A 57,671-nucleotide genomic window follows, 5' to 3' on the forward strand; every position below is an offset into this window, starting at 1 on the left:
GCCTCGTCCTACGAGACGCGTTACCGGACGCGAGTGGTCAACAATTTGCATCGGCGTGCCAAGGCATTCGGCTTTGTTCTCCAGCCCTTGGAGCCGAAAGTAGGTGCTGCCGTTTCTTAGGAATCATTCTCCAGCGTCAGCTCCCCGGTCTTGGCATGCAGCGACTTCACATCGACTGCCGGCGCGGCCGGCGGCCCGCCCCCAGGTCCGAAAATCTCGGAAGCATTGCCCTCAAGCTGCGATTTCCACGCCGTAATCTGATTGGGGTGGACGTCGAAATGCTCGGCCAGTTGGGCTATCGTCCGGTCGCCCTTGATGGCTGCCAGCGCCACCTTCGCCTTGAAGGTCGGTGAGTGATTCCGGCGGGCTCGTCTGCTCATGGTCTCTCCTGATTCGCGGGCCTATCGTGCCCGCCGTCAGGCAGAAACTCCACTTAGCGTCCTGTGCAGATTTCCGGGGCCGGCTCTAACCTCTACCCGTAGTCTGCATTCCTGCATCATGGCCCAATTAGTCTCCCTCCGGTGAGGGCCGCCTTGTCGGGTTAAGGCGAGTGCTGTGTACAGCCCTTATGGACAGCAATAAGTGCAGTGCTCAGATCGAGCGGTTCGAGGTTGTTGAGAGTGGCCGACGCCGTCGGTGGACCGACGATGAGAAGCTCAAGATCGTTTTGGAGAGTGTCATTCGGCATGCAAAATTTGAGCGCCGATTGGCAGCCTGCTCCACTGCGAGTGGGCTCGGATTCATAATGGCGCGCTCGCCAGCGGCACGGCGAAGGGCTTGCAGTGCACCGACTTTCAATTACCCATAACTTTGACCACTCGGGCTGATCCGCTGATCGGAAATTCTTGAATCGCAAGGATCACTTGTGATTCCTTGCTGAGCACCTGATTCACGAGGTGCTCTATGGGCCTGACATCAAGGAATAAGATCGGCAAAAGGCTGTTTGCGGTCCCTGGAAAGTGAATGTTGGATTGATCGAGAGAGTAGTGGATGCGAGTTTAGGGACGCGCGGCTCGGCGACAGATTCCGCAAACTGCTCACGCAGATTGGAAGCCCCATGGGACAAAGCATTCCGCTCGTCTGCTACGAGCGAATACCAAGGCAGCCTACCGCTTCTTCTCTAATGACCGGGTCAGCGAAGCGGACATTCTGGCCGGCCATTTCCCTGATCGTGCCGCCGCCACTGAAGGTCTCGTTCTTGTGCGGCACGATACAACCGAGTTCAGCTATCAACGCGAAAAGTCAGAAGCGATCGACATCACCAAGAGCATAAACAGTGGACGGGATAAGGCTGGTCGCCTCAGATCGCACACGGTTTGCGGCATCCTGATGCATTCGAGCCTCGCGGGGGGATGCCGCTGGGGCTGACGGCCGCTAAGTTCTGGACCCGGAAGAAATTCAAGGGGACGCTAGCCCTTAAAAAGAAGATCAATCCGACCCGGATTCCCATCGAGAAAACGAAAAGCATCCGGTGGTTGGACAATCTCAAGCAGTCTACGCAACTGTTGGATCATCCGGGACGATGCATCCATATCGGTGATCGCGAGAGTGACATCTACGAGCTCTTCTGCGCAGCACAGGAGATCGGAACTCATTTCCTGATCAGGACCTGCGTCGACCGCTTGGCTGGACATGGGGATCACACGATCGCCGACGAAATGGACGAGGTCGTCGTCAAAGGGCTCCACCGCGTCGAAGTCAGAGACAGCAACGGCGATCGCGACCAGGCCGTTCTTGAGATCAGGTATCGCAAGATTCGCGTCCTGCCGCCGATCGGAAAGCAGAAGCGCTATCCCGCTCTGACCCTGACGGTGATCCATGCCGAAGAACGCGGGACGCCGAAGAACAGAAAGAAGATCGATTGGAAGCTGATCACCGACCTGCCTGTTGGTTCCCGCACCGACGCCATTGAGAAGCTTGAATGGTATGCTTGAGATGGAAGATCGAGGTGTTCCACAAGATCCTCAAATCGGCTGCAAAGCTGAGGAGTCGAAGCTCAGGATCGCCCAGCGTCTGACCAATCTGATTTCGCTCTTTTGCATCCTGAGTTAGCGGGTCTGGATGACGATGCTCAACCGTTCCGCCCCAGACGCGCCACCAACCCTCGCGTTGACTGCGACTGAAATCGGCGTGCTCGATCGCCTCGTCAACGACAAACCAAAAAGCAAGACAGAACACGCTCTCGGACTATCTGATCAAGATCGCCCGGCTCGGCGGTTATCTAGCCCGCACCAGCGATCCGCGGCCCGGCAATACCGTTATGGGCGCGGGCTGTCACGCCTCTCCGCCATCGGGCTGGGCGCCATCGTTGGAGGAGAATTTGTGGGTAATTGAAAGGTCCACCGGAGCGGGACGACCCCGCCGCATTCAGAGGGAAATCTCGAAGCATATTCCTGGAACGACCGGCCACCATAACCGCCAATCACCCCTTCTCTTTCCAAGCGCTGAAGCCGGGCATGCGATAGGTGACAACCTTTTTCGCCAATGTCACCTTCGGCATGCGGGCTTTCTCACCCCGAAGCGTCAACAGTTCTCGTCGTCCGCAGTCGGGCGCTTGGGCACCTTTCAGATACGTCGACATGATTAGTCAACCTGCCGAAACATATAGGTCGAAATGCAGTCTTTTATCGCTATGAATCGTCCAAACCTTGCTTAAACTCCTGAAAACCCAAAGTGAAAGAGGGGACAAACATGAAAGACCTCATGGTCATTGGGGCAGGCAGGATTGGTGGAGCCATTGCATCGATGCTGGCCGACACCGGCGATTACAAAGTGACTGTCGCCGACCGTAGCGTCGAGCAACTCGCCACGATCGACTGCCATCCAGCGATTTCCACTGCGATGCTTGACATTGCCAATCATGCAAATCTGGTAGCGGCGCTCAATCGTAAATTCGCCGTGCTTTCGGCCGCACCCTTCCATTTGACGGAACAGATCGCCGACGCCGCACTGGCGGCGGACGCGCATTATCTTGATCTGACCGAGGATATCGCCACCACAAAGAAAGTCGAGACTCTGGCGCAAAATGCCGAGCGCGCATTCATTCCCCAATGCGGTCTGGCGCCCGGCTTCATTTCGATCGTCGCCAATGATCTGGCCTCGCGCTTCGATAACCTCGACAGCATACGCATGCGCGTCGGCGCGCTGCCTCGGTATCCCTCCAACGCGCTCAACTATAACCTGATCTGGAGCACCGACGGTTTGATTAACGAATATATCGAGCCCTGCGAAGCCATTGTCGAAGGCAGACTGGTGAGTGTGCCGGCGATGGAGGAGCGGGAGGAGTTTTCGTTCGACGGTGTGACATATGAAGCTTTCAATACCTCCGGCGGCCTTGGCACGCTGGCAAGGACTCTGGAAGGCAGGGTGCGCACCATGAACTACCGCACCATCCGGTATCCTGGTCATCAGGCGATCATTAAGGCGCTGCTGAACGACCTCAATCTGAAGAACCGCCGCAATGTGCTGAAGGATCTCCTCGAAAAGGCGTTACCCGCGACAATGCAGGACGTTGTCGTCATCTTTGTCACTGTCTGCGGTTGGCAAAATGGGAGGTATGTGCAGGAAACCTATGCCAACAAGATGTATGCCGGAATTGTTGCGGGGCGACAACTAAGTGCTATCCAGATCACTACTGCGGCCGGCATTGCCACCGTCATCGACCTTTTGGCGCAGAAAAGCCTGCCGGCAAAGGGCTTCGTCCGACAGGAGGAGATCGCATTGGCGGACTTCCTCAGCAACCGGTTCGGTCAGGTCTACAATCTCGACGCGAAACGGATGAGGCAGCCGTGAGATTCCTTACTCCTGGTATTGAAATGTCCGGACGCTTTGCTTTCTCTCCGCAAGCGTTTCTAAAGACCTACTCAGTTCATGGGGAGCACTTTCTTATGAAGAATCGCAAGGTCGCGTACCACGGTTTTTTTTGCAAGTCGCACGATGGAAAATTGGTAGAGAATGCTCTACTTGCCCCTCGAGGCCGACAATCGTTTTCGGCTACTGAAAGAGACCGTTGGCAATGCGTTAGCCACGAGCCGGAGGCGGGCAGAAAGTAACTTGCGGATGCGAGGCGCTCGGTTTCTGTTGCACCGTCAAGACAAAATTGAACGGCTGTTGAGAGCTTCTCCAAGGCGGGCCAGTCGGTCATTGCCAACACCCTCGGGAGATGGAAATCGTGAAAAGTACGACGCACCGGCCGCAAGCCAACTACCGGCCGCAAGCCAACCGGAGTTTACGTCTGATTCGAACCTCCAACCTGCCGCAGACTCCGCCCCCGGTGCTGCATAGGGCTCTGGCCCGGCAGAGAAGTGGGCAAATCGGCCAGTAAACACTCGATCCGTCCCTTATAGGTCTTGTCCTCCGTCGGCTGGTTTGAGACTTCAGGAGACTTCCTTTGGGGAACCGGACCAAAATGGCCCCGTAAAAAGCATTCGCACTCTTTCTCGCTGCAAGGTCCTGGAGCAACGACGATGGCGCGGAGCAGCGAGGCGTGTCCATGCTCGACAATCAAATTATTTGCGGGGCACTGCAGCTTGTGCTTTTGCGCGTGTTCAACAACCTCCTTCGGACGCTCCTTGCCCAACATGCGTTAGATTCGGGCGCTGCCGCAGCTGATGAAGATACGCGAACCCATCGACGCCGAGGATCGGATGCATGGCATCTTATGAGCAACCAGCGGAATGCGATAACCGTGATTTGGTCAAACCATTGCTGCGGGACCCCTACGGTCCCGCCCATAGCTACCTCGCTCCAGCGGCAATATAAGGTATGCCGTTAGTCAGCGTACAAACGACGCCACGTCGCAGAAAGGATCCGGGCGGGTTCACAACATTGGCTGAGTACGAGCAGCGCGGCACACCGGGAATTTTTTATTCGAGAGCTTCCGGTAATCTAGATCTCCGCCAACGGAAAGGACGGGGCCTGCCTTCTTTTGCCTTTCGAGCACGGGAGCATCATGTGTAGCATGTTGAATCTCCGTCTTCACCTGCGCTTCGTTCGAATTCCAGAATGATATGCTCCATCTCGCCTGCCATGCCGCTCAGAAGTTGCTGGCGGGGAGTCGAAAAAATTGCAGCTGCCGTTTGCTCGTTTTCTGCACTGATCTGCCGAACTGCGGCGGATTTCGTGGAGGGGCGCGCGCGTTCGAGGCGACATCGACGATTGGCCCAGACGCCGCCTTTATCACGTTCCCCAATGTCCGATTCAGGACCCTGATGTCGGAAGCTCGACAAAGCGGAACGGCCATTCCACACGTTCGTTGGCAGCGCGCGTGTTTCTGCGTCAACCAAGGCGCGCAGCAGATTCCGTGAGTGGCACGCCGATTGCTGGGATGAGGAAGAAAGAGCCACCGTCAACGCGTCCCAGGAGTTGCCGATGACGCCTGCTCGTTTGACCCTAAATGAATGAGCTGACAAACTTTGTTCTTGCCAGCGCCGAAGCGGCGAGCATCGACCCGGTTGCCGAGAATTTCACGGAGCCGGCCAAGTAGATTGCTGCAGCTTTCCAACAGAAAACCGGCCAGGACGTCGTGCTGAGCTTCGGCGCAGGTGGACAGTTTCACAACCAGATCACTCCAGGCACGCCCGTTCCAGATGCTTTCCCCGACCGAAGACCCTCGCGGTTCCAAAAAAGCGGCTGCAAGTACGCAATCGGCACGCTTGTGCTGCCGCAGGACCGCTAATTCCGTGACCCAGGGTGGAGATCTTCAAGTCACGAGTATCAATCAGACGTGCCGCAACATGTGACCTTATGCTGCTGTTACGAGGTCGGTATGCTCTTCTCAAAATCATGTTCGACGGGATGAATTGAATCGCTGTAAGTCAAACTTCCTACAGGCTCTACAGTATGGACTTGGCAGTTCTCGGCCGACGAGGGAGTACACCCTTGGAAGATCATGCAAGGATTATGATCATGAAGCTCCTCGAACCTCCTTCGTGCAGCCCCACACCGTCGACCGTCTTTGTTGGCAGAAATCGTCATGGCAATTGGGTTGCCCGCGAACAGAACGGCATTTTTGGCGGCCTTTTCGTGAGTCGCGACCAAGCGGTCAAATACTCGTTGTTCGAGAATGGCCATCATCCAGAAACCATCATAGAGGTGTCGCGTGAAATCGAACTGGATATATCCGACAAATCGCCGATCACCGGCTAGAGGAGCGCGGGGCCTGATACGGCGGCGCAATTGAGTGGCCCGAGCGACTCGGCTTTGCCGCGCGTCGACGCCGAGCAGATCGTCAATACCACGATTGCGCTCACGTAGCTCCAAGTTTTAAAAGTATGATCATCACGGGCAGCGAAAACACCGAAATCGATCTCTCGCTAAGAGGACCCGGATTCGTCGAGGCGCCACGTCCGCGACATGCGGGCGGGCGCAGCCGAGTGCCAAAAGGACGAAGGAGAAGAGAGTGACCATTCAGAAATCGGCCTCCAAAATTCGTGCAGCCGAACATCCCGCAAACCTGATATTCGTCGGCCGCTGGTCGCCGCGTGGGTTTACACAGGATCAGATCCCGGAAGGTGTTATGAACACTTTCTTCGAGGCCGCTCGGTGGGCGCCGTCGGCTTTTAATTCCCAACCATGGCGCTTTCTCTATGCCCTGCGCGGCCAGCCAGAATTCGACACCTTTCTTAGCCCTTTGATCGAGTTCAACCAGGGCTGGGCGAGACACGCGGCGGCGCTGATCTATCTGCTGTCGAGGAAGCACTTCAGCTCTCCCAGGAAGACCGACCCGCAATTCTCCCGCACGCACTCCTTCGACACCGGCGCCGCCTGGGCTAACTTTGCCAACCAGGTAACGGCCGCAGGTTGGGCCGCACACGGCATGAGCGGATTTGACGTGGAGAAGGCGAGCACCGTGCTCAGGGTGCCCGAGGGTTTTGCGGTCGAGATCGCGATCGCCGTTGGGCGCAAGGGCGACGGTGCAAACTTAACAGCTGACCTGTTGCAGCGTGAACAGCCGAGCGGCCGTTCACCGGTCGGTGACTTTGTCGCCCGCGGCCTGTTTCCAGAACGATTCAGGAGCTGACGGATGGGCTGCACTTTTAAAGTTTAACGAGGTCTATGGACCACGCTCGCATTGCAAGGAAGCCACAAAGGGATCTCGCAGTGTGCCCAATCTATCCGGCTTCGATTTGAGGCTGTCGCCTCGAGGACATTTTGGAATGCGCCGCCTCAATACCTCGCCGGCCTAAAGAAGAGAGATGGTGTTGAATTAGGCTTCGAGAAGTATCCGGGGAGCCGTTTCTGCATTCGTTGCCCGTTTCTGCATTCGTTGCAAGAGCGTCCATTCCGATCAGGCAGCACAGTATATTAGTCAGAGACTGCTCAGTTTTTTCGATCCCTTCTTGCGTAACAAGATTGGACCAGCATCGAGTCCAACGACATGGAACGTGTTCTTACCTACATCAATACCAATCTGATTATGTTCGTCTTGGATACGCCTTCTCCTGCTGTCGCAGAGGGGTCTACATCGCCGTCGAGAACGGACGTTGTCCATGCCGGTAACTCGTAGGGCGCTGGTCTTGGCATTGCCGAAGCATTCGACCCGGGGGCGTGGAAGTAATAGAGCTTTCACCCGCGACCCTTGCTGTTGTGATTGAAACTGCTCGGCGCGTGCCAGCGGCCGCTCAAACGCAGCCTCAGCTCTGGCTGGCCGATGATCTTACGGCGGATGCTGCCGATGAGACGGCCGAGCCGCGTGCGTAGCTTAGCTCCGCAGCTCGAGATGGTAGCGCTTGAACTGCTTGGAGTGGTCGTAGGGTCCCGCCATCATCGCGGCGCGTTTGGCGAAGAGCAGGAACGACTGCCGCAGCCGCAGGCCGTGCTCACGGCCTCGGCGATTGAGCCCCTCAGCCCCCCATGGGCAAGCTTGGCATCGGTCGGCAAGGTAACCCGGGTTGAACGTAGTATCCACCCTCACCCGCGTGACATCGCGCCTCTGCGCGCTGGCCTCATGCGCCGCTAGCCCGGATATCGCACACCACCAATCGTGAGGTAGCGGTTTGAGCTACCGGAAGCCGTTTTCGGGCTGATTTTGTGTTTCCCGTCCGCTCCGATCGCAGTGTTCGCGCGGGACGAGTCTCGGCGTCCGATGTTACACGGCTTGCGGGTGGAGACGGGCGCGCGGCATCGGTTTGCGGGCCGCATTGGCGCTGTTGGCGATCCGGTCTCGGCTCAAGTGGTATCGAGGGCACGATGCGCCGTGGCGAAGACTGCCTTGTATGGACAGCCTGAGGCCATGGCGAACTTGATCCGACGAACGCTGAGGGTGACGAGGGCGCCAATCTTGAAGAGCTTGCGGCGGATGGTGCCGCAGGTGGCATCGGCGAGATCGGTCGCCTGCAGAGCCAGGCGACGGGTAGCCTCGATCAGGACATAAGCCATCGAGGCAAACCACAGGCGAAGCTGGTTAGCCGCCATGGTGGCGGTCGAGGTGCGGTCGGCAAAAAGGTCGATCTGACATTCCTTGATCCGATTCTCCATTTCGCCGCGGGCGCAATAGACATCCTCGTAGAGACGGCGGCCGTCGCCTTGGGTCAGCGTCGTGACAATGAAGCGCGGGTTCTCTTCGCCCCGGGTCCACTCCGCCTTGGCGATGACGCCGCTCGCGGCTCCAGCTCTTGAGGGTCGACCAGGTGAAGTCCTTGAAGCGGCGTGCCGGCTTGCCAGTTTGTTGGCTCTCCTGTTGCGCTTCGCCGAGTTCGACCGCAATCGTGTCCTTGAGGCGGGCATTCCTCGCCAGGCCAAAGATGTAGTCGACCGCATTGGCTTCACACCACCCCATCAGGGCCTCGCGGGCGAAGCCTGAATCGGCCCGCAGAATGATCCGCGTGTGCGGCCAGCGCGCCCGGATCTGCGTCACGATGCGGGCAATCTCCTCCACCGCGCCGGCGGCAGCGTCGATATTCGCTGGCCGCAGCTTGGCGGCCAACAGATGCCGACCGCAGAAGACGTAGAGTGGCAGATAGCAGTAGCAATCGTAGTAGCCATGGAAGAACCGTCCTTCCTGGTGCCCGTGCAGCGGATCGTCAGTGGCATCAATATCAAGGATGATCTCCTCCGGCAGCGTTTTATGGGCTTCCAGGAAGAGCGTGACGAACAGGCTCTCAATGGCACTCAGATCATGGGCGATCTTGTGATAGCGCGTTGCCGTCTCGCGGCTCAGTTCAAGACGGTTGAGGGTCGACTTCCCTGCCACCGGTGCGCAATTCGCTCGGCCCGCTTCAAGCTTGCCGGCCAGCACCGCCATCACCGGATCGCGACGCAACTCGTCGTGATCGTTGAGGTCCTCGTAGCCCAGTGCAATCCCGAACACCCGCTGACCCACCAAGGTCGCAACGCGATGTTCGATCAGTTCCGGCCTGCGATAATCGGTGAAGCACGTGGCCAACCGATTAACCAGGCCGATCACCCGATCCGTCGCCCCCAGCAGCAAGGCTCCGGCGTCCGAGGTGATCGTCCCCCCGTCAAAACTACCCACAACTTCGCGGCGTCCGACGAGTCCAAAGTCAAACCGTTCCGCGTTACACTCCGTCGGCATCGGGGCTCTCCTCGAATCATCAAGAAGTCGTTCTCGCAAAACAACTTTCGCTGATTCGGAGCTCCGATGCGCTTATCGACTGTGAGATATCCCGGGCTGGCAGGCTTTCGGCCGGCACAAATTCCGCATTCGTGCCGAGGCGCTTGCGCCAATGGCTGAAATCGGAGCGTTCGTGCGGAAATTGTGCCGGAAAAACTTCCACCGGTGAAGTGCTGGAAGCACGCGCCGTAGGCACCCAGTGCTCGCGGAATCGCGTCGGACAGGCCATGGATACCTTTGAGCAGCAGCCCGATCATGAACCGGCTGGCGATCGCGCACCGGCCTTGGTCGCTTAGAGCGGCGGTGATCTCGCGATCGATCCAGTCCCAGTCGATGAGGCGCCAAGCTGCCCAGATTGATGATTAATGAAGCCTGGCGCGAAACAGATCACCTTTCCCTCATCGTCTCCGGCTCTTCAGTCGAAACGTCCCCCTCCGCCGCGACCACGGAATCACGCCCGAGGTTCGAGGGAATCTCAAGACCCACCGCCGTGCCAAAGGCGAATTCCTCTCAACAACTTTGGGCGCCTTTTCACGGACGACTGCTTACACCTGCCTGTGCAAACCGATTAAGTGGCCGCGTGAGACCGAGGTTCTCTCTTAGTGTTTGTCCGACGTATCCGGATCTGAATTTGCCTCGCCTGCGCAACTCGGGAACGACGAGTTCAACAAAATCCTTAAGTTCGCCGGGAAAGGTCGCCGGCAATACGTTGAATCCATCAGCCGCACGTTGATCAAATGTATCCACCATGACATTGGCAATTTCGTCCGGAGTTCCAACGACCAGGAGATGGCCGTTGCTGTCCGATATAAAGCGGATCAGTTGTCTCCAGGTGAATTTCTGGCGCACGGCCAAGTCAAGGAGTAGCTTCTGACGACTTTGCACAAAATTCGTCTGCGGTAAAGTCTCGGGAACCAATGAGTCGAGATCCACCGAACGCAGGTCGGTGACAAAACCCAGCACACGATCGGCCACTCCAGTTAGAACGTCGATGTGCGTATACGATTGTAGTCTTTCAAGTTTCTCAGAGGCCTCTTGCTTGGTCCTCCCGACGACTGGAACAATGCCCGGCATGACTAGGACTTGATCGTCATTCCGCCCAAATGCGCGCGCTTTCTCTTTGAGAGTTGCATAGAATTGTTTGCCGTTCTCTAAAGAAGGCTCGGCCGTGAATACGACCTCGGCGAGCTCTGCAGCGAATGCTATTCCGGCGTCGGATGCGCCAGCTTGAACTAACACGGGATACCCTTGCGGCGGCCGTGCAATGTTAAGTGGACCTCTCACTGACAAGTAGTCACCCCGATGGTTAAGCAAATGCAGCTTCGTCGTGTCAGCGAAAACACCGCTTTGCTTGTCGCGAATGAAAGCATCGTCTTCCCACGTGTCCCAAAGCCCCTTGGCAACTTCTACAAACTCCCTCGCTCGAGCGTAGCGCGAGTCATGATCGGGAAGCTCCTTTTCACCGAAATTGGGGGGTTCGAACTTATTTGCCGAGGTGACAATGTTCCAGGCCGCCCTTCCCTGGGATAGGTGATCGAGTGAGGCGAGCATGCGTGCAAGATGATAAGGCTGGTGGTACGTCGTTGTCGCTGTCGCAACAAGACCGATGTGTTGTGTTCTCGAGGAAAGCGCCGACAATAGTGTGATAGGCTCGAACCCATCATTTCGGCTTACACGAGCTGTCGTTCCTTGATCTTGCTCCATTACGCTTGGAATATCGGGCAGAAATATGAACTGAAATGCCGCCCCTTCGGCGAGTGCTGCTAGGTGAGCAAAATAGTCGATATCAACTCCGCCATTCGCTGGTACGTTCGGATCGCGCCATCCACCAGCATGATACCCTCCAGAAAGGAGCATCACTCCGAGCTTCATTTCATCATTGCGCCGCATGCTGAACCTCCGTTTGGATTGGACTATTGTTGCGCAGCGGGTTCAGCTCGTACGGCGTCCTTATTGCCGCCACAGAACCGCATGCCTCAATGTGCGAGTTTTTGCAGCTACGAGAGACCTTGACGAGTGCGCGCCTTCCGACAAAGTCGCCCGATATACATCCTTTCAAGCCAGCCTAGCGGGAGCTCCGACCAAAGCGCTCCAAACATCGGGGCCGGCAACTGCAACGAGCTGAAAGCAGAGGCTGAACGTCCAATTTCAGAAACGTCTTTCAAGCGCCGAATTGGCCAATTCTCGGTCATGTTAGTTTCCCACGGCTTGTCAAGGATCCGAAGTTACTAAGAGCTGATTGCTTCACTCTCTATTTGAGACTATTCGCTGCGAGGTGATGTCGAGCTGAGCCGCGAACGATTTCCACCGCGGAACGCGTTTCAGCGAGATCCACAGGATCTCGAACGCTGGGCCGAATTCCTCGAGATACCAACTCTCGGTCCCCAGCATAAAAGGCGCCTTCCCAACTCGGCCGGCTGAATTGCTCACATGGCCGCCGGCCGGCGGCGGCCAGCGATGAATGCCAGATGAACCTTGAGATCCAAGGATGTCCGAGGCGACTTCGGCAACGATCCCTATTCTCTTTTCAGTCGATACCGGCCAAGCCGTGGCAACGCCAGTTCGTATCCCACGAGTGCGAGTGACGGAGTCTGCGTCGTTAGCAGGCGCGCATCGTCGCAATGCCCGAAGCCGCTGTAAGCGTCAACAAGTACAGGCAGTTCGGTCAAGTCTGCTATGTGCTCCGCATCGACAAGTTGGTTCCGTGAAGTTTTGCTCCCATATCGGTGGCCGAGAGAGCGCGCAATTGACAGGGCCGATCCCGACAACGCTTGGCGATCGCCCCGGGGAGCCCGTTATGCGCCTCCATGAGAAAGGAGCGGTCGCAATTGGAGGAGACCGGAACACGAAAGAAGTCTGCACGCGACGAGCCAGCGCATCGACCAGGACCGTTGGCGACAACAGATTGTGGTTGATATTGCATGCCGAGCTCCTCGTAGGTGACGTTTGACCTGCCGACGTATCGACCGACAGGTGACATGCTTCTGTTATGTAGATCAATTACTAGGACTGGTAGTTGACTGGATCGCAGCTTGTTGCATCCTGCTATAGGATGGCGCAGAACTCGCGGTTAAACGGTGATAATCACACGAAATGTTCGCACGTTGATAGCAGAACTTCGAAAACGCACATGCTCGATCGGCGAATGCGCCGATCTAGACACACGAAGATTGTGGCCGATGGCAGGAGGGACGGAGGGACGACGTTGACAGCTTCCTCGTCCCGGCCTTTGGGCTGACGGCGGCCGACGTTGCCATCGGTCTACATGTACGATGATCACGGGGCTCGATAGCGGATCGGCGGCGAGTTCCATTCGATCACCGAGACCCCGCGTGAGCGGGTAAAATGGCTTCGCGGTGGGCGCCGAGGCAAAGTGCATTACATGAAGAGTCTGAGGCCCCCGGCCACGGTTCAGCCAAAAGAGAGGATGCAGCTTGGAATCCGAATGAGTATTCTGGTGGGCTCAGCCGATTGCACCACACTAACGCCAATCGCCGGAGCCGCCATGCGAGAGCGATGCGGCCGCATCGCGCCAAGCTATCGTTCGCTGAAAAGAGCGTTCGAATATTCGATGGAGACGATCAAATACTTCGACCCTCCCCCCAAAGAGATCCAGCTCCCCATCACAAATATATGACGATGGTCTTCTGCATTGCGGAGAGAATATCGAGTTGCGCGAAACGAAGCACGCATTCAAGCCTAACGCCGATGTGCAGCCGTTGCCCAGCAATGAAGTGCGGGCGAGAAAAAAATCGGCGCTCTTATACGCCGTCGGCCCGCACGAGGTACGATAGGCGTGCTCGCAGTTCAATGACAAAAGCCGGACGGCACTTTCGCGCGCGCTCAAAGAGGCTACTTGTGGTTGGACACTCCAGTAAGTGCTTCCGCTACATTGCTTCAGTTACATCAAAGATTGGGGGAGCAGAGGATCAGGCGCCTACTGGCTCGGAAACGAAAGGCCTTATGCTGAAGCGGTGGAATAAGTCGTGGCTGTCCACCCTTTCGACTGTTGAACGACTATCGAGTACGATGCAACAAACTTTGACTCGTTTAACAATTTGTGACTGACCTCCCGCTCAGCATAGTGTTCTCGGAGACCTACCTCGATCTCTGAATTGTTTCTCAAGCATCACGCAGCACTGATACGATCGACTCGATATCCGGTTGCGCTTCGACGTTCAACACCGCGTCGCTTAGCTCATTCGCGCGCGCTATGGATAGTCCGCTGACAACGCGAACCTTTTCAGCTACCTGCTCGTCACCCCAGGCGGTGTCGACCACCCATGGGTCGCCTGAAGCAAACTCCGTTTCAGCTTTAAGGCGCGTGCCGTCGCGCATCAAAATCGTCACGCGTGCCGGCATATTGCGCAGCTGCCCGCGCTCAATATGACTTGCGAACGTATTTCCATGATCCCATTGCTCAATGCTCACCTTCTTCCGCAACACCCTAACGGCGGGATTGTCCTCGGCTAACCAAGCCGGACCCACAGGTACTCCGAGCAGCGCCATGGCCACGGCGTGTGGAATGCTAAACTGCCGTGAACAGAACGTGCGCGGTTCAGGATTGGTAAAACGTGGAGTGCATAGCATCGTGTTTGTAGCAATTACGACGCGTTCGATCTGCTGAGGGTCGAAACTCGCCTTTCCGACGGCTCTGGAGAGGGCAGTGAGCGGTTGATGAATCCAGCGGCACGCCGGCCACGGCTTGTAGGTGATGTCAGCAAGCATCCACCGCGAGCCAAAGCCGCCGACCAGCGTATCCGGCTCGAAACGATCCGTACCGCTCATTTTGATAATGTTACGGTCGCCGTCAAAGATGGCATATAAGCCGGTCGCGCCAAGCGCGGCTGAGCGCGCTGCGAACACGCCGGTAAGTGCTCCCCAACCGGCGTCCGCGTATTTGCTATCGGGCAGATCTATGGTTTCGCCCCACATGCTCGTCACCGGCACAGGGGTATTCGAGCCAGCTATACCAAGCGTATGGCGCGCTACAGTTTCGTCCTGAGACTCCAGCTTGATTGCCGCGCCTGCTGCCGCAAATACCACCGACGCGGAGCAACTGTAGAGCTCCGGAAAGCCAGCAAGGCGACCATCCTTGATGCGCATGATGGGCCCGCATGCACTCGCCACCCGCCCGCCTAGTTCATATCCAGCGATCACCGCCTGCAGCAACTGTGAGCCGGTGGCCTTCCGCACCTCCGCTAGCGCGAGCGCGGCAACGACAGCCGCTATGCCGAAGTGATGGCCGACGGGAAAGGTATCGTCGAGGTCCATACAGTTCCCGAGACGGCCATTGGCATACAGGGCGCCCGCAAGGCTCGCGCGCACTTTGCGGCCCGCGACAGACGCGATGTTGCCCTCCCCTAAGAAATTAGCCATGCCATAGACGATCGGCGCCATGCGCGTGCGCGTGGCTGAGAGCATGCAGCCAATCGAATCGAGCAAAAGACGGCGAGCTTCGGCTTTCACACCAGCCGGCACGTCATCCATGTTGAGAGTTGAAACGAATCGAGCAACAGCGCCAGTCAGATCGGTACATGTATCTTGCATCGAAGAAGCCTTGGAGGTCGACGTTGATTTTCTTTTATGGTACGTTGGAGCAAGTGCTCAGCGGATCCTGCCCTGCCCGGGCAGCTTGACCACCGCCAGGATCTCCTGCTCTCCTAGAGCCACATTTACTGCCAGCACTGCCAACTCCTCCACTTCAGGCGCGGGGCGCCAAGCCAAGCGATCGCAAGATACAGTTCGATGTGCTCCAGCGATGAGTTCAACATTAGTCCAATGCGATCGCCCGGCTCGACAGCAGCTTCAGCCAATGCGCCCGCCACCTCCTGGACGCGGTAGTAGATCTCTTTGAAGGTCATCTGCTGTTTTTGACCCGCTCGCTGCATTCGGCCGCACGCGCCTTGGGAATTTCAGAAAGGATCTGCACGGGTATGATTCTTTCAATGGTTCAGGATGGAGCGCAGAAAGGCGCGCGTGCGCTCGGACTCGGGATTGGTGAAGATCTTTTCGGGCGAGCCCTGCTCAATGATGCGACCCGCGTCGAAGACAACAATGCGGTCTGAGACATCGCGCGCGAATCGCATCTCGTGGGTGACGATCAGCAGTGTCACCTTGCTCTCCTGCGCTAAACCTCGCACCACGTCGAGAACTTCTCCGGCGAGCTCAGGGTCCAGCGCCGAGGTAATTTCGTCGAGCAAGAGTATCTCAGGTCTTAAGATGAGCGCCCGCGCGATCGCAATGCGCTGCTGCTGACCTCCGGAAAGCTGAGCGGGATACGCATGCACCTTGTTTTCCAGGCCCACTATCCGAAGGTACTCGAACGCGCTCTTCTCCGCCTGCTCCCTCGACTGTCGCAACACGGTCGTTGGCGCCAAGATCAGGTTCTGCAACACGGTCAGATGCGGAAACAGATTGAACTGCTGGAAGACCATGCCGCACCGGCGGCGGATTCGCGCCTCTTGCGAGCCGGAGATCGGTTTGCCCGCCGCATCGAAGACGATACTCTCTCCGAAAACCCGGATATCCCCACCGGTGGGCTTCTCCAAGGTCATCGCCAGGCGCAGCACAGTCGTCTTTCCTGAACCGCTCGGTCCGATCAGGGTGACCTTCTCGCCAGGCCGCACGTGCAGGTCAAGATCCACCAGCACGCGGTGAGCACCGAAGGATTTCGAGACCTTTTCGAATTCGATCGACCACATTGCCTGCTGCGATCTGTTCGCGGATCCATCTGCCTCCATCGGGGCTGCGGCGGCCGCGGGCACGAAGGGTCCAGAGCGGCTAAATTCCACGGCGCTAAGCATATTTGACCTTGAATCTGGAAAGGAGGAAGAGGAACGGCAAATTCATGCCCAGATAGATGACGCTGGCCAAGGTGAAAGGCTCAAGATAGCGGAAGCTTTGGTCGGCAACCACAATAGCCTGCCCCATTAGCACCGGTATCCCGAGCGCAAACAGCACCGTGGTCTCTCGGAAAAGACCGAGTACATAGTTAACCAGGACAGGGAGAGACCGCTTGATCATCAACGGAACGAGCACGCGTTGCCATGTAACATACGGGCTCAAATTTAGCGCCACGCACGCGTCGCGCAGCTCAACAGGGATCGTGATAAGACTGCCTCGGTAAACCTCCGAGGAGTAGGCGGCGTAGACAATTCCTAACACAGCAATGCCAATAGGCATTGCCGGAAGGGTAATTCCCGCTTCCGGGAGCACATAGAAGGCGAAGTACAGCAGCACGAGGGCCGGCACACCTCGGGCGAGTTCAAGCCAGAAACGCACGAATGCCCGCCCGAACGCGGTGCTCACACTCTCCAAGATTGCCAGCAGCAGCCCCCCTGTTAACGCAATCGCCGAGCTCGCAAGCGTCACCAGCACGGTATAGAAAACGCCCGCCATCAGATCCGGCAGGATCTTCAAGGCAAAGCTCCAATCCCACGTCATCCGGCGGCTCCCACACTGGCATCTGCTTTGGATGCGACCCGAACCGATACGCGCGCAACTCGCAATGCACGGTTCAGCGGCAGGACCTGCTCAAGCGCGCGGAAAGCAAAGCCACAAAGAACGTTTAGGATCCAATAAAAGGCAGCAAGCAGGCAAAAGACGGTGACGGTCTCATATGTTTGGCCGCGAACAAAGTTCGCAACATAGAGCACGTCATGGACGCCGATGAAGCTCGCGATCGCGGTCCACTTGATCATGCTCCTCGCTAGACTGCCGAAAGCGGGCACGATCTGGGAGAGCGCCTGTGGCAGAACGATCTTCGTGAAACTCTGCAGTTTGCTCAGCCCAAGTGCACGACACGCATCGGTTTGCCCGCGATGCACGGCCTCAATACCAGCACGAACGATTTCAGCGCCGTACACGCCTCCATCGAGCGCAAGCACGAGGATCGCCGCAGCGAGAGGGCTCAGCCGCGGCATACCCGGCAGCAGCGGGAGCGCATAGAACACCCAGAACAGGAGAATCAGAGCCGAGGGAGCGCGAATAGCCTCGATGACGAGCATTGACGCCACCCGTAACGCCGGCGTGTCAGAGAGCCTCAGAGCGCCGAGAACGACCGCGCTGAGTGCTGCACCAACGATGATGCAAACTGATGTCCATATGGTCACCCACAGACCCTGCGCAAGCACAAGCCAGTACTCCAGAATAGCCTTCACTGCTGTTGCTCTTCACTCGCAGCTTGGCACGAGGTCACCGGCCTTGGTGAACTTGGCGATCAGCTGGGCTACCCTATCCCCGCTGGGGCCCTCGTACTTCTCGTACAGCTTCTGTATCGTGCCGTTTCTTAGCAACGGCCTGAGCTGCTCGTTGAATGCGTCGCGGAAACGCACGTCCTCTTTGCGGAACGCGATTGCAAACCCGTCCACTGGCGACTGTTCGTCGACGACCAGCTCGAGACCCTTCTGCTCCGGATTGGGGACGCCGAATTGACTAACTATAAACACGTCCACCCGACCGCCGATCACCGTAGCGCTGCCAGCCTGAACGTCAGGGACGCGCACGAGTTGCTCGGGCTTCACTCCCTGCTTCAGCACATATGCTTCCTGGGCTGACCCTGTAACCACAGCTACCTTGATGTCGGGGCTGTGTGCAAGCTGCGTGACGCCCATCAAATGCCTCGGATTCCCAGGCAGGACAAATAGCCCGGCCTGAGATGCGTAAGTGGGCGCCGAAAACACCAGTACTTCGCAGCGGGCTTCCGTGATCGCGAGATAGGCGCCAATGTAGTCGAACTGGTGAGCCAGAATTCCGGGGATCATGGCATCCCATTGCATGTGCATCGCCGTAAGCGGTGGCAGACCCATGCGTTTGAGCACCATGTTCTGCAGGTCAATATTAGGACCCGTCGCCTCTCCGCTTGGCGACACAGTCATGTAAGGGGGTAGCGAGGTAATCGCTACCCTGACTTCGCCGGTTTTGCGGATCGAAGCGATAATAGGGGCGTCAGTTTGTGCAACCGTCGGAAACGAATAGCCGGCGGTCGCGAGCAGCATCAGGAGCAGAGAAAACTTTTGGGTGACGAAATGCATGGTGGTCTCCTTCGTGTGACGATCCATGAAATTGTGGGTGAACGCCCGTACCAGCGCTATGCCCTTTTCCAAGCATTCGATTGGAAATCGGAATAGTTGATCTGCGCAGTGAATGAGCAGCTTCAGGCCAGCATTCCTCCTCTCGGTCGTAGGCGGGGGGACAGTGAGCTTCGATGTCCATCAGCTCACGTTTGAACGTGTGACCATCCTCGGAAGCTCCGAAGAAGGCGATCGACCGCAGCAGCTTGAACACGAAGGTGCATCCGCGGTTCGGTCTCGCCCAGGGACCTTGTTCCGGCGGATAGTTAACGCCTTCAGGTCACCGCGTAACTCCTAGGATGGACGATTAAGATGAGTATGTAAACCGAAAGCGATCTTGCGCCTCCTACCAGAAATGGTCGGCGGACTTCCTTCATCTTTGCTCTATTCTTCACCACCGAGACAGTCGTTTTGGTGGTGCGCTTTAAAATGTTCAGGAGAACGAAGACGTGATCTTGCCTGACAACGCATAAGCGCCTGCTAGAAGATCATGTGTCTAGAAGTGCAATCGCTACTAGCTCGGGCGACTGGTTTCGCGATTCAAGCGTCACCCTCTGTGAGTACACAGACAGGACGCGGGTAGCCCGCGCTGACCACAGAACGGGAGAGCTCTCCAGACACTTAGACCGAGCGGCGACTCGCGCATTCAAGAATCACAAGGAGGGGCCGCACATGACACGATCGATCAACAGTACAAGCTTTCCAAACGCATTGCCAGAATGCGGCCAATTACGAACCAAGGGCTCGATGGAACGACGCATCCCAATGGCGCTAGTGATAGCGGCAGCGCCGCACCTCGGTGAGTTGAAGCAAGTCATCGATCAATGCATCGATGGATCCCCGATTCATGTGATTACGACCGAATTCAAGCACAGCGTGCTTCTGGCCATCGCACTTCTGCCGGATCTCATCCTCGTTGCGTCACCACCGACACGAGATGCATTGAAAACATGTCAGCGCCTTCTTGAGAATAGCTCAACGAGAACTATTCCAATTTGCCTGATCGCGCTGGATACCGAAATGGTCAATGACGTCGCTTGTCTCTCTCTTAAGGCACCTACTAAACCGACAGCTGGCGAGCTCCCCTATCGGTTAAAAGCACGACGCGACAAGGGACTCTTCGCTGAGGATAATCATTCTGTGGCCCACGCCAAACGGCGGAAGCAACTGCTGAGCATTATTGACCTGCTTCGCAATGCGGAGGCAGAGATGGCAGAGCTAGACCTCGAAACGTCGGCGATGCTATTGGGAGCGGCGATGGCCGACGTAGCTCAACATTTGGAGTAGCGCGGCGGCGGACGCGATATCTCTGGAAACGACTACAGTCGATGGGCACACTGACTTGAAGTTCACACAGGTCGCTCGTCAACTTTGGTGCAAGTGTCGAGCGGATCCGTAGCCCATCAACTGAGCCTAGTAGCGATTCCCTCCGCGACGCGCCAAATGGCCGTTCCAGGGAGACGACGCGATTGGCAAATTTTACATTCTGTCGTACCGTTCAAGAGAGGTCCTCGCGAGCGTTGAAGACGGCTGGCCGACCTAACCAATAGGCTCTTTGTAGTTTGAGGTATTGCCGACAATGTTGGTCGACAAGAGCACCCCCGAACGATTTCACTTCTCGGCTCACAGTAATGTTCGATAGCGGATTGCCGACCTAACTTCTTGCCAGCGCGGGCAGCCGCAAGGGTGTCGAGCAGTGTCAGATTCGGCTGAGGCTGGAACATGAACTGAAGCCACGAGCCGGTGGAGCTTTGCGCCCGACTGGGAGTTGATGCATCGAGATTATGCCGCTTCACCGCGACAAGGGGTACCTCGGGGGATGATTACGGGTCGAGATCAGGCTCTTGAGGCCGTCGCGCCGCGGACGCGCCATCTTAAGCGAGTAACGGTGGACATCGCGGCTCAGAAGGCCATTTCTTCCAAACGACGCAGCTGCGGTGATCAGGGGCTCAATCGCCTAAACCGCGAGCATGGCGCGCGGCTCCAGCGGTTGGATCTGCACATCGTCAATCGGGTTGCGATGATGAGCTCCCATTATAGCCAAGGTAAGTAGCAGCACACGGGCCACCGTCAACAATAAAGCCTGCTGCCGAAATGCCGCCCTAGCCTGCCCCGTTCGCGAGATCGGCCGCAAGCTCGTCAGCCAGTCAAATGGGGGACTGCATTCGAACTATCGCCGATTTGCGGAGCAACGATCAGCTACGTTGGACAGAAGCACTAGCGTCTCGCATCGGGTCAACTGTGCAGGGCGGGCAGCCAGGAAATCATTGTCGCCGAACTCGCAGTCCTTCATTAGCATCCCCTTTTCGCGCAACACCGTTCGGAAAATCAGACGTTTGATCAAGGTTGCGGACCTTGAGCAGATGCTGCCTTTCGATCGTATCGTACAGAGTGAGCCGAATCAGCGCTGCCGTCACCCGTTGTCGCTACGAACTCTTGCAAGGTGCATCTGCTGAACGCAGTAGCTTCGGTCGACGATGAGAGTCGACCAATCTTCCCGGTGATGATGCGCCCCTTGCCTACTTGTTGAGGCTTCGGATTACGTAAAGGGAGTAGATTCTCCTAAGGGAGTCGCTAGCCATGGCACGCCCTGTATCAGGTTAGATCAAGTGGATGATCGGCAACGTCATGGCGAGGGTACTTGCCAAGGGCCCTTTTTCTCCCTTGAATTCTGGCCGCTATCGTCGCAGAACCCGTGAAAAATGGGCCTGGGCGGAGTTGCTAAGGAACCCGTCTAAAAGAATACTGATCGCTCTCGGCGTCAGCTCCCGCAGCCCTGCGATGAAGGAACGGTTCACAGACTCTTTCGTTCGCCGATAACTGACTTCCGGATAGGCGCCAAGGATCGCAGCCCGAGAGATGGCCCTCTCGACGACCTCCTTCGTCTCAGCAATCTCATGGAAGAATTTGTGTTCTGCGGCCCATTCGACCGGCACAACCTCGGAACCGAAGATAATGTCCGACATCGCCGCGCGCCCGACCGATTTCTCCAGCATGTAGGCCCCAATTGGGCAAGCCAGACCTTGCTTAAGTTCCCAGCCGAGCGCCTTGGTTGTTGGGGTTCCTACGCGCCAATCACAGCAAAGCGCCATCTCGAGTCCAGCGCCTATGGCGTATCCGTCCATTCCCGCTATGGTAGGTTTTGTCACGCTGAGAATCGCAACATAAAGCCCTATTATTCGGTCTAACAAGTCCTCAACGTCGGCCGACGTCTTAACTTCCCTTGCTTCGTTGAAATCATCACCGACGCAGAAAGAGCGGTGCACTCCACCAGTAAGGACCATCGCCTTCACTGCGGGTTCGTCCTGGACCAATCGACAAGTCTCGAAGATCCCTCGCTCAAGTTCTCGGTTGAGCGGGTTTAACGGCTTTTCTCGATTGAACTGCGCCACCAGGACGCCACCCCTCGTGTAAACGTTTAGCGCTGCCATGCACTTCTCCCATAAGTGTGAGCCGTCGTCGTTTCGGCTGCGGAACGGCTCAGCCTAAATCGTCATGCAACCTACTCAACTCTTACCGGAGCTGGTCTAATCACGTGTTTCTGGTCGCGGCGGCTCTTCTCGAATGCCTTCTAGGCTTATCGATCTTTTCGAGCCAAGACAACGATGAACTTCTCATTTTAGATGTCTTGATTCGTTGATAATTCTCTCGTTAGATGTATCTTTGCTCTTCACCAATGGACGGGATTGATCGGTCAAAGAGCAATTCGCGATCAAGAATGGGCCCGCAGCGCTTAATTAGCAGGACGCGACCGCGCGGAGCCTCTTGGGCCGCTCAGGGCCGCGCTGCCTCGGCAATAATCGGAGGAAGGATGTTCTGGATCGAGACACCCGAAGAAGCACCTGTATGCCTATGCGCGGGGACCGTAGATACGGAAAGCTCTAGGCGAGAAGATATCGTGCGCCTGATTGCACGTGTCGCCCGATCGCTTCAAGCCCGAAATCAGCTTGCTTCGGCCTCTGGCCGATGCGGTAGGATTTGGAAGACCAATGGACACTCGTAGCACAGTAGCCGCACGGACAAGAAGCCATGCTCTAGGCAAGGCGCTTCGCGGCTCTTGTGACTTGCGGAGCTTGAGACGCCGGACGGCGATCTCCGCAGCTGACTGCAAAAGTCCTGCGGCCAAGTGGCCTCGTCCAACTGATCATATAGCGGCCGCAGGCGATCGCCTGACGTCCGTTGCGGAGAGCCGAGCGTGATGAACCGGCTTCGTTGCGCTTGTTAACATTTGACAGGAGGTACACATGAGCGGAATCAATCAACAAGGTGACTATGATAGGTTAGTGGCAAGCTATGATCGGCCGATCGAGAAGGATCTTTATGAAATAGGGGAAATTCCGCCATTGGGTCATGCACCGAAGCATATGTACGCTTGGGTGATACGCCGGGAGCGGCATGGGGATCCAGAAAATGCAATGCGACTGGAGGTAGTCGACACGCCCGTCCTAGGACAAGAGGACGCCTTGGTTATGATTATGGCGGCAGGGGTAGGCTATAATGGTGTTTGGGCGTCCCTCGGGCAGCCAATTTCGCCGCTCGACCTGCACGGGCACTCCCATCACATCGCAGGCTCCGATGCTGCGGGAATTGTTTGGGCGGTCGGTGATCGCGTTAAGAAATGGAAGGTGGGCGACGAGGTGGTTCTCCATTGCCATCAGGACGACGGCGATGATGTCGAGTGCAATGGCGGCGATCCCATGTTCTCACCTTCTCAGAGGATCTGGGGTTATGAAACTCCAGACGGATCCCTTGCGCAATTCGCACGCGTTCAATCGCGTCAGTTATTACCCCGGCCAACGCACCTAACTTGGGAGGAGAGCGCATGCTATGCGGGCACGCTGGCCACAGCATACAGGATGTTGCTTGGTCACCGCCCACACGAAATCCGACCAGGCCAAAACGTTTTGGTGTGGGGTGCGGCTGGCGGGCTTGGCTCGATGGCAGTCCAACTCGTAACCGTGACGGGTGCCAACGCGATTGGCATCGTTTCCGATGAGTCGAAGCGTGATTACGTAATGTCATTGGGGGCCAAGGGCGTGATAAATCGGAGAGAGTTCGACTGTTGGCGTCGACTTCCCGAGATCCAGGAAACCGCTATATACAGCGAATACATGAAGGAGGTGCGCCGCTTCGGAAAGGCCATTTGGGAGATCACAGGAAAGGGCAACGACGTCGATATTGTCTTCGAGCACCCTGGAGAAATGACATTTCCAGTGAGCTGCTATGTCGCGAAACGCGGCGGAATGGTCGTCTTCTGTGGTGGGACCTCAGGTTACTACCTTACGATGGATGCTCGCTTCATCTGGATGCGACAGAAAAGAATTCAGGGTAGCCACTTCGCGAATCCATATCAAGTGCGGGAAGCGAACCGGCTTGTTGTTGAACGGCGCATAGATCCCTGCTTGTCCGAAGTCTTCACGTGGGCCGAAATTCCGCGCGCTCACAGGAAAATGTGGAAGAACCAGCACCAGCCTGGAAACATGGCGGTTCTTATCCAAGCAGGTGCGGCGCAGCCAGGAAGCATTCGTGCCGCGAGTTTGTCTCGGCCGTGATCGCCAGCCAGTTTCCTAGCTGCGTGGCTCAGGCTCGCATTGCCCTCGGATGCTGGCAGGCCAATTCCAATGATATACGACTACACTCGCAGCTAGGATGGAGAGCCCCGTCCGAGTTCGCGTTGACCTGCCACCCGCGCCGGGATCTGGCGCTGCGCTATGCCTAGGGCTCCGCGCCAGCTCCCGTCGCTACCACCGCGCGTCAGGGCAAACCCACCAGCCGGGGCGAACTCAGGACTAGATAAAACTTTGGCTCTCTAACTAGAACTAGGGCGCCCACTGAGTAGGCGCAGCGAGATTCGCGGCGGCGAGTTGGAGGAATGCCAGTATGCTCGCGCCGAGCTTTTTGTATTGGTGGCGATCGGTAACCGCTTAACTTGTGAAGAGCGTTGCAAGTGGTTGCGCTCGCGATAGATATCTTTCGCCCGCTCTTGCGTCGATCATGTTCGGAAAGTTTTGAATAGCCTGCGCGCGTTGAGCTGCGATCTGAGGCAGTTCCGTCGTAGGGTTTGTTGGTGATCACCATCTGTGCCTCAGAGCCGGTTCCGGAAATCTGAACAAGGCGATAAGTGGAGTTTCTGCCTGACGGCGGGCAAGATTGGCCCGCGAATCAGGAGAGACTATGAGCAGACGAGCACGCCGGAATCACTCACCGGCCTTCAAGGCGAAGGTGGCGCGGGCAGCCAACAAGGGCGACCGGACGATAGCCCAACTGGCCGAGCACTTTGATGTCCACCCCAATCAGATTACGGCGTGGAAATCGCAGCTTGAGGGCAATGCTTCCGAGATTTTCGGACCCGGAGGCGGGCCGCCGGCCGCGCCTGCAGTCGATGTGAAGTCGCTGCATGCCAAGATCGGAGAGCTGACGCTGGAGAACGATTTTTTAGAAGGAGCGCTCACCAAGGCGGGATTGCTGAGCGCAAAGCGATGATCGACCGTGGACACGATCTGTCGATCACCAGGCAGACGGAAGTTTTGAAGATCAGCCGCGGCAGCGTTTATTATCTGCCGCGCCCGGTGTCGTCCGCCGACCTCGCGATCATGCGGCATCGGATCGGCTGCACCTGGAGTTTCCCTTCGCCGGTTCGCGGATGTTGCGAGGCCTGCTGGCTTTGCAGGGATGCAAGATCGGCCGCCGGCATGTGAAGACGCTGATGCGGCGGATGGGGATAGAGGCGCTCTATCGCCGTCCGCGCACCACCAAGCCCGAACCGGGCCACAAGATCTATCCGTATCTGCTGCGCGGCATGGAGATCACGCGCCCGAACCAGGTTTGGGCCATGGACATCACCTACATCCCGATGGCACGCGGCTTCGTGTATCTCGCTGTCGTCCTCGACTGGGCGACCCGCCGGGTTCTGTCGTGGCGGCTGTCGATCACGATGGAGGCGGCGTTCTGCGTCGAGACGCTGGAGGACGCCCTCGCTCGTCACGGCAAGCCCGAAATCTTCAATACCGACCAGGGCTCTCAGTTCACCGGCGCGGCCTTCACCGGCGCGCTCGCCAGCAACGGCATCGCCATCAGCATGGATGGCAAAGGAGCATGGCGGGACAACGTGTTCGTCGAGCGGCTGTGGCGCAGCGTCAAATACGAGGAGGTCTATCTGCGGGCCTACGAAACCGTTGGCGAGGCACGACATTCGATCGGCCGGTATCTCGACTTTTACAACGGCAGGCGTCCTCATTCGAGTCTTGACGACATAACCCCGGATCAAGCCTACTTCACCCAACCGCCATTCCGCTTGGCGGCCTAACCCCGGCAGACGCTCCACTTATCGACGCGGAGATTCTGTTCAGACAAGCGGGACCGGCTCTCTCCATCTGTGCTTTAGCGATCCGTGCGCGAGTGGATTTTCATCGACAGCCCGCCGCGGCTTCGCGCCACAGAGCCGATGTCACTCTTTTTGGCGCTAGAGGTGTGTTGGTGGACGCGCACGATAGGGCTGCCTACTCATCTGTAGCCTGCTCTGATGACTTGTGTCGGGGCGTTCATCCATCGGGTCCAGTCGCCCGGTTCACGCGATTGAAGTGGTTGTAAGCTGTTGTATAGAGACGGCAGCGCTCAGGCAGGTCCCGCAAGAACGCTCCCGTGTGCAGCACCCCAGAGGTGCCGTTCACCGCCGGTCTTCCTTGCGCGTCCGTGCCTGATGTCCCTTCGAGAGAACAGGTTGAAATGGGGATGCACTGCAAATCCATCAAGTTGTAGCGCATGACCGCTCCCCCAAACCATTGGGGATCAGCATTCGTCGCTTTGCGCTACTGTGTTGAGTAAACCATATAGACTCAGCACCCAATTTGGATGGTCTCAGGCGATTTTCGCCGAGCCGCCCCACGACAACCAGCTCGCCCGTCGGCACTTCACGTGCTAATTCGCTCGCGAACTTGGTGTCAGCGGACGCCTCTTACCTTTCAGCGGACGGAAACAGGTCGGCGCCAGCCTAATTCTTAGGACGGGAGCAGACATGTACTTCGCGAACCTTATTCGGCACGACCTCTTGCCAATCGAGTAGCTGCGGATGCGCCGGATTAAGCAGCGCACGGGAGCGCGATGGCACTCTCACATTAGGTGTATTATTGTATTGATACGTTCTCTCGTTAGATGTATTAATGTGATCCCGACTTCTGAGTTTCAATGCGGTGAGGTACCGCATCCTCGCAGATGCAAGCGACTGATTGGAGAAACCATGGCAATTCTAGAAACGGAAGCTCGAGGCGCGGTTCTGCTGGCGCGGTTCAACCACGCCAACGCTCATAATCCGATGAGTCTGGAACTCGAGAACGCCATTCGCTCCATATGCCAAGAGACAGACGACAACCCAGCTATACGGGCTTTAGTATTGACAGGGGGGAATGATCGATCTTTTTGCGCCGGTGGTGATTTTAAAGAGGTGGCCCAGTTTTCCGGACGGGCGGCGGTGGAGGCGTATATCGAAAGGGTGATTGATTTCTATTCTACGATACTCAAAGTCACTAAGCCGACGGTTGCGGCGGTCGGCGGATACGCAATAGGCCTCGGCTTTCAGCTCGCGCTATGTTGCGATTGGCGCGTCGGATCGCCGGGAACCAAGCTGCTTATGTGGGAATTGAAGCACGGAATAGCTTGTATAGTCGGCAGCTATATGCTGGAGAGTCTCGTGGGTCGAGCAGCAACATCTGATGTCATTTATGGGTGCGAGGCCGTGCCAATTTCGTGGGCGGCAGGCCACAAATTGATTCATGAGGTGGCTGATACGAGCAATCTCGTGGAGGTGGCTATCGCGCGAGCGCAGACTCTCAGTGAATTCCCGGAAATCACTTTCCGGCGAACGAAGGAGTCAGTGAATCAGCGGTTTATCGATGGCTTGCACGACATCGCGCTGGAAGCGAAGGAAGCACATGTTGCTGGTGTTGCGAGCAGAGCCTCCGAGAAACACCTAAAACGAGTGCTAAAGCACTAGCCGAAGCAGCTGCAGAAAGGTCGTAACGCATGTTATCCCACAGGGATCCGAACCTGGCCGCGGTTCTATCGCCTTGGACTCGACTTCGATAGTTTTGCGACCAAGGAGACAATATCCGCTCGAGCATCCTCATCCTTGATCTTCATGAAAGCCGTGACAAGCTCCAGCACCTGTTTTGCCAACTTCCCCTTTTGCGCGCCGAGTGTCGTAGACAGATCGGAAAGTGGCGACCGTCGCAGCGATTCGCGTTTGTCAATTTCGTAGAAATGTGAAATGGGCGTGTTCAGTGCCCGGGCAATTTCGTAAAGCCGACTGGCCGGCACTCTACTTGTGCCATTCTCGTGCTTCTGCAGCTGCTGAAAAACTATATCCAGCCGACTCGCGAGTTCCTTCTGACTGAGGCCGATTCGCTTTCGCTGAGTTCGAATGCGTTCGCCAATTCTCGCGTCAAGGACGTTGTATGCCACAATTAGGTCCGGCCTTTTTGTTTTTCTACGTCAACAAATTGGATAATAACATTTCCAAATAGTTCGTTCAATCTTGACGGTTCTATGAGGTCGCGGACAGGAGCGTGCCGCGGGTGGGCGAGCTCCGAGAAGCTGGATTGAACGACCCACTGCACAGGCCCGAGCAACGGCGAGAATCGAAGCTACGTGTAGATGCTGTCGGCATCATCGTTACCGACCCTACCGGTCTGTCCATTCGACGTGCCCTACTCGCGATGTGAGAAGGCGGCTGGCATGGGACTCAATGGCGCGCCGGCGGCTTCGTTCAATGTTGAAAATGGGATTGCAGGCTTTCAGGCCCTCAAACCGCAAAGGAGGCCCTCGCGCCAGGAAAATACAGCCCGCTCAAGGCTTGGTGAGATTTTTCAGTCGTCCGTGAAGAACGTGGATTTCAGCTTGGGACGAGCTGAAGGTCGGATGATGAGCTGGGCGAGGATTTGGCGCAAAGAAAGCTCCAGCCAGGCGGAGGAGACGCCGGAAGTTGTAGCCGGTGGCGGCGAGGACGGCATTGGCCGCATCGCCCTAGCGGTGCCAAAGATAGTTCCGGCCCATCCGATGTTCGGATTTAAGGTGGCCGATGACCGGCTCGATGGCCGAGCGCCGGCGCAACTCACGTTTGATCTTGGGCGTCCCCCCGCTTCTGGCCTGAGATGAACAACCTGAACTTGTATTCGGGGTGGGGTATTGTGGCCACGATAGCCTTTGTCGAACGAAACGCTCGATGATGTTGCCGATCAGCGTCCGCATGTCCGGCACGGTTTTGAGCGTGTGGCCGCCATAGGGGGTGCCGGGCAGCGCCTTCACATGGGTGACGAACTGACCGCCGCAGACCGGCGCCAGCGTGGTGGCGACGAACGCCGAACTCGTAAGGCCGGTGGGCCTTGCCCTTGCCAATGCACTCCACCTCCGGCGCGTGCAACGAGTAGACCTTCGATCCACGCTGGTGCCGCTTCTGGTCGAGCACCCGTCGCGCCAGCGCCAGCATGCGGCCGAGGACAATCTCACCGAGCAGGTCGGTGCGGCCTTCGATCTTGCGGGTGATGTCGCGGATGACGCGGCCGAGATAGGTTCGGAGCGTCTTCAGGGCCCTGTTGGCGCGCTTGAACTGCTTGGCGTGGGCATAGCGCTGATGCTTGATCAGGGCGAACTTGCCCACCCGCGCATAGGATTGCCGCAACGCGAGGCCCTGCCGCTTGGCCAGCCGGACCAGGATCTCGCGCGCCCGGTTCAGAAGCCGCGCATCGGTCGGGAACATCACGTTCTTGGGCTGCACCGTGGTGTCGACGATGACGCGGTTGAGGTCGGACGGCTTGATCGCCCCGTTTTGGTGGCGACCGAGAGGCTCTCCTGCAGCAGCACTTGCAGCTTCTCCTCGCCCATGCGTTGGCGCCAGCGGGTCAGCGAGGAGCGGTCGAACACCAGGCGGTGCTGGAAGAACTCCTCGCCACAGAAGTACTGGTAATAGGGGTTCTCAATCCAGCGCTCGCACAACACCTCATCGGAGAGGTCGTAAGTGTGCTTGAGGATTGCCAGACCCGCCATCAGCCGCGTCGGCAGCGGCGGCCGGCCCGGAGCTTGTCCTCGTAGACCGCGCCGAACCGTTCCTCGAGAAATGACCAGTCGATCGTCCGCGCCAGCTTCACCAGCGCATGGTTCATGTCGATGATCGCGTCCAGCCGCGAGCGCAGAAGATCGGCCTGTCCGCTGTCCCGTCGTTCCTTCCGTCGCATCGTCCTCCCCGATGTGACGATGGAATCCCGACGCGCGATTCGACAAAATCCTGAAAATGAAACTGCAAGCTTTCAGGCCCTCAGACCCAAAAAGCTTGCAATCTCAAACCTCTCTCCGCCCCTAGACGCTCTCCACGCAGACAGCGGCGGTAGCGGCAGGCCATTTTGTTCGAAGCCCAGCTCCCATCGATGAAGACAAGTCGCTCGCTATCCAGCCCGTGCGAGCCGTTTAGCAAATCCTGCCGCCGCTTCACGGCATCCGGCCGGTCCTGCTCGCTGACGTGCGCGGTCTTTTTCTTGCGCGAAATGCCGTTTTTGCCAGGTTCCGGCGTAGCTCTCGATTGCCATATCCAGCGTTGTTGCCTTCAGCATCGCAAGAATCGTCTCCTTGTGTGCCTCGGTGCGGCCGGACCGGCGCGCATCGCTCTGCTGGCCTTCGAGCGTTCGCTGTCGGCTCACACTCGCCTCGCTCACTCCAAACCACTCGCCCACCTCTCGCTGCAGTGCGCCCGGCTTCACCGCAAGCAGGAACCTCAACCGAAGATCCAGCGAAAAGAGCCTAGGATACGCCTCCGCCTTCAGGCCTTGCAGGCACTTTGAATCCTCTCGCAACTGATTGTGAACTCCTTCGATTGTCGGGGAATGCTCTAGTTATTATTCGAGGCGATTAGCTTTTACAGGGGATTTGTGCTACGCTATTCCGCCTTCCGGAAGTTCGGACCGGACCTAGCCACCGTGAATTTCTGATCAGCGGTCGAGAATCTGCCGAGCCTGCGGAGTACCTAAAACACGCTGGTAGCGCCGATCTGTCAGTTTGGCGATAGCATCTTTGTTTTTGCGAGCTCGCGTTCGGAAAGCATCGCCGTACCGATGATGCCCTCCCGCAGCAGCTGATTGATCTCGTCGTCGGAGAGGCCGAGCAGCCCCGAGAGGATCTCTCCGTTATGCTGTCCGAGCGTCGGCGCCGCTGTGCGAATGGCATAGGGCCCTGCACCTTCGCGAATCGGTAGCGAGGGCTGCGGATGCAAGCCGATGAAAGCGCGTTCGATTTCCTGCAAAAATCCACGCGACCTGAGATGCTGATCGTTGAGCAGGTCAATTGGCAGGCGGGCCACGCCGGCCGCAATCTTAGCGGCCTGCAACTTGGACATGGCCTGATCCGCATCGAGGGCGAGCGTCCAGGCCTCTATCCCTTTCTCGATGACGTCCTGTACACGACGACGAGCTTCCGCAGTTTTCAGCGTTGCGTCCTTCGCCCAGTCTGGCCGGCCAATAAGCAGCGCAAGCCTCTCCCACATGTGCTCGTCGGTCGCCGCGATCACGATCCAGTTGTCATCACCCGCACACCGGAAGCAGCCATGCGGCACGAACTGGGGATGTCGATTGCCGTACTTTGGGGGCGGCATACCGTCTGTCGAGTGGAGCGCGATCCATGGCGCCGCAAACGGCATCATGCATTCGATCTGCGCCAGGTCAATGAACTGCCCCTGCCCGGTGGTGCGGGCGTGAATCAGAGCGACCAGAACTGCAGCGCAGCCGTTCAACCCGCCGACGGGATCCCCGAATGCGATGTGGCTCATAACAGGGGGCCCGTCGGGGTTTCCGATCACGCTCGGCAACCCTGAACCCTGCTCCAGGGTCGAGCCGTAGGCCCGACAATCGCGATGGACGCTGTCCGCACCAAAGGCTGACATCGACATCATGATCAGCCGAGGGTTGAGCGTTCTGAGCACGTCGTAACCCAGTCCGAGCTTTGGCAGCACATCGACTGAATAATTGTTGACGACGATATCGGCCTTCGCCACAAGCCGTTTGGCTAGGGCGAGGCCGTTCGGCCGCGTCAGATCGAGTGTGATACCGCGCTTGTTGCGATTCATGACGCAGAAGCGCACCGTCTTTTCGTACGTCTGGCTGTCCACGTAAGCAGGGCGCCGGTCAACACCGCGCCACCAGTCCGGATATTGGATGGCCTCGATCTTAATGACGTCCGCGCCGAGATCAGCCAGCGTGCGCGTACACAACGGGCCCGCCCAGCCCATCGAGAAGTCGGCTACGCGAACCCCCTGCAATGGGAGCCGGCCGGCCATGCAATCCGATGCCGGCGGTGGCGCGAGGGACAGATGCGTTCGAGTATTCGCAAAAGCCTGCTGCTCGCCCGGAGCCGAAACGTTTCCGCCCCGGCGCGGCGGCGTCAATGTCAGTCGTTGCATCGAACCAGCCGTCAGAATATCTTCTTCGCCAATCAGGAGAGGCACGATTGCGCCGCGCGCCTTCTTCTCCGTGTCCTGCAGTAGATTGGATATTTCGGGCACCGGCACGATCGGTATTTTCCGCTTCAACCCTTCCACAAACCACTCCTCCGCTGTCTTCGTCTTCAACTTTGGTATGAACTGTCCTTCGATCTCTTCCGCGTGCTGCAGACGATCTTCGCCGAGGACCAGAGCGGGATCATCCCGCAATTCGGACAGGCCGAGCATGTCGCAGAATGCGCGCCATTGTGCCGGCGTTACCGTCGTAACCCCGAGCCAACCTTTTTTTGTTTCGTAAATGCCGACCGGAAAGCCCGGCCAGAAGCGATTAATGCCAATCCTGTGCATCACGTTGCCGCGCGCAAACGCCTCTAACATGAGATACTCGCTCAGAGCGAGGGTCGATTCGAAAATGCTGAGCGACCACGACCGCCCCGCCCCACCCTGCATTCGCGCAACTGCCGAAGAAAGCGCGGCAATGAATCCCCACAAGCCGGCTAAGATACCCGTCTGGAAATCCGGTGCGTGTAACGGCGCGCCCTCAACGGGTCCAGCCAGCTTGATGAGGCCGGCAAGCGCGCGGACGGTCGAATCGGTGGCGGCGAATTCTGCATAGGCTCCCTCGCGACCGAACCAGCTCGCTTCGAGGTAGATCAAACCGGAGCGCCGCCGCCGGATTGCATCGATATCAATGGACGGGCAATCTGCTGAATCAACATCCCGGCCATCGACCAAAATGTCGCAATTCTCGATCAGTGCTGTCAGCCGTGTGATCGCATCGGGCTCGCCGGCATCGATGATGACGCTTGACTTGTTGAAGTTCAAGAATGCGAACCACACGCTCTGGCCACCGAGGGTTAGTGGCGCGCTGCGCCGAAGTGGATCGCCTAGTGGTGGCTCAACCTTCTGAACATCAGCGCCGAAGTCGGCAAACAGCCTCGCGCAATAGCTGGTTGCAGCCGAGCTACCGATCTCGATGACCCGCAGATGCGATAATACTCCGATCGAAGGCTGCATTTTCTTAGCCATTCCATTACTCCGAAAACTCAGATGCGACGAGCGAGCTATGGCCAGCGCTTTGCGGCTGGCACGAAAGGGAGGCACTGGACCTAGCGCAGATCTTATCCAGAGTCGTCTCCGCGGCGTCGATGTTAATCCCGAATACCGAAGCGATCGAATTAGGCCCTGCCGTTCGCAGAAACCCCACGGTTTTGTTTGTTCCTGTCTAGCACTGCGCGTCGACGCGCGCGCAGTCGTCGACAGATCGTCGCCAGACATCAGCAAGGACCGTGCCAACGCGGACCGGAATGAAAAAATAAGCGGGTTTACAATTAGATAGCGCGCGCTCCGCTCACAGGGGTAGTGTTGCGAACTCGACGTTACGGCGCATCTAACAACACGAACGTTTGTTCTTGTTGGAAACAAAACAATACCGCACTGTGCGCAGCGGCTTGCACCCGCGAATTCCTCACGATCCAGAGTCGCGCCGCCAAACCGAGTCGTGGCACCGACGAATCATCAAGCCAGTCCCATGACTAGCTTATAAAAGGAACCACTGAGGCGTATTCATGCGCGCGACCGTTGCTCCGATATTCACTGCCTCAAGCTGTCACCTCGGATGCTCAAGACCGATATGGCCAGCTTTTCAAGCGCGGTCGCGGCGGTCTTCGCCATGGCCAGCAACCGAATTTCACGTGCAGCATAATGGGTCTCTAGCGACAGACAGCATGCAGGTCCTAGGGATAATTCTAGGAGAAGCGCTATGACAATTTCGTGGGCTGAGATGATCACATCGGTCGAGCGCCGCGTCGGTGGTCGTAGGATGAAAAGGAACGGCTAGTTGCAGCATCGCTCGAGCCCGGAGCCACTGTTTCCGAGGTGGCTCGCATGGCCGGCCTTCATGTGAGCCAGCTGTTCAGGTGGCGCAAAGAGCTTTGCAAGCACGTTGGTACGAGTATAGCGCCGTTAGTGCCGGTCGAGATTGGGCCGTCCGTGCCGCCGCGGGATATGGCCGAAGCGCCATTGACGACGGCTCCGACGCGTCGACCGGAGGAGCCAAGGGATCATCGAGATTGATCTTGGTAGCGGACACCGCATCCGGGTCGATGGCGACGTTGATGGAGACGCGCTGCGTCGAGTTCTCGATGCTCTGGTGCGCCGATGATCTCGGTTCCGACAGGCGCGCGAGTGTGGCTCGCGACAGGCACACGGATATGCGCAGAGGCTTTCCCTCGTTGGCACTCCAAATGCAGGAGGTGCTGCGCAAAGACCCGCTCAGCCGTCATCTATTCGTCTTCCCCGGTCGCCGCAGCGATCTTGTGAAGATGATCTGGCACGATGGCCAGGGAGCATGCCTGTTTACCAAAAGACTCGAGAGAGGAAGGTTTATCTGGCCATCGGGTGCCGGTGAATCGGTAACGATCTCTCCGGCGCAGTTGAGCTATCTGTTGTCCGGGATCGATTGGCGCAACCCTCAAGAAACCCAGCGTCCGACGCGGGTCGGATAGCCGCTTTTACGGTTTGAATCTGCTGCGTCAATGGCTTCATGATACCGAAGCCGGAGGATCTTCCATCGGACCTTGTCAGTGCCTTGGCGGCGCTGCAGGCCGAGCGTGAGGCGCGGCTGCGAGCCGAGGCGGTGGCTGCCAGTGCGCGGGCGGAGCTGTCGGACAACGAGGCGCTGATCGCGCATCTCGAGCTGCGGATCGAGAAGCTCAAACGCGAACTGTACGGGCAGCGCTCCGAGCGCACGGCACGGCTGCTCCAGCAGCTGGAGTTGGAGCTTGAAGAACTCGTCACCACGGCGAGCGAGGATGAGCTTGCCGCGCAGGCGGCAGCGGCGAAGACGCAGAACGTCCGCCCCTTCATGCGCAAGCGGCCGGTGCGCAAGCCATGGCCGGATGACATCGAACGCGAGCGCGTCGTCATTGAGGCTCCAACGACCTGCGCCTGCTGCGGTGGATCGCGGCTGGCGAAGATCGGTGAGGATGTGACCAAGACGCTGGAGGAGATCCCGCGCCGCTTCAAGCTGATCGAGACCGTACGCGAGAAGTTCACCTGCCGCGATTGCGAGAAGATCAGCCAGCCGCCCGCGCCGTTCCATGCCACGCCGCGCGGCTTCATCGGCCCACAATTGCTGGCGACGATCCTGTTCGACAAGTTCGGCATGCATATCCGCTCAACCGCCAGAGTGCGCGCTTCAAGTGCGAGGGGATCGACCTGCCGTTGTCGACGCTGGCCGACCAGGTCGGCCACGTGACCTTCGCCGTCATACCGCTCTTCCACTTGATCGAACGCCATGTGCTCGCGGCCGAGCGCCTTCATGGCGATGACACTACCATCCGTATCCTAGCGAAGGGCAAGTGCACGAACCGGGCGGATCTGGACTTATGTGTGGGATGACCGGCCCTTCGCCGGGCCTGCGCCGCCGGCGGCGGTCTATTACGCCTCGAGCGACCGACGAGGCGAGCATCCCCAGAAGCATCTGGCCGCCTTCGCCGGTATCCTGCAAGCCGATTGCTACAACGGCTTCGAGCCGCTGTTCGACCCGCAGAGGAAGGTGCTGCCAATTACGCCGGCGTTTTGCTTTGCCCATGCGCGGCGGGGCTTCTTCGAGCTGGCTGACATCGAGAAAAATGCTCGGGAAGGTAAGAAGGGCAAACCGGTCTCTCCGATCGCGCTGGAGACGGTCAGACGCCTCGATGCGTTGTTCGAGATCGAGCGCGCCATCAACCGCCGCGGCGCCGACGAGCGGCGTGCCGTACACCGGGAAAAGAGCAAGCCGCTTCTCGAGGACATGCACGTCTGGTTGCTGCGTGAGCGCGAAAACCTCTCGCGCTCTTCCGAGGTCCTGAAACCGATCAACTACATGCTCAGGCGCTGGGACGACTTCGCCCGCTTCCTCGACGATGGCAGGATTTGCTTGACCAACAATTGTGCTGAGCGCGCATTGAGAGGGATCGCCTCGGGAAGGCGCAACTGGACCGTCGCCAGCCACCCAGCGTGGCGCTGACCGTGCCGCCATCATGCTGACGATGATCACGACCTGTCGCCTCAACGAAGTCGACCCAAGGCCTGGCTCGCCGACGTTCTCGCGCGTATCGCCGATCTTCCCGCTTCGCACCTGCACGAACTGCCGCCTGGCAATGGAAGCTCCTGCGCCAAAGCCGCCAAGCCCGCCGATCAGCAGGGTGCCTGACCTTCTCGCAACGCCATCACAGAGCTCGCCGTGCCCGCGCGCATGCGTCAATCAGGCGGTCTTCGCCGTATGCGTACTCTAAAAATTTCGCTGCGAATGTTGCGACCGAACGGATCGCAAGCGAGACAGTAGAAGAGCTAAGGCGTTGCAAATTGTAGACCAATACTGCACCCGATGCGGCCTACCAAATGGAAGCGATAGCTGCGCTCAGGGTCGAGGAAGGGTAAGAATGTCGTCCGACAGATAACGGCAAATGACCGTTATGCCCGCGTGCTGGTCCGTGACGGAATGGTGTCGGCTCAACCTACATCGTTCGTTCCGGAAACAGCACGCGCACTTGTCGCGGGTGATCGGGGGGCACTTCCCCGTACTTTTCGCACGTCCAGGCCTCAAGTGAGAATAGCGGCCACATGGGGCGGTGCATTGTGAGCCGCATCAGGAACGGCAAAGATGAGAGAGAGGGCCAGCGGCGGCTGATCTTCAAGCCCAAGTTCCCATGACTATAGATGCATGAAGCATTTCGCTTCCATTGCTGACCAGGACGGCACATATCAAACCCGTTCGCGTCACGCGCTTTATCGTATCCTCGTGTTACATTGGCCGCGATCTTTCCGATCGAGCGGGAATGTGCATAGCCAGGGAAAGGCAGCGGCAACTCCGCCGGCGATTGCAAGTTCAGCCTCTTGTCTCTCGCCGAGATCGCCCGCATTTGGCCGTGATGTGACTGCGTCGAAGTCGGGGACTTCGCGCCCGCGGTAATTGCAGCCACTTCCTCGGATCCGCCGTAGCTGCTCCGTATTAGTCCAGGACGCGCACCCAACGCCTCTGTGAACGATGGCAATCGATAAGCTTGGGGTGATATTGCTTCAGGCATCGGTCTTGCAGCACTTTGCTTGCGCATGTCGGATCTAAGTCACATTGAAGCGCGAGGCGTGATTCTGCGAAAAAACAATCGCAGATGGACCGGCTTAAGCGGCGAACTCGCCTCCCGTGATATCGATGGTGGCACCGGTGATATAGCCCGCCATCGGCGAGGCGAGAAAGGCTGCGACGTGCGCCACCCTCTTCAGCCGCTCCAAGCCGGCCGACCGGCATCCGCGTAAGAGCGGAGCGGTTAACCGCGGCCTCGGGTGGGCCGTTAGATCACTGAGAATCCGCCCAGGAGCGATACAATTGACGTCGTACTGTATCGAACAAGATCCCGCGCAGCAGCGCGGGTTAATCCAATCAGTCCTGCCTTCGACGCGGCATAATGCGGCCCTGCGATCAACGGAATGGCACGGCCCGCGAGAGAGCCGACATTGATGATGCGTCCATAGCCCTTCGCAATCATTCCTGGCGCCAAGAGCCGTGTGAGAATGAAGGAGCCGTTGAGATTGACGTCGATGACCCGTGCCCATTCCTCGAGCGACGTCTGCGAAAGCCATGGTGTATCCTGGTTCACGCGCTTGGGGGAGATTCCGGCATTCCTAATCAAAATCGCAATCTCGCCCCAACCTGTCCGGACGCGATCGATAAATCTTGCCATCTCATTTGGTCGAGTTACGTCGATGCTTTCAGCACAGAGCCGGTCTTCCGGAAAACTAAGGGTTTCAAGCGCTCGCTCCACATGCTCTGCTCTTGTCACCACAAATGCCACCTGATAGCCATCGGTCAAGAACCGGCGTACGATCGCAAGTCCAATTCCGCGCGCTCCTCCCGTAACGATACGCCGGTCGCTTTCGCCTTTGAGCGTTCCTGGTTTCAGCATAGTTGTCAAAGTGTCCGGCTAATGGGCGAGCCCACGGGCGCTGGTAAGGCACAGCAGCGCATGACCAGGAGGAAATAGTCGTCCGTGAAGAACGTGGATTTCAGCTTGGGACGAGCTGAAGGTCGGATGATGAGCTGGGCGAGGATTTGGCGCAAAGAAAGCTCCAGCCAGGCGGAGGAGACGCCGGAAGTTGTAGCCGGTGGCGGCGAGGACGGCATTGGCCGCATCGCCCTGGCGGTGCCAAAGATAGTTCCGGCCCATCCGATGTTCGGATTTAAGGTGGCCGATGACCGGCTCGATGGCCGAGCGCCGGCGCAACTCACGTTTGATCTTGGGCGTCCCCCCGCTTCTGGCCTGAGATGAACAACCTGAACTTGTATTCGGGGTGGGGTATTGTGGCCACGATAGCCTTTGTCGAACGAAACGCTCGATGATGTTGCCGATCAGCGTCCGCATGTCCGGCACGGTTTTGAGCGTGTGGCCGCCATAGGGGGTGCCGGGCAGCGCCTTCACATGGGTGACGAACTGACCGCCGCAGACCGGCGCCAGCGTGGTGGCGACGAACGCCGAACTCGTAAGGCCGGTGGGCCTTGCCCTTGCCAATGCACTCCACCTCCGGCGCGTGCAACGAGTAGACCTTCGATCCACGCTGGTGCCGCTTCTGGTCGAGCACCCGTCGCGCCAGCGCCAGCATGCGGCCGAGGACAATCTCACCGAGCAGGTCGGTGCGGCCTTCGATCTTGCGGGTGATGTCGCGGATGACGCGGCCGAGATAGGTTCGGAGCGTCTTCAGGGCCCTGTTGGCGCGCTTGAACTGCTTGGCGTGGGCATAGCGCTGATGCTTGATCAGGGCGAACTTGCCCACCCGCGCATAGGATTGCCGCAACGCGAGGCCCTGCCGCTTGGCCAGCCGGACCAGGATCTCGCGCGCCCGGTTCAGAAGCCGCGCATCGGTCGGGAACATCACGTTCTTGGGCTGCACCGTGGTGTCGACGATGACGCGGTTGAGGTCGGACGGCTTGATCGCCCCGTTTTGGTGGCGACCGAGAGGCTCTCCTGCAGCAGCACTTGCAGCTTCTCCTCGCCCATGCGTTGGCGCCAGCGGGTCAGCGAGGAGCGGTCGAACACCAGGCGGTGCTGGAAGAACTCCTCGCCACAGAAGTACTGGTAATAGGGGTTCTCAATCCAGCGCTCGCACAACACCTCATCGGAGAGGTCGTAAGTGTGCTTGAGGATTGCCAGACCCGCCATCAGCCGCGTCGGCAGCGGCGGCCGGCCCGAGCTTGTCCTCGTAGACCGCGCCGAACCGTTCCTCGAGAAATGACCAGTCGATCGTCCGCGCCAGCTTCACCAGCGCATGGTTCATGTCGATGATCGCGTCCAGCCGCGAGCGCAGAAGATCGGCCTGTCCGCTGTCCCGTCGTTCCTTCCGTCGCATCGTCCTCCCCGATGTGACGATGGAATCCCGACGCGCGATTCGACAAAATCCTGAAAATGAAACTGCAAGCTTTCAGGCCCTCAGACCCAAAAAGCCTGCAATCTCAAACCTCGCTCCGCCCCTCAAATCGACTCCCGCTCAATCGCTTGGGAGGTTCTTCACGGACGACGAAATATCGTCATTGCGTCGTCCAGTTGGCGAGCACAGCCACGCTTCGGCCGCGGCCGAGATGGTGGCGCGCCATCTTTGCTAACCTAGAGAAACATACGTTTCGGGTGCAACAATATTGGTGCCGGCGCGCCCAGCTGACAAGCTCTCGTCCCTTCCGCCGGACAGCTCCATGATTCCTCCGGTGAATGGTCGACACCGCCTCAGGGAAAAGCCGGTCCGGTATCGGGCTTCTCGGTTGTGTTGGATACTGCTTCTAAGATGGCATCGCACAGCCGCTCTATGTCGCAGAGTTCATGATCGGCCGTAATGCATACCCGAATCCCTGCCCTTCCTCGCGCGACCGTCGGGAAGAATGTCACCGACGTATAGAAACCGGCATCGAGAAGCCCTCTTGCCATTGTAATCGCCTTGGCTTCCGATCCGATGGCGATCAATCTGATCGGAAGTGAATTGCCTCGCTCAGCAGTTGCGACACGACAGTCAAAGATTTTGATCCGTTCCGCCAACCGCCTCTGGCGTTCGCCAAGTTCCGCCGAGCGGTGGATCTTGCACGAGCCGAGCGCAGCACCAACAGCCGCCAGATTGGGGGCCACCGAAAACGCGTAGGGAATGGAGTAGCGACGAAACAGAGTCTCTTGATCGGCCGTTCCGAGCATCAACATGCCGCCCGATGCGCCGAATCCCTTGGCCAGCGAGGCTGCTATGATCGTGCGATCACCCAGCATTTGCAAAAACTGAGAGCGAGCAAATCCTTCGCCTTGGCGTCCGAACAGCGATATGCCGTGAGCATCGTCGATGTAGAGAAAGAGTCCATAGCGGTCCTGGAGCTGGCGCAGTTCCTTGATGGGCGAGTTTCCTCCCATGGAGTAGACACCATCACATACATAGGCGACTACTGGATGTTCGCGGCACAAGCGCTCGAGAGCGTCGATGTCGTTGTGCGCAATCGTTTCCACCCGCGTTTCATCAGCGATCACCGGCTTGTGATAGGCTAGCGACATGTGCGCAATGCGATCGAAGACGACAACAGGTTTCCTTCCGCCCGTCAGTTGGCCCGAAGCAAGGAGGGGCATGGCGCCTAGATTGGCGAGCATGACGGAGGAAAAAGTGAGCACTCGCGCGCAAAACATCTCCGAGAGGGTCGCTTCAAGCTCTGCCAGAAGATCGAAACTGAGCCGCGTTCGTGCACACGACCAGTGCAATGACCGATTCGCCTCAATCGCCTCGATCGCGCCAGCGACGATCACCGGATGATTGTCGAGGCCTAGGTAGGAGCATCGCACAAAATCGATTATCTTCGGTCGACTGTCAAGCGGGCCGGCACCCAAAGCAAAGGCGCGCCGGGTCGTGGAGCGTCCCTGGATGCCCATGAGACCAGCCGCATAGGCTGCATCGAAATACTCCCTGCTCTCGGTGATGACGTAAGCGGTATTCCGAAAGTGTCTGGTCGAACGAGGAGCATCAGAGAGGGTAATCTGCTGTTGCATTTCATTCTCCTATTCCATCTGCCAAGCATGCGCAGGGCGACGAGCGAGAACGACAGGCGGCTTGACAAGATCGGGCCGAACTGGACGTTCTATACAAATGTTACGGGTAGCCCGATCGGCCCCTCTCGGTTCAAACAAATAAAGCACTGGCTATGTCGCTTGGGCAGCTACCAGATCAGATGGGCGGATGCGGCAGCCAGCTAACCCTGCCAGCCAGCTCTTGAATCCAAATCGCCCGTCTGGGCTATACAAATGTCTCGCATGACGATCGGTAAGTGTGTTCGCTATTTTGAGAAGATATCGCCCCTCTGTTCAAGCAGCGCAAATCTACAGCGATGTATGCTAACCGACTTAGTCGGATACGCCATGCGATCCCTTATAGGCCCCGCACTCGATTTCGCCGGCGCCTTGGAAGGCAATGGCCGGTGATACATCAACCAATGTGATGGCCGTTCTGTTTTGGCAATAAATTGATGTGACAATGCGCCACCACCCAATCCCGACTTCTCAGCTGAAAGGCTCAGCCAACGCGACGAAGCGAGGCTCGCTAACGAGCAGCTGGGGCATGCCGGATCGCCGCGCAGATGCAAAAAGCTTTAGGAGTGCATGTCATGCGAATGACAGAGCGCTTATTTACAAAAATCGCTGGTACGCTCACGCAGCGGGCCAGCGGCAACGCGCAAGCCTCGTGTGATCGCGAATGCTCAGGTCCTGGAACCGACATGAGGAGAAACGCGCACTTGGCTTGGAACACGGTTATCCGATTACACAACGATAACGCCGATCGCCACGGCCGCCTTGCGATGAGAAATGAGGTCGCCATTTGCGCGCGGATCGTGGTCGAGTAGCTCGGCCATTCGGCTTTGCCCTCACAGATCCGGGCGGGCGGCTTTGTCGGGTAGCTCAGCCATTGCTGGCTTTCGCCCCCACAGAACCCACCGTGCGGCGTTACCGCAGTGGGCTCTTCAGAAAGGACCTGAGGCGGGTCGATCATCGCCGCCATGCCTGGTGAATCACCGGTTCCGGAAGAGGGAAGGCGATCAGGAGCCGGCGGTAATTCGCCCAGTTCATGCAGCCTTTTTGGCTACGTTTGCCGAGCACCTTACGCCAGTCCTTGACGACGCATGCCTTGAACACGCGCAGTGATCGATAATTGAAGATCACTCCGAAGTACTGATAGTGACCGTTCAGCACTTGACGTAACCACCGATGCTGTTCCCGTAGCGGAGCATGCATGCGGTGCTTCATCTCTTCTCGGATTGCCTTCAGCTTTCGAGCAAGGCGCTTGGCTTGCGTCTTCCTCTTGACCATGAACTTGTTCTTCCTGGTTTTGGCGCAGTAGTGCGTGAAGCCCAGGAAGTCGAAGGTCTCCGGGCCTCGCTGCCCAGCGGCGGTTCGTGCGTGGGCGGCGAATCGCCCGAACTCGATCAACCGGGTCTTGCCCTCATGGAGCGACAGGCCGAACTGCAGCAGCCTGTCTTTGAGATCCACGAGGAGCTGCTTCCCATCTGCCTCGAACTGATTAGCCGAACACCATATCAGCTGCGCATCTACAGACGATCACCGTCCCGGCTGCCCGCCGTCTTCTCCACTGGTGAACCCAGAGATCGACGACGTAGTGAAGAAAGACATTCGCAAGGATGGGGCTGACCCCCGACCCCTGCGGCGTGCCCGACTCCACCGGTCTCCATTGGCCGCTCTCAAGGACGCCGGCCTCGAGCCACCGCTTAATCAAGCGGAGCACCCGGGGTTCGGCGATCCTGTGCGCCAGCATCCGCATCAACCATCCGTGGTCAACGGAATCGAACAGACCTTTGATGTCGAACTCTAGGACCCAGTCATATTTCCAGCACCGATTACGCGTGACGCCGATAGCATCGAGCGCCGATTTTCTCGGCCGATAGCCATAGGATTCTGCCAAAAATATTGGGTCCAGGTCCGGCTCAATGAGTTGTTTGACAACCATCTGGGCCACGCGATCTGCTACGGTGGGCACACCTGAAATCCGCTGGCCTCCAGTCTTTTTGGGAATGGAGACGGCGCGCACCGGTGGTGGAAAGTAGCTTCCCGAACTCATCCGATTCCAAAGCTTGTAGAGATTGTTCCGCAAGTCGGAATCGAACTGCTCGATCGTCGGCCCATCCACTCCGGCCGCGCCCGCATTGGATTTGACCGCTTTGTAAGCCTCGTACACTTGCTTCTTTGTAACATTGAACGGCTTGTCTGTCGTATGTATCTGCATCTTCCTGTTTCCAGTTGTTTCGACCATACGACCGCCTGACCCGATCCCTTCGCTCCAGCCCCACTACAGGGCCTTCATCACTACTGCGAATCGGTCCGCCCCAATGCTCCACTTCGGTACTCTCGCCTCGCGGTTTTCGCCGCTTGTGCTTCTCCCTTGCCATCGGAGCACTGGTTCCTGCAGTTCCGCGCAAAAGCTATTTCCTGTAATTCCTGGAGCCGCGCGGGATGGCGGGGAAGGCGCTGACCGCCGTGATCCTGGAGGCCTACGTGCAGGGCGTCTCGACCCGCTCGGCCGACGATCTGAGCGGGATCTCCAAGGGCCAGGTGAGCCGGCCATGCGGTGAGATCGACTACAAGGGAGGCCTTTCTCGCCCCGCCCGATCGAGGGGGACTGGCCGTATTGGTGGATCGGCGCCACCTATGTGAAGGTGCGTCAGAACGGCCGCATCGTGTCGGTCGCGGTGATCGTCGCGATCGGCGTTAACAGTGATGGCCGTCAGGATGACGCCGAAGCGGCCAGGGCTCAGTGGCGCGAGATCGCCGACCAGCCCCGTCCCAAGCTGCCCAAGCTCGCCGCCTTCATGGATCAACCAAGGCCGACGTGCTCGCCTACATGAGCTTCCCGGCTCAGCACCGCGCCAACCTGCATTCGACGGATGAGATGAACAAGCGATTTCTTCAAGACCGAGACGACGATTGCGGAAACGCTAAGTCCATTCTTTTGTTCGGTCGCGCTGCGGGTCATTCTTTCGTCCCGGCCACCGATCACTCAGCCGCCGCGCGCAGAGGCGGTCAAGGCTGGCCGCGTTTGCGGCCACCGCAAGGCTTGGCCTAGACCGGCCCGAGCACGGCGGCATGCCGGCGTGGAACGGGATTGCATTCCTGGCTGGCACTTGCCGTCAGCGGCGATTATGGTTGTCGGGCGCGGGCGACCTCGTGGCGAAGCGTGACGCATCGGCTGCAAGCGTCACCGGACTGCCTATGTTGTCCTGCCGAGCTGAGGCGCCCGCGCCCCGGATTTTGGCCGCCGCGGTTTCCATTGTGACACGAACCGTTGTAGCTTTGCTCTGCCTGGGCGGCAATCAACATCTCGCAGTCGCGCAGCGACTGGATGTTGTAGGCATAGGCTGGTCCACGCCAGTTGCCTTTCTGTTGCGGATGTCCGGCTTGAAGTTGCATCGCGCGGGTCTTGTTGCCGACCAGCGCTGGGCGCGCCCACAGGTAATCTTCGCCCTTCTTCAACAAATGCCAGCAGAGCACAGTGAGCTTGCGAGCCACGGCCACCGCGGCGATCTGATGGCCGCGCCGGGCGCGGATGCGGACGAAAAACGCATGCAGTGGACCGGGCGCCTTGGCCGCTGCCCAGGCCGCCTCGACCAGCATGGCGCGCGCGTGCGAACGGCCGATCTTGCTGATGCGGCCGTGATGGGCAGCTCCCAGTCCCGACTGCCGCACCCGCGGGTTCAGCCCGAAATAGCTCACCAGCTTCTGCGGGCTGCTGAACCGGCTGATGTCGGCGATCGCCGCCACGATCCCGGCGGCGACCGCCAGATTGACGCCGGTGATTGTCATCAATCTATTGACCGCGGGATCGTCCATGGCGTCCTGCGCGATCTCGCGGTCGAGCGGGGCCAGGTCTTCCGCCGACCGGTCAAGCTCACGGACGTGCCGATCGATCGCTGCGCGTTCATCGACCAGCAACTGTTGAGCGGCCAACCAAGATTGACGCCGGTACACTCGCCAGCCTGCAGGCAGCGGGCGCGTTACATTTTCCTGCTTCAAGCAGGCGGCCGCCCGAGCATCCCCCCGTACGCAACGCAGATCCCGGCACGCTACTCTGACTTGCGTTGCTTGCGCTCGCCTCGACGTTGTTGTGGTTGGGGACGCTCGGAGCCGGCCGTTGGTGCTAATCTGCACCTAAATCAAAGCGTAGACCTGCCTCCCACACTAGTCTAACTTCTTCCAGTGCCTTGTTGAACTCGTCGGCGCTGTGACCACGCGGCCCGGTCCGACGCCGTCGAACTCGCCGCGCAAGATTTGATGATGCGGTTTGGCGAACACGACGGTGACGCGTTGAGCCCCCTCGCGAGCCTGGGTCCACAGCGACTGGATGGTGAACATCGCGCTCCGCCGCCCCACCATGCAGATCACCTTGCGATCCCGGCAGGCGACCGCGGGCCCGGGTGGCGAGTGGCGTCGAGAAGCCGATCGAGCCGCCCATGCTCTGCAGTCAATCGTGCGGAGCTGCCGCCGCGGTCGGCGGGAAGAAGCCGCACCCGGTGGCGATGGCTTCATCGACACGAAGGTGTTCTCGGGGATCGCACGGGTGATCGAGGTCAGCGTCGAGGTTTGACGAGTTCAACGAGCTTTTGCGGTTGACGTCGTGGGGGTGTCATGAGCGTCCGAGTGCTTCCAGGACCGCCACCGAGTTCTCGCCCGAGGGTGGTCATGCGATGGACATCGCAGCCCTCGAGCTTGAGCATGCTCGGCTTATTCGGATAGGCGACCGACCGATAGGGCCTTGTCGATTGCGTAGGGAATGAGATTGATCGAGAAGCGGCGGCGCCGGCGTGCGATCCGCGGCTAAAAGGTCTGGCTAATAACCGTGCAGCCGGTCATGCCGGCGATCTGCTGCGCGAGTGCAAGCCCGCGCTCGGTGAGTGCGCTGCCGGCGACGACTAAGAAACGTCCGCAGGTCCGTGCCGCCTCCTCGACGGCCGCCGGCGAATAGCTGAGCAAAACAAACGCTGGCCCCAAGCGCCTCCTCCACGATCCGAAGCTTCTCGACAGTGGTCCACCGCCGGCGCCGCTCCGAACTGGGACAAAACCGTAACCGTAGTCACGTTTGCTTATTTGGCTTGCAAATTGATGAGCACACCGTCTCACGCTTGAACATGATCTGAAGGGCGCCTTCAGCGAGGGCTTGCATCCCGCTCAATGGCTTGGATAGTTTTTCACGGACGACTGCTTACAGTTGCCAGGGTAAACCGATTAAACGGCCGCTTAAGACCGAGGTTCTCCCTTAGCGTTTGTCCGACGTATCTGGATCTGAATTTGCCTCTTCGACGCAATTCGGGAACGACGAGTTCAACAAAATCCTTAAAATCGTCGGGAAAGGTCGCCGGTAATACGTTGAATCCGTCAGCCGCACGTTGGTCAAATGTATCCACCATGACGTTGGCAATTTCGTCCGGCGTTCCAACAACCATGAGATGGCCTTTGCTGTCCGATATGAAGCGGATCAGTTGTCTCCAAGTGAATTTCTGGCGCACGGCCAGGTCGAGGAGCAGTTTCTGGCGACTCTGGAATAAATTAGTCTGCGGTAAAGTCTCGGGGACCAATGAGTCGAGATCAATTGAACGCAGGTCGGTGACAAACCCGAGCCACCGATCGGCCACTCCCGTCAGAACGTCGATGTGCGTATACGAATGTAGTCTTTCAAGCTTCTCAGACGCTTCTTGCTTAGTTCGCCCAACGATCGGGACAATACCCGGCATGATTAGCATCTGATCGTCATCACGACCAAGTGCGCGCGCTTTCTCTTTGAGAGTTGCATAGAATCGTTTTCCCTCCTCTAAGGAGGGTGTGGCGGTGAATACGACCTCGGCGAGTTCTGCAGCGAATGTTGTTCCAGCATCGGATGCGCCGGCTTGAACTAACACGGGATACCCTTGCGGCGGCCGTGCAATGTTAAGTGGACCTCTAACTGATAAGTAGTCACCCCGATGGTTAAGCAAATGTAGCTTCGTGGTGTCCGCGAAAACACCACTTTGCTTGTCGCGAATGAAAGCATCGTCTTCCCACGTGTCCCAAAGGCCCTTGACAACTTCTACGAATTCTTTCGCTCTTGCATACCGTGTGTCATGGTCTGGAAGTTCGTTTTCGCCGAAATTTGCGGCTTCGAATTTATATCCGGAGGTGACAATGTTCCAGGCCGCGCGTCCCTGCGATAGGTAATCAAGTGAGGCGAACATGCGTGCAAGATGATAAGGCTGGTGGTACGTCGTTGTCGCTGTCGCAACAAGGCCGATGTGTTGTGTTCTCGATGAAAGCGCCGACAATAGTGTGATGGGCTCAAACCCATCGTTTCGGTTTACACGAGCTATGGTTGCGTGATCTTGATCTACTACGCTTGGGCTATCGGGCCGAAATATGAAGTGAAATGCCGCACCTTCGGCAAGTGCTGCTAGGTGAGCAAAATAGTCGATATCTATTCCGCCATTCGCTGGTACGCGCGGATCGCGCCATGCACTTTCGTGAGATCCCCCCTGAAGGACCATCACTCCGAGCTTCATTTCATCGTTGCGCCGCATGTCGCACCTGCCTTTGCTTTGATTATCCTTGCGCACCGCCTTAAGCTAAGTACAGGCGCCAGAGAACAGTGTCCTCAATGCTCGACTTTTTGAAGCCGTTAGAGATCTCCACGTGTTTCTTCCGACAAAGTCGCTGCGAGCCACCTTCTCTGAGGCCAGTTTTAGGAGAGCTCTGACCAAGCTTCTAAACATGGGAAACTCCGCCTTCTCTTGAAGTTCCGAGGCCGCGTAACGTGTTTCAGCAAGACCTACACGGTCTCAAATGCTGGCCCGAACTCTCGAAAAATCGGCTCCGTGGTCGCCAGCATAAAGCTTGTTCGCCGCCCTAGCTGCTGGCTTGCCCAATCGCGCGGGCTGATTGCTTGCTATGGCGGCCGGCCGCGCTGCAGCGCCATGAACGCCAGATGAACCTCGATGTGCCAGGGAACTTCGGAAACGCCCGTCTCTTTCGGCCAATTTTGGGCAACGTCGGTTAGTATCGAAGACGAATGACCGAGTTTGCGTTGCCAAGACGACCCCATTGTCGTTATTCGCGAACCGACTATCGCCGTCAACAGCACAGGCATTTCGGTCGAGTCTACTATGCGCTCTACCACCTCGACGAGTTGGCTCCGTCGGGCTTCTTCTGTATAGCGGGAGCCGATTGCGCGCGCAATTGAGTGGGCCCGATGCGCACACCCCTTCAAAACCGGCGCGCTCGGCGATCGCGCCGGAGAGCCCATCATGCGCCTTCACGAGAAAGGCGAGTTCACGGATGCGAAAGATTTCTGCGCGCGACGAGCTCGCGCGTCGATCAGGGCTGTTGGCGACGAAAGATTGTGATTGATGTTGCATGCCGAACTCGTTGTAGGTGCCGTTTGACCGGCTCAACACTCATCGACAGTCGACATGCTTCTGTTGTGTAAATCAATTACCAGCGTTGGTAGTTGCCGGAAGCAAATTGTTGCATGTCGGTATGGGATGACGCAGGACTCGCGGTTAGCCGTCGATGTTAGGCGCGTTCTGGTGAGGACACCACAAGGTTTGTCCTCAAGGAAGCATAAAGCTCGGTGCGAGAGGCGACCAGAACCATCTCTCTCGACCTTGGCCGGGCCGATTGATGACCCTAAGGTCGGCAAGCCGACAAGGGAAGCACCGCCCTCAGCGAGCTTGGCAGGCCTGTCATCGTGCCATTACTGCAAACAATTTTGCCGAAACCGAGGCGTGAAACGTTGCAGCGGCAATGATCCAATGTTCCCTTGTACGAGGCGCTAGATTGAAGGAGATGATCGAGGCCCTCGGCCCGCGAGCTTTACGCCATCCTCGCGTCTACCTTGACCATGTCGGCGCCCTTCTCAGCCACCATAATCGTGGGCGCATAGGTGTTGCCGGAGGGGACGGTTGGCATGATCGAGGCATCGATCACGCGCAGGCCGGCAAGGCCGTGCACGCGCAGGCGGTCGTCGACCACCGCCATCGGATCGTGGCCCATCCTACAGGTCCCAACGATGTGGCAGAGCCCCTGTCCGGTGCGGCGCGCGTAGTCAAGCCATTCGTCATAGCTCTGCACCTTGTTACCGGGAAGGCGCTCGAACGCGATGTATTTGGCGATGGCGCGATGCCGCATGATCCTGCGCGCGACCTGCATGCCGGCCACGGCGCAGTCGCGGTCTGTCTCCGCTGAGAGGAAATTCGGCCGGATGGCGGGCGCGCTGCCAGCCATCGGCGACTTGATGTGAATCGAGCCGCGCGAATCGGGCCGGCACCGGTACATCGTGACCGTCATGCCGGGCTGCCTCTCGAGGCGCCCCACCCGCACGGGATCGTAGCTCGCTGGCGTCACTATAAACTGCACGTCGGGCGTCTCCAGGCTGGGCTTAGTTCGCACGAAGCCGAACACCGGGCCCGCTGACCGGGTGAGCAAGCCCGTGCCTCTGACGTAGTATCGCACGATCTCGCGCAGGAGCCTCAGCCCCCGCGCCTGCTCGTTGATCGTGATCGGTCGATTGACGCGCCACTTCATAACCGGCGCGAAGTGATTGCCGCAATTTTCGCCGACCCCCTTCAATTCGTGGCGGACCGCAATACCGAACTTCTTGAGGAGTTCGGCCTGGCCGATGCCGGATTGCTCCAGCAAGGCCGGCGACTGGACCGCGCCGCACGACAGGATCACCTCCCGGCCGCAGCGACCCTCAAACTTGTCCCCGTGCCTGGTATAGGCGACGCCGACCGCGCGCTTGCCCTCGAGCAGGATACGACTCACCAGCGCATCGGTCTCGATGCGCAGGTTGGGCCGGCTACGCGCTGGATCCAGGAAGGCACGAGCGGCTGACCAGCGCCGGCCGTTCTTGATCGTCGCCTGATAGTAGCCGAAGCCTTCCTGACGTCCATTGTTGTAGTCCGGGTTGCGCGGAAAGCCGCTGCCTTCGGCGGCATCAATGAAGGCATCACCAAGCACATGGTGCTCATCGATCTCGCGGACATTGAGGAGTCCACCTTTGTTCCGCGAGTCGTCGCCCCGGCCCTCGTAGTGCTCGGAGTTCTTGAAGTAGGGCAGCACGTCCTCATAGGACCATCCCTGATTCCCAAGTTGGCTCCAGGTGTCGTAATCGAGAGGCTGACCCCGCACATAGAGCATGCCGTTGATCGAGCTACAACCGCCCAACGTGCGGCCGCTCGGATATGGGAGCCGCCGGCCGGCCAGGCCGTCCTCGGCTTCCATCTCGTAGTTCCAGTTGAAATTCTTATGGTTCAGGAGCTTGGTAAGGCCTGCGGGGATTTCGATCCACATTGACCTGTCGCGCGGACCGGCCTCGAGCAGCAATACCTTCACGTTCGCATCCTCGCTCAGGCGATTGGCGAGCACGCAGCCAGCCGAGCCGCCACCGACGATGATGTAATCCCATATGGGCATGGTTGCATTTCCTCCTTTATCCCCCTAGCAGCCTGTCAACATAGCCGCGAAGATTAGACACGTCTTCGAGTTGTGGCTGGTTTGTCGACGAAGGCAAGACTTCCCGGTCCACCGAGGTCGTTCCGACCCACCAGCAGCGAAAGCGTTTCCCTTCCACCCGGATTGACTCGCCAGTGATCGAGACCACGCGAGGCCCTCCCGAGGTCAGGAAGCGCGGCACCTGCTCGGGGACGACGAAGATCCTCAACGTGATACGTCGCGCCGTCGGCATAGGTGACCATCGACTCGACGCTGAATACCATGCTCAGTTGCAGCTCGCCTTTTCGCCAAACCGGATCGTCCGGAATCCTTTGCCAAAACCATGACCGCCATACACCATCTTGAACTTCATCCTAAGTTTCTCAGCCCGCTCCCTGCAGAAGAAGCTTTCTTCCGCTGCCATGCCCGGCCGCACACGTTCATAGTCGACGTCCGGAGATCCTAGAGGTACGTCTCGCCGCCAGCGCGATCGGCTGATCGGCTGATAGGCACGCGCGAAATCGCTGCTCCATGCACCACGTTTGCGGCGAACGTCGAGCCGTATGATCTCGCTCTTCAACGCCAACCGACCATTAGCGCGGCGTGATTGTAAAAGGGGGCGAGGACCACTTCCGGAAATCAAGAAGCTTAGCTCCATTGTTGACAATGCCATCGGCGATGCGATGCGCCACAACCCGCAAGTCACGCGCCCGCGAGGCTCCTGAAGAGCTGACGTGCTAGGCAGTGGATAAGAAGACATAGACTTGGATTCGAATATAGATTCGTTCATGAGCCCTGAAAGTCTTTGCACGGCGGCATTATGGCCCCGAGGGGGACAGTGCAGTTCCCGAGATAAAGGGTTTGCGGAAGAGGTTGCGAATAGACCTGGTAGGACGAGGCGAGGCAACTACCAATTTTGGGAGGATCAAGACTGCAGGAAATTGATGGGGCGCGCCTGCTGATCTGCTGAAGGAAACACGTCATGCGGTTTCTGGCCATCCCATCTGCACCGCACTTCGGCGGTGTTCCCGAAACGATCGTCTCCGACAATCTGCCGTCCGGGCGCCAAGCATTGTGGTTCGAGCCGACTCTCACCAGACCTTTACCGCCATGGGCCGAGCATTACGGCACGGCGATTTTGCCGACTGGCAGCCCCAAGCCGAGCGACAAGGGCAACGTTGAAGGCGCGATGCTGATTGTCGAGCGCTGGATTCTGGCACGGCTGCGTCACCGGCGGTTCTTCAACTTGGCCAATCTCAATAACACGATTGATGAATTGCTCGAGGAGCTTAACACCGCCGACGCGCCATATCGGCAAATCCCGCCGGCAGGTGTTCGAGGAGATCGAACGCGCCGCCCTGGCGCTGCCCAGCGAGCGGTTCGAATACGCCGAGTGGAAAACGGCCAAGGTACATGCCGACTATCACGTCGAAGTCGACAAGACTTTTTACTCGGTGCCGCACCGGCTGATCGGTCGTCGGGTGGACGTCCGGCTCACCTATCGGGCGGTTGAGATCTTCCAGGATCACACACGTGTCGCCAGCCATGTGCGCCGCTCTCAGCGTAGCGGCCATGTCACCGTGAACGAGCAAATGCCCAAGGCCCATCAGCGTTACGCCAATATGACGCCGGCGGGCTTGATCAAGATGGCGGGGCGGATCGGCGTCAACGCCGCCATCCTGGTCGAGCGGATGATGCGCGAGCGCCCGCATCCCGAGCAAGGTTATCGTTCCGCCATGGGGATCATCTCCCTGGCGCGGCGGTACGAGCGCGATCGGCTGGAAGCGGCCTGCGAGAGGGCGCTCGCCATCAACGCGATCAGCTACTCCTCGATGAGCGCCATCCTCAAATCCGGGCTCGACCGCATAAGCCCTGCCGCCGAGCCCGTCAAAGCTACGCCCTCACACGCCAACATCCGTGGCGGCGCCTATTATCAATGAAGGAAAGGAACATCGTGATGCTGATACACCCGACCATCGACGAAATGCAGGCGCTCGGCCTTGCCGGCATGGCGGCGGCCTACCGGCAATTGGCCGAACAGGACAATGCCGCCGATCTCAGCCGCGATGAATGGCTCGGCCTGATGCTCGATCGCGAAACCGCCATGCGCGCCGACCGGCGTCTGACCAATCGCCTGGCCACAGCAAAGCTACGCTTCATCGATGCCTGCATTGAAGACATCGACTTCGCGGCCCGGCGGGGGCTTGACCGGCGCAACACTCTGCAACTGGCACAAGGCGCCTGGCTGAAAGCCCATGAGAACCTCATCATCACCGGCTTGACGGGAACCGGCAAAACCTGGCTGGCGTGCGCCTTAGGACGCCAGGCTGCCAGGCTCGATCATTCCGTCCTTTATTTGCGGATGCCGCGCCTGTTCGAAGTCGTCGCCTGGCCCGTCTCGACGGTCGCTTCCCGCGCCTCATCGATAAGCTCGCGCGTGTCCAGTTGCTCATCCTCGACGACTGGGGCACCCACACCCTCAACGACCAGCAGCGCCTCGATCTCCTCGAAATCTTCGAAGAGCGCTACAGGCGCAAATCCACCCTCATAACCGCCCTGCTGCCGGTTGCCCAATGGCACGACGCAGATGCTATCCTCGACCGGATCATCCACAACTCCCACCGCATCGCTCTTGAAGGCGACAGCATGCGGAAGAAAAAGAGCCGAGCACAGGCAGGATCTGCGCCGCGCTGCAATTCTAATTGCGTCCGAAAAGGACCGAGCCGAGAACACCTGATCCTCGCCCTGCTGCGTAGCGATCTGTCACGCGCTTGCACTCCAGACTCGGCCGACTTTCCAGCGTTGTGCAACCTCGAAGCCTATGCCTCAGCGCAGCACCTCGTGTCGACCGTCACAGGTGATTGCACACGACCAGGACGCCGTCACCCTACTTCGCGCCCGCTTTCCCGGCGGTTCGATTCCAGGGGCGCCAAAGGTGCGAACAATGGAGATCATTGCGGAAATGGAGCATGTGGCGCGGGAGGTCTATTGCGGGTCGATCGGCTTCATCGGTTTCAACTGGCGCATCGACAGGAATATTGCAATCCGCACCGTGACTATCGAGGATGACGCGGCTGTGTTTCATGCGGGTAGCGGCATTACGGCGATGTCGGATCCGGAGGCTGAATATGAGGCGACGCTTGCCAAAGCACAGCGAATTTTTGACGCGTTTTGTGCTGAAGCATCCGGTGCATCTTGATTGTCATTATCGACAACTACGATTCGTTCGTGTTCAACATTGCGCGCTTTTTCCGCGGTCTTGGCAAAGCGACGGAAGTGATCAGGAACGACGCGGTCAGCGTCAATGAGCTTGTTGACCTTAAGCCGTGCGCGCCGGTTATCTCCCCCGGTCCTTGCACGCCGGCTGAGGCCGGAATATCTAAGGTCGTCGTCCGTGAACTTTCAGGTTCTCATCCCAATCCTGGGCATCTGCCTCGGACACCAATGTATTGGGAGCATTTTCGGCGGACGTGTAGCGCGTGCACGTCGCCCTATGCACGGTCGGTCCTCATATGTAACGCATGACGGCCGAGGGCTGTTCAAAGAACTCCCGTCGCCGATTTGCGTTGGATGCAACCATTCTCTTGTTGTTGAACTCGAGGAGTCATGCGCGCCGCAGCTTAACGTGACAGCACGTTCAGACGAAGACGAGATAATGGCTCTCGCGCATAGCAATCACCCAACATATGGCGCGCGGTTCCATCCTGAATCGATACTCACCTGACGAGGGAACGAGCTTCTCATGAACGTCCTGCAACTCGCCGAGAGCATCATGGGTTGAAAATCATCGCAATGCGGCAGGAGACAAGAAATCCGGCCGATCGACCGAACCAACGCGCTCCACCGGTCGCAAATTGCTCTCTTAGTCTCGGCATTTCCTTCACCAGCCGGATCCCGGATTTGGAGGCCGCGCGTCTGCGGCGCAGATGCGAACCGCATTGCACGCGCGTTCTCGACAACTTGTAGGATAAAATCTGCGAGCCCGAAGTACTGGGCGCGTTCCTCGCAAGCGGGACCGCCGCGCCTGATGACGGAGTTTCTTGCAGAATCGGAGAGCTTCGGGTCCGACGATTGATTTTTTCGGTAAAGCGATGGCAGAACGAAGCGGCATACCGCTGTTCTTGGTCCCTGAAAATTCGCAGGGCTGCGTCCGCGCGACCAGAATTGGTCTTAAGCGTGGGCAGCTTGCCGTTTCGGGTCCTGGGTCGCGATGCTCTGGCAAACTGAATCTATTTAAAAGGCCCCCGGCGGGCATGCCGGGAGCCTTCTTGGAGGTTAACGCTGGTCGATATCTCTCCTTTGCGGTTGGTTTCAATCAGAAGTTGCGCTGAGCGCGGAGCAGTAGTGTGAGGGCGTTCTGGTCCTTCAGCTCATATGTAGCAGCCGGCTTGGCAATGCCCGACTGTAGCGGCAGCGCAATAGTGCTTCCGCCTGCGTATTTCTGGTCGAGCATCGCGTAGGTGAGTTCGGCAGAGAAGGCCAGATTCTTGACTGGTGTCCAGATCGTTCTCGTGCCAACAACCGCAAGATTGAAATTAGGATTGCAGCCACCTGCGCCGCTCGAGAGAGCTAGGGTCGCCACGAACGCGCCACAGATATATCCCTGCGCTGTGTCGTTGTAGCGGACAGCAGCCCAGGCACCGTAAACGCTGGTGCTCCAATATGGATCCCAGTTGTGAGTGTAGGCACCGTTGAAGCCGTACGTCGTAGTCAACTCCTGACCTGCACCGGCAACGAACACCGAGTCAGACACACCGGCAAGGCCGACGCTCTGGTAAGCACCAGGGAGTCCGGTACCACCGTACATCGCGTAGGTGCTCGAAGCATACGAATGGAAGTTGTAAATGCTTGCGCCCTTTGTATACACACCCTGGATATTGATCGTGTCGCCGGCACCGGTCGGGATGTTCTTGATTGACAATGCCAGCTGGCCAGCCCAGCCCCACTTGTCGCCCGGATAGCCAGTAACCTCGGAAGCGCCATAGTAGGCAGCGTGATTGTTATGCGCGGCAACCGATGCTTGGAAGAGGCCCCAAGCCTGATTAACACGAAGCGCCGCGATGAGATCTGGCGTTCGCGATCCGCCGATGTCGGTAGCGCCGTAAGTACCAGCGGCAAGACCGGCGGCACTCGCAGCACTCACGTTCCAAACGTTGCTTGTTCGGGCGACTTGATCCTCGGCCGAGAAACTCGCTGTGACGCCTTGGCCGAAGTCAGCTGTATAGGCGAACTGGTTCACAGCTTCCCAGCCGGCGCCGCCCGGCAAACCGTCGTAGCTGTTTCCCGGATAATTGGTCCAGGGAGAGGAAAACTGCGATTGCGCTCTACCGAACGTGAAGCCAGCGAACTGCATGAAGGCGTAGTACACGCTGAGATTTCCGCCGGAAACTTGGCCGCTACCGCTTCCCGCGGGATTACTTCCGCTGTACGCAGTCGATCCGTTTCTGGCGGTTGTGCCGGCGCCGGTATAGGAACCCGCAGTCCAGGTAAACGCCAAATCGGCGTAGGTACGAAGGACGCCGTACTCGGTCGCTGTGCGCGTATCGACGTTGAAGTTAAAACGCGACTGACTCGTGTAGTAATTGCTGAGACGGTTGTGAGCAGCACCAACTCCACTCAAGGGGCTGCTGTACATACCGTTTGAGTTCAGCACCGTCCCGGCGCGCACGTAACCGCCGAGCTTGATGCAGGTATCGGTTCCCGGAATGTAATAGAAGCCTGCTCCGTAAAACGAGCAAATCTTCACGTACTCGACCGCTTTCGCCTTTACGGGAAGATCGGCGGCCTGGGCCCCCGCGCCCACGAACATTGCTGCAGAACCAAGGATAAGACTCTTCGTTAGTTTCATAGATGAACCTCCAAGTGGAAACGCCGTTTCCGTCCTTCAAAGATCCGCCGCTGCTAGCCTCACTCACAGGCGGGTGCTGGACGGAACGACTTCGAGGAGCCCCCTCGCTGTCAAGCCAGCTTTATTTCGCTAGATCAATTGTTGCAATTAATTAATTATCAACATCACCGGTTTGGACGGAATTTGGACGGAATGTGGTAAATCGGTCACAATCCACCGCCACTTTAAGAATAGAGGCAGAAACATCGTTTGGAACAAAACGCAAGAGCCCCTGGGGACATCCCCGAGGCTCAACTTGGAGATTTAGCATGACCGTCAGGAGTGCAGTTCGAAATGGCCGTCCAATTGACGCTGAAATTAATTACAAAAGTCAATTTCTTTAGGGGTTTTGTCCGCGCTCCAAGACGGATAGGTGAGATGACCGCAAGTGGAGAATCACGTGTGCCCTCCGGTGGAACCGAGGATTAGCGAATGACCGACATGGCCGAAAAAAAACAACTCGATAAAGCCGTTAGAGATTTCATCTGGAACATCGTCGAGATTCATTCTCAACTTGAGGAGATACACAAAGGCTGGGCACAGATGTTGGGAGTAACCGAACCGCAATGGCTGATTTTGATGGCCATCGACGAGCTCGATGACGGCCGGGGCGTTTCGGGAATTGCCGTTGCAAATAAGCTGCGGATTCATCCCGCTTTTGTTACCAACCAGACAAAGAAGCTGGAAACAATGGATTTTCTGGCTCGCGAACCCTCGCCTGATGATGCAAGGTTCGTCCAGATGTCGCTTACTCAAAAGGCGCGGGGAGAAATAACGAAGCTGTCAACCAAAAGACAGGCTATCAACTTGACGATGTTTGACGGGCTCGATGAGACGTCTCTCGATTACCTCAATAAACGGCTGGCCTTGATTGCCAAGAATAGCCGATTGGCAGCTCAAAAACTGAGCATAGGCATATTGTAGGACGGCGATCCGGAGTTCGCCGATACCGAAAACGCGTTGGGATTGGCAGCCCCCGTCGCGGCGAGACGAGATCGCCGGTCATCTTGACAGATGAGTGTACATTGGTCGCGGTTTCCGCGGCAATGTGGCGGTCGCTTCCTCTGAAAGGCAGCTCACCAGATCTACATCGCGTTCCCGATACTTTCCTCCGACTTGCACTCGCGGGGTTTAGGGTTGAGGAAGAACG

General features: G+C 58.1%; 36 protein-coding genes and 13 pseudogenes. 21 read left to right on the forward strand and 28 right to left on the reverse strand.

The window, feature by feature from the left end:
- Positions 1-122 precede the first annotated feature (122 nt).
- Positions 123-380: pseudogene (locus IVB22_RS26745) on the reverse strand (transposase); the annotation flags it as partial.
- Positions 381-943: 563 nt separating this feature from the next.
- Between IVB22_RS26745 and IVB22_RS26750 the strand changes: the two are divergent.
- The 4 genes from IVB22_RS26750 to IVB22_RS26765 all read left to right on the forward strand — a co-directional run bounded on the left by IVB22_RS26750 (position 944) and on the right by IVB22_RS26765 (position 3,792).
- On the forward strand, positions 944-1,273 hold the full coding sequence (locus tag IVB22_RS26750; protein ID WP_247520245.1) for a transposase: 330 nt from the start codon (positions 944-946) through the stop codon (positions 1,271-1,273).
- Positions 1,274-1,352: 79 nt separating this feature from the next.
- A complete protein-coding gene (locus IVB22_RS26755) occupies positions 1,353-1,934 on the forward strand; it encodes a hypothetical protein (RefSeq protein ID WP_247520246.1) in 582 nt (193 codons plus the stop codon).
- A gap of 127 nt (positions 1,935-2,061) precedes the next feature.
- The gene (locus tag IVB22_RS26760) at positions 2,062-2,334 is read left to right on the forward strand and encodes a hypothetical protein (protein WP_247520247.1); all 273 of its coding nucleotides are present in this window, start codon (positions 2,062-2,064) and stop codon (positions 2,332-2,334) included.
- Between the two features lie 357 nt (positions 2,335-2,691).
- Positions 2,692-3,792 carry a saccharopine dehydrogenase family protein gene (locus IVB22_RS26765; protein WP_247520248.1) on the forward strand — a complete coding sequence of 367 codons (1,101 nt, stop codon included), beginning with the start codon at positions 2,692-2,694 and terminating at the stop codon, positions 3,790-3,792.
- A gap of 1,157 nt (positions 3,793-4,949) precedes the next feature.
- Here IVB22_RS26765 and IVB22_RS26770 read toward each other — a convergent pair.
- Entirely contained in the window at positions 4,950-5,345 is a 396-nt protein-coding gene (locus tag IVB22_RS26770; protein WP_374207677.1) for a hypothetical protein, read from the reverse strand.
- A 2-nt stretch (positions 5,346-5,347) separates the two neighbouring features.
- Positions 5,348-5,557 carry a hypothetical protein gene (locus tag IVB22_RS26775; protein WP_247520287.1) on the reverse strand — a complete coding sequence of 70 codons (210 nt, stop codon included), beginning with the start codon at positions 5,555-5,557 and terminating at the stop codon, positions 5,348-5,350.
- Between the two features lie 350 nt (positions 5,558-5,907).
- Between IVB22_RS26775 and IVB22_RS26780 the strand changes: the two genes are divergently transcribed.
- Together IVB22_RS26780 and IVB22_RS26785 are read left to right on the forward strand one after the other, a co-directional pair.
- A complete protein-coding gene (locus tag IVB22_RS26780; RefSeq protein WP_247520250.1) occupies positions 5,908-6,147 on the forward strand; it encodes a hypothetical protein in 240 nt (79 codons plus the stop codon).
- Between the two features lie 253 nt (positions 6,148-6,400).
- The gene (locus IVB22_RS26785; protein ID WP_247520251.1) at positions 6,401-7,021 is read left to right on the forward strand and encodes a nitroreductase family protein; all 621 of its coding nucleotides are present in this window, start codon (positions 6,401-6,403) and stop codon (positions 7,019-7,021) included.
- Positions 7,022-8,169: 1,148 nt separating this feature from the next.
- On the opposite strand, the pseudogene IVB22_RS26795 reads toward IVB22_RS26785, so the two are convergent.
- Both IVB22_RS26795 and IVB22_RS26800 read right to left on the reverse strand, forming a co-directional pair.
- Positions 8,170-9,535 (reverse strand): annotated as a pseudogene (locus tag IVB22_RS26795) (IS1380 family transposase).
- Positions 9,536-10,105: 570 nt separating this feature from the next.
- Positions 10,106-11,464, reverse strand: a complete 1,359-nt coding sequence (locus IVB22_RS26800; protein ID WP_247520252.1) for an LLM class flavin-dependent oxidoreductase — start codon at positions 11,462-11,464, stop codon at positions 10,106-10,108.
- A 1,555-nt stretch (positions 11,465-13,019) separates the two neighbouring features.
- On the opposite strand from IVB22_RS26800, the gene IVB22_RS26805 reads away from it, so the two are divergent.
- Positions 13,020-13,211, forward strand: a complete 192-nt coding sequence (locus IVB22_RS26805) for a hypothetical protein (RefSeq protein ID WP_247520253.1) — start codon at positions 13,020-13,022, stop codon at positions 13,209-13,211.
- 485 nt (positions 13,212-13,696) lie between these two features.
- Here the strand turns inward: IVB22_RS26805 and IVB22_RS26810 are convergent, their stop codons facing one another.
- From IVB22_RS26810 to IVB22_RS26835, 6 genes are all read right to left on the reverse strand, one after another.
- Positions 13,697-15,124 (reverse strand): MmgE/PrpD family protein, encoded by a 1,428-nt coding sequence (locus IVB22_RS26810; protein WP_256467458.1) that lies wholly within the window; start codon positions 15,122-15,124, stop codon positions 13,697-13,699.
- Positions 15,125-15,249: 125 nt separating this feature from the next.
- A complete protein-coding gene (locus tag IVB22_RS26815) occupies positions 15,250-15,465 on the reverse strand; it encodes an AMP-binding protein (protein WP_256467459.1) in 216 nt (71 codons plus the stop codon).
- A gap of 54 nt (positions 15,466-15,519) precedes the next feature.
- On the reverse strand, positions 15,520-16,278 hold the full coding sequence (locus IVB22_RS26820; protein ID WP_247520256.1) for an amino acid ABC transporter ATP-binding protein: 759 nt from the start codon (positions 16,276-16,278) through the stop codon (positions 15,520-15,522).
- A 94-nt stretch (positions 16,279-16,372) separates the two neighbouring features.
- The gene (locus IVB22_RS26825; protein WP_247520257.1) at positions 16,373-16,996 is read right to left on the reverse strand and encodes an amino acid ABC transporter permease; all 624 of its coding nucleotides are present in this window, start codon (positions 16,994-16,996) and stop codon (positions 16,373-16,375) included.
- Positions 16,997-17,016: 20 nt separating this feature from the next.
- Positions 17,017-17,736 carry an amino acid ABC transporter permease gene (locus IVB22_RS26830; protein WP_247520258.1) on the reverse strand — a complete coding sequence of 240 codons (720 nt, stop codon included), beginning with the start codon at positions 17,734-17,736 and terminating at the stop codon, positions 17,017-17,019.
- Between the two features lie 12 nt (positions 17,737-17,748).
- Positions 17,749-18,609: a transporter substrate-binding domain-containing protein gene (locus IVB22_RS26835; RefSeq protein ID WP_247520259.1), complete on the reverse strand. Its 861-nt coding sequence runs from the start codon at positions 18,607-18,609 to the stop codon at positions 17,749-17,751.
- A 711-nt stretch (positions 18,610-19,320) separates the two neighbouring features.
- Between IVB22_RS26835 and IVB22_RS26840 the strand changes: the two genes are divergently transcribed.
- A complete protein-coding gene (locus tag IVB22_RS26840) occupies positions 19,321-19,935 on the forward strand; it encodes a hypothetical protein (protein ID WP_247520260.1) in 615 nt (204 codons plus the stop codon).
- 1,391 nt (positions 19,936-21,326) lie between these two features.
- On the opposite strand, the gene IVB22_RS26845 is transcribed toward IVB22_RS26840, so the two are convergent.
- A complete protein-coding gene (locus tag IVB22_RS26845; RefSeq protein ID WP_247520261.1) occupies positions 21,327-22,079 on the reverse strand; it encodes an enoyl-CoA hydratase/isomerase family protein in 753 nt (250 codons plus the stop codon).
- Between the two features lie 813 nt (positions 22,080-22,892).
- Between IVB22_RS26845 and ccrA the strand changes: the two genes are divergently transcribed.
- The 4 genes and pseudogenes from ccrA (at position 22,893) to IVB22_RS26870 (ending at position 27,637) form a co-directional block, all read left to right on the forward strand.
- Entirely contained in the window at positions 22,893-24,200 is a 1,308-nt protein-coding gene (gene ccrA, locus IVB22_RS26850; RefSeq protein ID WP_247520262.1) for a crotonyl-CoA carboxylase/reductase, read from the forward strand.
- Between the two features lie 23 nt (positions 24,201-24,223).
- Positions 24,224-24,445: pseudogene (locus tag IVB22_RS42015) on the forward strand (IS3 family transposase); the annotation flags it as partial.
- A gap of 377 nt (positions 24,446-24,822) precedes the next feature.
- A pseudogene (locus tag IVB22_RS26860) lies at positions 24,823-25,954 on the forward strand (IS3 family transposase).
- A gap of 930 nt (positions 25,955-26,884) precedes the next feature.
- Positions 26,885-27,637, forward strand: coding sequence for an enoyl-CoA hydratase/isomerase family protein (locus tag IVB22_RS26870; RefSeq protein WP_247520263.1), 753 nt, complete (start codon positions 26,885-26,887; stop codon positions 27,635-27,637).
- 65 nt (positions 27,638-27,702) lie between these two features.
- Here IVB22_RS26870 and IVB22_RS26875 read toward each other — a convergent pair whose 3' ends face one another.
- From IVB22_RS26875 to IVB22_RS26890, 4 genes and pseudogenes are all read right to left on the reverse strand, one after another.
- Complete coding sequence (locus IVB22_RS26875; protein WP_247520264.1) at positions 27,703-28,104, reverse strand: helix-turn-helix domain-containing protein; 402 nt, start codon at positions 28,102-28,104, stop codon at positions 27,703-27,705.
- Between the two features lie 404 nt (positions 28,105-28,508).
- Positions 28,509-29,873 (reverse strand): annotated as a pseudogene (locus IVB22_RS26880) (IS5 family transposase).
- 207 nt (positions 29,874-30,080) lie between these two features.
- Positions 30,081-30,410, reverse strand: coding sequence for a hypothetical protein (locus IVB22_RS26885; RefSeq protein WP_247520265.1), 330 nt, complete (start codon positions 30,408-30,410; stop codon positions 30,081-30,083).
- Between the two features lie 272 nt (positions 30,411-30,682).
- Positions 30,683-33,151, reverse strand: a complete 2,469-nt coding sequence (locus IVB22_RS26890) for a CoA transferase (RefSeq protein ID WP_247520266.1) — start codon at positions 33,149-33,151, stop codon at positions 30,683-30,685.
- Between the two features lie 810 nt (positions 33,152-33,961).
- Here IVB22_RS26890 and IVB22_RS42020 point away from each other — a divergent pair.
- The 3 genes and pseudogenes from IVB22_RS42020 to IVB22_RS26900 form a co-directional block, all read left to right on the forward strand.
- Positions 33,962-34,198, forward strand: a pseudogene (locus IVB22_RS42020) (transposase); the annotation flags it as partial.
- Between the two features lie 2 nt (positions 34,199-34,200).
- Positions 34,201-34,629 carry an IS66 family insertion sequence element accessory protein TnpB gene (tnpB, locus tag IVB22_RS26895; protein WP_374207678.1) on the forward strand — a complete coding sequence of 143 codons (429 nt, stop codon included), beginning with the start codon at positions 34,201-34,203 and terminating at the stop codon, positions 34,627-34,629.
- 38 nt (positions 34,630-34,667) lie between these two features.
- A pseudogene (locus tag IVB22_RS26900) lies at positions 34,668-36,277 on the forward strand (IS66 family transposase); the annotation flags it as partial.
- Positions 36,278-37,458: 1,181 nt separating this feature from the next.
- On the opposite strand, the gene IVB22_RS26905 reads toward IVB22_RS26900, so the two are convergent.
- The 5 genes and pseudogenes from IVB22_RS26905 to IVB22_RS26925 form a co-directional block, all read right to left on the reverse strand.
- Entirely contained in the window at positions 37,459-38,070 is a 612-nt protein-coding gene (locus tag IVB22_RS26905) for an SDR family NAD(P)-dependent oxidoreductase (RefSeq protein ID WP_253075346.1), read from the reverse strand.
- Between the two features lie 113 nt (positions 38,071-38,183).
- A pseudogene (locus tag IVB22_RS26910) lies at positions 38,184-39,508 on the reverse strand (IS5 family transposase); the annotation flags it as partial.
- 371 nt (positions 39,509-39,879) lie between these two features.
- A complete protein-coding gene (locus tag IVB22_RS26915; RefSeq protein ID WP_247520267.1) occupies positions 39,880-41,166 on the reverse strand; it encodes an aminotransferase class I/II-fold pyridoxal phosphate-dependent enzyme in 1,287 nt (428 codons plus the stop codon).
- 990 nt (positions 41,167-42,156) lie between these two features.
- Positions 42,157-42,657, reverse strand: a complete 501-nt coding sequence (locus IVB22_RS26920; RefSeq protein ID WP_247520268.1) for a maturase — start codon at positions 42,655-42,657, stop codon at positions 42,157-42,159.
- 31 nt (positions 42,658-42,688) lie between these two features.
- Positions 42,689-43,435, reverse strand: a complete 747-nt coding sequence (locus tag IVB22_RS26925; RefSeq protein ID WP_247520269.1) for a reverse transcriptase domain-containing protein — start codon at positions 43,433-43,435, stop codon at positions 42,689-42,691.
- Between the two features lie 182 nt (positions 43,436-43,617).
- Here IVB22_RS26925 and IVB22_RS26930 point away from each other — a divergent pair.
- Positions 43,618-44,080, forward strand: a pseudogene (locus tag IVB22_RS26930) (transposase); the annotation flags it as partial.
- Between the two features lie 239 nt (positions 44,081-44,319).
- On the opposite strand, the gene IVB22_RS26935 reads toward IVB22_RS26930, so the two are convergent.
- The 6 genes from IVB22_RS26935 to IVB22_RS26955 all read right to left on the reverse strand — a co-directional run bounded on the left by IVB22_RS26935 (position 44,320) and on the right by IVB22_RS26955 (position 51,214).
- On the reverse strand, positions 44,320-45,192 hold the full coding sequence (locus tag IVB22_RS26935) for a transposase (RefSeq protein ID WP_247520270.1): 873 nt from the start codon (positions 45,190-45,192) through the stop codon (positions 44,320-44,322).
- 165 nt (positions 45,193-45,357) lie between these two features.
- Positions 45,358-45,552, reverse strand: coding sequence for a hypothetical protein (locus IVB22_RS42025; protein WP_374207679.1), 195 nt, complete (start codon positions 45,550-45,552; stop codon positions 45,358-45,360).
- A 441-nt stretch (positions 45,553-45,993) separates the two neighbouring features.
- Positions 45,994-46,167, reverse strand: coding sequence for a hypothetical protein (locus IVB22_RS42030; protein ID WP_374207680.1), 174 nt, complete (start codon positions 46,165-46,167; stop codon positions 45,994-45,996).
- A gap of 197 nt (positions 46,168-46,364) precedes the next feature.
- Positions 46,365-47,723 carry an LLM class flavin-dependent oxidoreductase gene (locus IVB22_RS26945; protein ID WP_247520271.1) on the reverse strand — a complete coding sequence of 453 codons (1,359 nt, stop codon included), beginning with the start codon at positions 47,721-47,723 and terminating at the stop codon, positions 46,365-46,367.
- Positions 47,724-49,014: 1,291 nt separating this feature from the next.
- A complete protein-coding gene (locus IVB22_RS26950) occupies positions 49,015-50,616 on the reverse strand; it encodes a GMC family oxidoreductase (protein WP_247520272.1) in 1,602 nt (533 codons plus the stop codon).
- 304 nt (positions 50,617-50,920) lie between these two features.
- Positions 50,921-51,214, reverse strand: a complete 294-nt coding sequence (locus IVB22_RS26955; protein WP_247520273.1) for a hypothetical protein — start codon at positions 51,212-51,214, stop codon at positions 50,921-50,923.
- A 435-nt stretch (positions 51,215-51,649) separates the two neighbouring features.
- Here IVB22_RS26955 and IVB22_RS26960 point away from each other — a divergent pair.
- The 4 pseudogenes from IVB22_RS26960 to IVB22_RS26975 form a co-directional block, all read left to right on the forward strand.
- Positions 51,650-52,574: pseudogene (locus IVB22_RS26960) on the forward strand (IS21 family transposase); the annotation flags it as partial.
- A gap of 17 nt (positions 52,575-52,591) precedes the next feature.
- Positions 52,592-53,301, forward strand: a pseudogene (gene istB / locus IVB22_RS26965) (IS21-like element helper ATPase IstB); the annotation flags it as partial.
- A gap of 4 nt (positions 53,302-53,305) precedes the next feature.
- A pseudogene (locus IVB22_RS26970) lies at positions 53,306-53,833 on the forward strand (chorismate-binding protein); the annotation flags it as partial.
- Positions 53,830-54,358: pseudogene (locus tag IVB22_RS26975) on the forward strand (aminodeoxychorismate/anthranilate synthase component II). The pseudogenes IVB22_RS26970 and IVB22_RS26975, both read left to right, overlap by 4 nt.
- A gap of 591 nt (positions 54,359-54,949) precedes the next feature.
- Here IVB22_RS26975 and IVB22_RS26980 read toward each other — a convergent pair.
- Positions 54,950-56,482 carry a porin gene (locus tag IVB22_RS26980; RefSeq protein WP_247520274.1) on the reverse strand — a complete coding sequence of 511 codons (1,533 nt, stop codon included), beginning with the start codon at positions 56,480-56,482 and terminating at the stop codon, positions 54,950-54,952.
- Positions 56,483-56,962: 480 nt separating this feature from the next.
- On the opposite strand from IVB22_RS26980, the gene IVB22_RS26985 reads away from it, so the two are divergent.
- Positions 56,963-57,445 carry a MarR family transcriptional regulator gene (locus IVB22_RS26985; RefSeq protein ID WP_308200462.1) on the forward strand — a complete coding sequence of 161 codons (483 nt, stop codon included), beginning with the start codon at positions 56,963-56,965 and terminating at the stop codon, positions 57,443-57,445.
- Positions 57,446-57,671 lie beyond the last annotated feature (226 nt).

The sequence above is a fragment of the Bradyrhizobium sp. 190 genome, from assembly GCF_023073415.1.
Lineage (GTDB): Bacteria > Pseudomonadota > Alphaproteobacteria > Rhizobiales > Xanthobacteraceae > Bradyrhizobium.

Bases quoted from the DNA above. Each gene is read 5' to 3' on its own strand.
- IVB22_RS26925 (WP_247520269.1), bottom strand. From the start codon at position 43,435: ATGGTCGAAACAACTGGAAACAGGAAGATGCAGATACATACGACAGAC.
- IVB22_RS26980 (WP_247520274.1), bottom strand. From the start codon at position 56,482: ATGAAACTAACGAAGAGTCTTATCCTTGGTTCTGCAGCAATGTTCGTG.
- IVB22_RS26890 (WP_247520266.1), bottom strand. From the start codon at position 33,151: ATGGCTAAGAAAATGCAGCCTTCGATCGGAGTATTATCGCATCTGCGG.
- IVB22_RS26945 (WP_247520271.1), bottom strand. From the start codon at position 47,723: ATGCGGCGCAACGATGAAATGAAGCTCGGAGTGATGGTCCTTCAGGGG.
- IVB22_RS26765 (WP_247520248.1), top strand. From the start codon at position 2,692: ATGAAAGACCTCATGGTCATTGGGGCAGGCAGGATTGGTGGAGCCATT.
- IVB22_RS26845 (WP_247520261.1), bottom strand. From the start codon at position 22,079: ATGGCAGCGCTAAACGTTTACACGAGGGGTGGCGTCCTGGTGGCGCAG.
- IVB22_RS26950 (WP_247520272.1), bottom strand. From the start codon at position 50,616: ATGCCCATATGGGATTACATCATCGTCGGTGGCGGCTCGGCTGGCTGC.
- IVB22_RS26755 (WP_247520246.1), top strand. From the start codon at position 1,353: ATGCCGCTGGGGCTGACGGCCGCTAAGTTCTGGACCCGGAAGAAATTC.
- IVB22_RS26835 (WP_247520259.1), bottom strand. From the start codon at position 18,609: ATGCATTTCGTCACCCAAAAGTTTTCTCTGCTCCTGATGCTGCTCGCG.
- IVB22_RS26840 (WP_247520260.1), top strand. From the start codon at position 19,321: ATGACACGATCGATCAACAGTACAAGCTTTCCAAACGCATTGCCAGAA.
- IVB22_RS26780 (WP_247520250.1), top strand. From the start codon at position 5,908: ATGAAGCTCCTCGAACCTCCTTCGTGCAGCCCCACACCGTCGACCGTC.
- IVB22_RS26760 (WP_247520247.1), top strand. From the start codon at position 2,062: ATGACGATGCTCAACCGTTCCGCCCCAGACGCGCCACCAACCCTCGCG.
- IVB22_RS42025 (WP_374207679.1), bottom strand. From the start codon at position 45,552: ATGGTGGGGCGGCGGAGCGCGATGTTCACCATCCAGTCGCTGTGGACC.
- IVB22_RS26915 (WP_247520267.1), bottom strand. From the start codon at position 41,166: ATGCAACAGCAGATTACCCTCTCTGATGCTCCTCGTTCGACCAGACAC.
- IVB22_RS26815 (WP_256467459.1), bottom strand. From the start codon at position 15,465: ATGCAGCGAGCGGGTCAAAAACAGCAGATGACCTTCAAAGAGATCTAC.
- IVB22_RS26985 (WP_308200462.1), top strand. From the start codon at position 56,963: ATGGCCGAAAAAAAACAACTCGATAAAGCCGTTAGAGATTTCATCTGG.
- IVB22_RS26820 (WP_247520256.1), bottom strand. From the start codon at position 16,278: ATGTGGTCGATCGAATTCGAAAAGGTCTCGAAATCCTTCGGTGCTCAC.
- IVB22_RS26800 (WP_247520252.1), bottom strand. From the start codon at position 11,464: ATGCGGCGCAATGATGAAATGAAGCTCGGAGTGATGCTCCTTTCTGGA.
- ccrA (WP_247520262.1), top strand. From the start codon at position 22,893: ATGAGCGGAATCAATCAACAAGGTGACTATGATAGGTTAGTGGCAAGC.
- IVB22_RS26870 (WP_247520263.1), top strand. From the start codon at position 26,885: ATGGCAATTCTAGAAACGGAAGCTCGAGGCGCGGTTCTGCTGGCGCGG.
- IVB22_RS26810 (WP_256467458.1), bottom strand. From the start codon at position 15,124: ATGCAAGATACATGTACCGATCTGACTGGCGCTGTTGCTCGATTCGTT.
- IVB22_RS26805 (WP_247520253.1), top strand. From the start codon at position 13,020: ATGAGTATTCTGGTGGGCTCAGCCGATTGCACCACACTAACGCCAATC.
- IVB22_RS26905 (WP_253075346.1), bottom strand. From the start codon at position 38,070: ATGCTGAAACCAGGAACGCTCAAAGGCGAAAGCGACCGGCGTATCGTT.